Raw genomic sequence first — 57671 nt, 5'->3', positions numbered from 1 at the left:
CTAAGCAACGCTGGAAAAGTAGACGAGCCCTCTACGGTCGCTGACAGTACGATGTTCGGCCATGTTTCTCGATCAACAACCTTCTCGGCCTCGGCTACACGGCTTTCGATCTCCGAGTCGGTTACCCCTGTTGAGCAATGGGTTCGACGTTACCGAGAAATGCTTGTATCGAGTCAAGGCGCTGCAGGACTTCAGAGAAGCGCATCCCGTCCCGAATGTAAGATCTCAATGTCTCCGCAGATACAGCCGGAATACGATCCCCTTATGCGTTCGTAATATCCAAACTGCGTTCCTCTCACTTTGCCAGCCGGGTCAACTGCACGATTGACTAGAAACGGCTTCTGATCGATTTCGCGCGCCGGAACAAACAAAGCGACGACGATTTTTTCTATATTCGCACGAGAAGAAAAAGGCAGTAGCTCTACGGAACTCATTGCGGGGCAGATCCAGTCCGCCAGCACCTTAACGTATTGATCCAGATCGGATAATTTTCGGTCAAACGGTCGGCATTCATGTACGAATTCGACAAAACTATCCGGATCCTTGGATGTACAAAATCCGAGCACAATGAGACCGCCGTCACCATTAGCTAACGCTGAAACATCTTTTGCTAATTCGAGCTTCATCGAATCAGAAGCGAGGTGGTAGGGTGCTCCCTTGAACTCAAGGTACTCATCTTCGACCGCGTCGATTATTTCATCGAAGTCGCCACGACCAAGGAAATACAGGACCTCATCAACAGTAAGTCGTTTAGCCATTTAGTATCCAGCGGTTTTCCGGAATTCTACTCTGCACAACTGCTAATGCCAACTTCTAACCTTTACACCACACTGTGCAAGCCTGCTAAAAGGATGCGATTGGATATCATTTACGATGAGCGCCAGTCCCTTGTGGAAAACTTGTCAAGCCCTTCCCCGAAAAATATTTCTTAACTCGATGATTCTAAAGCCCCAAAAACTTCGCACAATTTGCGTAGTATTTCTAGCGTTCTGTCATACTTGATACAGGTAGAAAAAAACAAGGCCCGAATCCCACCGGATTCGGGCCTTTCTGTTTTTACTCAAAGGAGCTTTTCCATGCGCAACATCACCGTCTCTGTCCCGGATGAGGTCTACACCGCCGCCCGCACTTACGCGAACCCCCACGAAACTTCCATTTCCTCCATGGTCGCGGACTTTCTCTTCACCCTTCCCCACTGTCGCCAGACACATCCTCAACTCAAGGAATTAGGGGAACCTGGGTTTGCACAGTTGCACAGTCCCGGAATGAGGATCGCATAAAGATTTTTCCAAAAACTGTGCAATCGTCCGCAAGCAACACAAATTAGGTCACTTGGAAATCTGTGCAGCACAGGATAACTCATGACATTGCGCCAAAAATCAATTCCGTGCCCGCAGCTCCGCCACAATCTCCGCCGCCGCCACCCGCGCCGCATCTTCCCGATCCGGCGGAAAGCTGATCGCGCCCACCCGCGCATGTCCGCCGCCACCGTACCGCTCGCAGATTTCAGCCAGGTTCGCCAGCGTCGCAGGGTCCTTCTTAGTCCACGGATTCGTCCCCACAGCCACCTTGGTCCGGAAACTCGACTTAGACAACCCAATCGAGTAAACCGCCTCCGGATGCAGGTAGTACGGAATGAACTTGTTAAACCCTTCCAGCGGATGATCCGTAATATCGAAGAAAATCACTCCATCCTTCGACTCGCTCCGGCTCCGAATCAGCTCCAATGCAGCCTTATGCCGCTCCATCAGCGGCGGCAGCAGTTCAGCCACAAACGGCTGCGCCAGAACCTCCGCCAACGGCATCTCCGTCAACAGCGGAATCAGTCGCGGAATAAATCCCGGGTCCTCCGTCGACTCAATAATGAGCGTCAGCTTCATCGCCGGCTGAGCCATCTCAACAGCAGACTCTGGGCTCTCGTAGAGCGCGCCATCCACAATATCCGCCCAGTGAATCAACTCGGCAACCGGCTTGGTATCAAATCCAAACTTCGTCTCTCCAATATGCGCCAGAAAGCTCGTACAGGACGTATATTTCGGATCGAAAAACTTATGTTTCCCGCACACCGGATCCTGCTGGCAGGCAAGAAAATCCTGATGATCCTCCGGCGTCAGAAAAGCCGAAAGATGGTGATCGAACCACCATGTAATTTGCGGCGAAGACGAGTATTTGAAATCGACAATAGCATTCTCATCGCCGGTAAACTGCGCCTCGTCAAAAAGCGCACCCGCGCGATGCACCAGGCCGTGGTATTCATAGCTGGCGCCTGCGGTCACGCATTCGCGGTGAAAGCGCGTAAACAGCGATGCCGAGCAGGCCCCATCAAAGCATTTGTCGTGATAAAAGACGCGAACCTGCAAAAGCGGGCCTCCATGGCCTGAAAAGTACAAATTCCCAGAACTGTTAAGCATACCGGCTGTACCGGGAGTGTCAAGGAGGCTATTTAGAAGAAGTGCCGTGATGCAGCACACGACGGTTCCCGCATCCTGAACGGGCCGCAGTGACAACGGTAGAACCGTTCATTTATAAATGAATCCTTGCCTCAGCTTTCGCTGTCTGCCTGTGCGGGCGTTGATGCCATGGCGCGTTTCGACGACAGAAAGACCAGACTTGATCATCAGGAGTTAAAAAGATATGTCCACCGCTGCAGTCGCCGGTAAGGGTCTGGAAGGCATCGTTGCCGCAAACTCGGGAATCTGCTGGATTGACGGCGACGCCGGCGTGCTCGCGTATCGCGGAATCGATATTCATGAACTGGCCGAAAGCTCGACCTTTGAAGAGACAACTTTCCTGCTCTGGAACGGATGGCTACCGAAATCGGAAGAACTAAAGGAATTTTCTGCCAGGCTAGCCGAGGCACGCGAACTCGATCCTAAGATTATTGATCTCTTGAAAAGCCTGCCTACCAACGGCACGCCGATGGAGGTCCTCCGCACGGCGGTTTCCGCTCTGAGCTTTTATGACGCCGACGAGAAGGACAACACCCACGATGCCAATGTGCGCAAAGCTTTCCGGCTTACAGCGCAGATTGCAATGATTGTGGCCGTCTACGATCGCATCCGCAAGGGCCTGGAGATCGTGCCTGCGGATAAGTCATTGACCCACGCGGCCAATTTTCTGTGGATGTTGAATGGCGTGAAGCCCAGCGAAACTGCCACTCAAACTTTAGACATTGCTCTGATTCTCCACGCCGACCACGAACTCAATGCCTCCACCTTCGCAGCCCGTGTCATCGCAGCCACGCTATCCGACATTCACTCCGCGATTACCGGCGCCATTGGCGCACTGAAGGGACCACTGCATGGCGGCGCGAATGAAGCTGTAATGCGCCTCCTGCAGGCCATAGATAAGGCCGGAGAAGATCCAGTAGAGCACGTGAAAGCGATGCTGGAATCCAAGCAGAAGGTCTCTGGCTTCGGGCACCGCGTATATAAGACAGAAGATCCGCGCGCCACGCACCTCCGCCGGATGAGCGAACAGCTGGGCAAGGATTCGGGCAATTCGAAGTGGTTCGATATGTCCCGCGCTATTGAGCTCTACATCAACCGCGAAAAGAAGCTGAACGCAAATGTGGACTTCTATTCGGCTTCCACGTACACCACGCTCGGCATCGACATCGATCTGTTTACGCCAATCTTTGCAATCAGCCGCATCGCCGGCTGGAGCGCGCATGTCATCGAACAACTCGACGACAACCGGCTCATCCGTCCGCGCGCAGAGTATATCGGCCCCGAATATCCGACGCACTGGAAACCAGTAGCAGAGCGATAGCAAAGTCCAGCGTTCAGAACAGCGGCATCCGTTTCTGGCGCCGCTGTTTCCTTGCGTAAGGGTAGATTTCCTTGGCGTCTCGAGCGCGTCTCGTGTACTCTGGAATCCCTTTACAACTATGAATATGGGGTAAGTGCAAGGAGATCGCGGATGATTCTGGGACTGAGTGCAGGACTCTTTACAGGCATACATGTAGTGCTGAGCTTGCTTGGAATCCTTGCAGGCTTTCTGCTGTTGGGTACGCTGATTGGAAGAAAGAAGCACACGTTCTGGACGCCGGTCTTCTTTGTCGCCAACATTTTGACCGATGTAACGGGATTTCTCTTTCCGTTCAAGGGTATTACACCGGGGATTATTCTCGGAGTTCTGTCGCTGGTTGCGCTGCTAGTGGCGGGAGTGGCAGTCTCGAACAAAAAATTGCGCGGACTATATGTTTCTGCCGTTGCAACCGCGCTGTTCTTCAATGTTTTTGTGCTGATCGTGCAGTCATTCGAGAAGATTGGATTTTTGAAATCGATTGCGCCCACCCAAGCCTCACCGGTCTTTGGAATCACGCAGCTGGCAGCGCTGGTTCTGATTATTCTGCTCGCGGTGACAGCATGGAGAAGATTCCGCAGCATCATCTAGGGTATTTCCGGCGATACAGTCTCCGAAACTGCAAAGCCCACAGTACTTTAATCGACTATACTTTCGTGCAAATTTTCTTTCAGAAAGTTTGCGTACAATTAAGTCGTTTTGTGCCATGCTCATAATGAGCACCAGAAAAAGCGGCCCGAGTCCTTCACGGACTCCGGCCTTCGCATGTTCGACCGCACCAGCAGCATTTCAGCATGATTGGAGTTCAAAGTGGCGTTTAAAACCGCATTTATGCACCCTTTTTTTTCTCAATTTCTGCTTTTCAAGTCTCATGAAATTATCAACTTACAAAACTAAAATCGCAGAAAATGCACATAATCGCGGCGTACAGATTCTGTAAATATGTAACTCTGTAAGCCTTGTGGAGCTTAAATCGCTGAAAAAGAAACGGATAGCTCCCTCCCGTACCGGTTCATCTCCACAGATTCTGTAAATCTGTAAGTTCAGGCTGAAATGTACCCCACCCCCTTACAGACCACAGATTCTGTAATTCTGTATCCCTGCGGGAGACACATACCGCGGGAGAAGTTCGTGCGGAGAATGCGATCGCTCGCCGGGCAGAAATCTGGCGCGGAAACCTTACCCCCAATCTCAAGGGATGCACGTGCTCAAGATTCGCTCTGGCGTAAAACTTCCGGCTTCGCCTTCCAGAGAAGATACATGGCCCACGCGGCCATAGTGCAGTTGTCGCGAATGATGCCATCGAGAATCTTCTGCTCGAATTCAGCGATGGGCATGGAACGGACTACGAGGTCATGTTCCTCATCATCAGGGTCCGTCTCCGTTGCAGTAAGGCCTGTGGCAAGAAAGACATGATGCTTTTGGCGGCAGAAGCCATACGCAATCCAGTTCCAGCCGAGGTAAGTCATAGAGTCGGCGTCCAGGCCGAGTTCTTCCTTGAGCTCGCCGCGAGCCAGCTCTTCAGGATTTTCGACCTCCATCTCCCAACCACCTTGCGGCAGCTCAAGGGCGCGTTCCTGAATCGTGTAACGGTACTGCTCGACGAGCCAGATATTGCCCGAGTCAATGGGGATGATGATGGCGGCATCGTCCTTCTCGACAACGCCATAGATGCCAGGCTTACCGTTTGAACGCAGGATCTCGTCTTCGCGGAGGCGCATCCAGTGGTTGCGGTAGACTTCGCGAGACGAGACAGTGGTGATGGAGTCGGGGGCGGCGTTCTTCTCAGTCACGAAGATAGTGTGACATGACAGGCAAGGAACCAGACGTCGATTTCCTGCGTAACCATCTGCGACAATGAACCCATCAGGCTCCATGAATAGGATACGAATGCGGAGAGGTAAATCCTCAAGAGGCCAGTTGACCTCGATTTGCGCATGCGCGCTCGCGATTTTTAATGCCGCTCAATGCTTGGCGCAGCAAGGCAACACAGACAGCACGCCTTCATTACGGCTGACGACGTCCCTTGTAATTCTGGATGTGACTGTTCTGGATAAGAGCGGGCATCCGGTGACTACCGGGCTGACGAAGGATGACTTTTCAATTACGGAAGAGAAGCAACCGCAGACGATATTCTCGTTTGAGGCGCCGCAGGAGCATGTGGCGAATGGCGATGATGAGAGCGGGTTGAGCAAGGCGCCGACGACCATCCTGGTGCTGGATCAGTTGAATGACAGCGTAGATGAGTTCACGCTTCTCCAGAAAGCGGCGCACGATTACCTTGCCACGCAACCCGCTACGCTGCCAACTCCGGCGGAGATACTGGTGGCGACCAACACGTCTCTGGAGATGGTGCAGGGATATACGCGAAACCGCGATGATCTGATTTTTGCCGTAGATCATGTGCCTCCGGCGAATGCGTTCAAGTTTGCAAAGAGCGACTTTGACGGCGAGCGGGCGCGGCAGTCGATTGACAACCTGAAACAGATTGCAGTGCAGAACCGCGGCGTGCCGGGACGCAAGAATGTGCTCTGGCTGGGACGCGGCGGTCCGAACCTGAACCGGGCTGCTTATGGAACGATCCTGGATGGCTGGGCCCAGTATGTGCATGCGGCAGCGAACCTGCTTGTAGAGGCTCGTGTGAGCTTGTTTGTAGTGTTTCCGCAACTGAAGGTCATCAGCACTCATGGCGTGACGCTGCAACAGACAGACCGCGATGCCAACCACGGCAACAATGGGCCGTTTACGGGCGATGTGAACTTTGCGCTATTTGCTAAAGAAACCGGCGGCTCGCTATTTTTTAACCGCAATGATCTCTCCACGGAAATTGGTGAAGCCGTAGCGCAGGGTACAAGCTACTACATGCTAAGTTACAGGCCCTCGCAGACTGCCATTGATGGCAAATTCCGCAGTGTACACGTTACAACGCGCAACCCGAACCTGCGCGTGATTACGAAAATCGGCTATTTTTCCCTCCCGAAGAATGCGCCTGATCCTCAACAGCAGATCGCCATCGACATGTATGATGCGACGCTGCCGATGCATGCACTGGAACTGAGTGTGAGCGATGTAATGCGGCAGTCCGATATGCGCACGGTGCACTTTGTACTGCACGTAAAGCCGAGCCATCTAGGCTGGGCCGGAGAAAACGGCACAAAACAGGCAAACCTGGTGCTGGGCATGCTGAGCCTCTCGCACGGAAAAAAGATTCTGGCTACGCACTTTCAAACGGTAGAGTTACATTCTTCCGCAGCGGATCCGGACGCGGTGCAAGAGGAAGTACGATTCAAGCTAAGCGCCCATATTCCGCCCAAAACGCAGATGGTGCGGGTCGTGCTTCGTGTTAATGATAATGGGCGAACGGGAACGGCGGATTTGGACGCAAAGATGCTGGCGAATGCGCCTGAAATGGCCGCTGGGTCTGCTCAGAAATAGACGGCCGTTACTGCCGTGCGAGCTGAGGGTCTTGAATGCGAAAGGCGCGGAAACGGCCAACAAGGCTCGCCGAGCCAGTTACGCTGAGGTACACAAGATTGCCTTCATACCGACGAGCGTGGATGACCGTGCCTGCCTCGATAGCGGCCAGGACCGCGCCCTCGTGCTGCGGGATGCGGAACTCGGCGTCGACCAGCGGATCAGAACGAAGGGCCTCATCGATCGCTGCCAGCAAAGCGTCAGCGCCTTCGCCTGTCTGGGCCGATGCAGTCACTGCGAGGACTGCCTGGTGCGATGCAAGCCGGTTTGAAAGAGCATCCCGAGCCAGTGCATCGAGGAGGTCAACCTTGTTGAGGACCTCGATGCGCGGCTTCTGCAGAGAATCCAACTCGCCCAGGACCTTTTCAACCTGCGCTTTCTGCTCTTCGCCGTAGGTCGAAGCCGCGTCGCGGATGTGGAGCAGGACCTCGGCCTCCTGGACTTCTTCAAGGGTAGCGCGGAAGCTGGTGACCAACGTGTGCGGCAGATTGCGGATAAAGCCAACGGTATCAGAAAGCAGGACTTTGCGACGGCTGGGCAGCTCGATGGCGCGAACCTTTGGATCGAGCGTGGCGAACATCCGCGACGACGAAAGCACGTGTGCGCCGGTAAGGCGGTTGAAGAGAGTGCTTTTGCCGGCGTTGGTATAGCCAACAAGCGCAACCGTGGGCACCGGAACTGCTTCGCGGCGTTGGCGCTGCTGCCGACGAACGCGCCGAACGCTTTCGATGTCGAGCTTTAGATGATCGATGCGGCGCTGGATACGGCGCCGGTCCATTTCAAGCTGCGTCTCACCCGGTCCGCGGGTGCCGATACCTCCGCCGAGCTGTGACATGGCCTTGCCGCGTCCCGTCAAGCGCGGAAGCATGTATTCAAGCTGGGCAAGCTCGACCTGTAGCTGGCCCTCGCGCGTGCGGGCATGGCGGGCAAAAATATCGAGAATAAGCTGCGTGCGATCCAGAACACGGCAGGGGAGCGCAGAGTCGAGATTGCGAAGCTGCGTTGGCGTCAGATCGTGATCGAAGAGCACCAGATCTGCTTCTGTAGACGCTACGATACCGGCAATCTCTTCGACTTTGCCTGAACCGATCAGCGTGGCAGGGTCAGGCTTAGCGCGGCTCTGTATCAGCTCGGCTACGATCTCGCCGCCGGCCGAGAGAACAAGTTCGCGGAACTCGGCGAGGGATTCCTCGGCATCCAAGCCCACTGCAGAAACCCCTGATGATGGGGATGAATCCGCCGTAGAATCGGCGGATTCATTCACACGCAAAGCCGCGCGCGCACCATCAGCCCCGGCGCGCTTGATCCGAGAACGGAGGGTAAACTCTACCCCAACCAGAATGGCGCGTTCGGCGCGAGTTGAGCCGAGTGCGATTCTGCTCTCGTTAACCGCCAACTGCAACGGCTCCGCCGGCGACTGCGGGGGAAGCCACAGAAACCGAGGCAGGCCCAGTGCCAAGACCCGCATGGGTGGCGGGCGGGCGATGCTCAGTGTGAAGCACGTTGCGGCTGCTCACAACAGTCGAAATCGCGTGCTTGAAGATCAACTGTTCCTGGCTGTTGTTTTCGAGCAGCACGGAATACTTGTCAAAGGAGCGAATCTTGCCGGTGAGCTTGACTCCACTGACCAGGTAAATTGTGATGGGGGTTTTGTCCTTACGGACAGTGTTCAGGAAAGTATCCTGAATATTTTGTGCCGGCTTATTCTCCATGTGCCGATCTCCTGCTTCCTCTTCGGGTTGGTGATGCTTTTGTTGTCTTCACTTACAAAAACAAATGGACGCGGGGCCAGCACCAGAAATCCCGAGGCCGGAAATTCCCGCAATATGACAACATTATAGAGTTTTGGATGGTTCTAATCTGGCAGGGGTTGCACATATCGGTGCGGATACTGACGGCAATTGGCTTATGTGGCAAGAACTTACTACGCTAACCGCTGGTAGGATGAATGAGGACTTATGGTCGAGCGCGAACCTATGAAGGCGACTGAGAATGCCTTGAATGTGCCAATGCTGGACCTGGAACGCCAGTACGCCCCGCTTCGCCAGGAACTGCTAGAGGCGCTCACTGGAGTTCTGGATAGCCGGCAGTTCATCCTGGGCGGTGCGGTTGAGGCCTTTGAGGTCGCCGCTGCGGAACAGCTAGGCGTGAAGCATGCCATCGGTTGCTCCTCCGGCACAGATGCCCTGTGGTTGGCCCTTGCAGCAGCTGAAATTGGCCACGGAGAAGGCGTCCTTACCACGCCTTTCAGTTTTTTCGCCTCCGTCAGCGCTATTCTTCGCGCTGGAGCCAAGCCAGTGCTCGCAGATATTGATCCAGTCACCTTCAACCTCGATGCAGGCGCGGCGCAGGTAGTCCTGGCGAGTAAGCGCGGCACAAGTGTAAAGGCAATTCTGCCGGTGCATATCTATGGACAATGCGCAGACTGGAACGCCTTTAACGCCCTGAGACATGGGTATGGATTGAAGCTGATCGAGGATGCAGCGCAGGCGTGGGGTGCAGAGTGGAAGGGCGTAAAGGCTGGAGGACTTGGCGATGCTGCTGCTTTCAGCTTTTATCCCACGAAGAACCTGAGCGCGGCCGGAGATGCCGGCATGGTGACTACCAATTCCGATGAGCTTGCCGAACGCATCCGAATGCTACGTCAGCATGGAATGCGGCGACGCTATTATCACGACGAAGTTGGATGGAATGCGCGCATGGATGGCTTTCAGGGTGCTGTGCTTTCGGTAAAGCTCAAGCATATTGACAGCTGGAATGAAGCTCGGCGGGCAGTAGCCGCGAGATACGATGCACTTTTTCGCGCTGCGGGACTGGTGGAGACCGGACCTTATCCGCGGGATGGAGTCGTCTTACCGTTTGAAGCAGGCGGCGCGAAGCATGTGTGGCATCAATATGTGATTCGCTCGGCAAAGCGCGATGCGCTGCGCGAATTTCTGACTGCCAGCAGGATCGGCTCGGAGATTTACTACCCCGTGCCGCTGCATCTGCAGGAGGCGTTGCAACCGCTGGGCTACAAAGCGGGCGATTTTCCTGAAGCTGAGCGCGCCGCGCACGAGGTGCTGGCGCTTCCGATCTTTCCGGAGATCCGGGAGGAAGAACAGCAGGCTGTTGTCAGGTCAATTGCGGAGTTCCTGAGCTAGAGTGCCATCGGACACAACTCTTCTGTGAATTCAACATTTAGAATCAACACAACATGAAGTGTCCTTATTGCGGATTTACTCAGGATAAGGTGGTCGACTCGCGCGAGAGCAAAGAGGCGGATTCGATCCGCCGGCGGCGCGAATGCGAGCGCTGTACCCGGCGCTTTACCACCTATGAGCGCATCGACGAGATTCCATACATGGTCGTCAAAAAGGACGGGCGGCGCGAGCGATTCGACCGGCACAAGGTCCTGAGCGGTCTGCTGCGTGCATGCGAAAAGCGGCCGGTGGCTTCCTCAAAACTGGAAACAATTGTGGATGCCGCAGAAAGCTTTCTCGTGGATTCGCCGGAGCGCGAGCGAACGACGCGAGAGATCGGCGAGTTGCTTATGAGCCACCTCAAGGGCCTTGATACGGTGGCATACATCCGGTTTGCATCCGTGTATCGGGACTTCAAGGACGTGCGCGAGTTTAAGGAAGAGCTGGAAGGACTGCTGGAAGGACATAAGGCGAAGAAGAAATGACGCATAAAGTTACGTTGATTCCCGGAGACGGGATTGGACCGGAAGTAACACAGGCGGTGGTGCGAATTCTGGAAGCGGCCGGCGTGAAGTGGGAGTGGGAGCGGTTTGCCGCGGGAGCAGAGGCGTTCGAGATTCACGGCGAATATATTCCAGCGGAGCTGTACGCCTCCATTGAGCGCAACAAGGTGGCGCTGAAGGGACCGGTGACGACGCCGATAGGCGGCGGATTCAAGAGCATCAACGTGACCCTGCGGAAGAAGTTCGAACTGTATGCGAACTTTCGGCCTATCAAGAATCTGCCCGGCCTTGAAACTCGCTATCCGGGCGTGGACCTGATCATTGTGCGCGAAAACACCGAGGGTGAGTACGTCGGCCTTGAGCACGAAGTCGTTCCCGGCGTGGTGGAGAGCCTGAAGATCGTCACCGAGAAAGGCTCGACGCGCATCGCGCAGTTCGCCTTTGACTATGCACGCAAGCACGGGCGCAAGAAGATTCACTCGATTCACAAGGCGAACATCATGAAGCTCTCCGACGGGCTGTTTTTGAAGTGCGCACGGAAGGTGTCAGAAGGTTTTCCTGAGATTCAATATGGCGAGCACCTTATCGACAACACCTGCATGCAGCTGGTGATGAATCCGTATCAATACGACACGTTGCTGCTCGAAAACCTCTACGGTGATATTGTGAGCGATCTTTGCGCGGCGTTTGTAGGAGGGCTTGGCCTGGTTCCCGGCGCGAACATTGGGGTGGACTGCGCGATTTTTGAGGCAGTGCACGGCTCGGCGCCGGATATTGCCGGCAAGGACGTTGCCAACCCGACTGCGCTGTTGCAGTCGTCGATTCTAATGCTGCGCCATCTGGACGAAAGCGACGCTGCTGACCAAGTGCAGAAGGCTCTGGAAACGGTATACACGGAGAAGAAGACGCTGACGCGCGATGTGGGCGGCACAGCAGGGACTTCGCAGTTTGCCGATGCGATACTGGCCGCAATGGCTCAATGAGGACAGACCGATGAAGCACTTTCTGCTGTTTTATGAGCTCGAAGCAGATTATCTGGAGCGCCGCGGCGAGTTTCGCGGCGTGCATCTGGATATGGCATGGAAGGCGAGTGAAGCCGGTGAACTGGTAATGGCGGGCGCACTGGTAAATCCGACGGATCAGGCAATACTGTTGTTCAAGGGCGAATCGAGCGAAGTGGCGGAGCGATTTGCAAAGGCCGATCCCTATGTGCTGAACGGTCTGGTTAAACGCTGGTACGTCCGGGAATGGACGACGGTGGCAGGTGAGGGTGCTTCCAATCCTGTGAAGCCTGCCAGCAACTAATTCCCGTTTTGCATCTCCGTTCGGAGTCTTCCCTTCCCCATCCGCGTCCCTTGTTGCCCATTCCCTGCGAGCTGTTCCCGGATCAAAGTGCTTTGCCTGTACACTGGAGTGTTTACAGCCATGCAATCCAAATATCCAATTGGTATTCTTGGCGCGACCGGCATGGTCGGCCAACGTTTTATTCAGCTTCTCGAAAACCACCCGTGGTTTGAGATCACGTGGCTTGCGGCCAGTGACCGATCGAGCGGCAAGCTGTACAGTGAAGCGGCCAAGTGGCGTCTCGACACGCCGCTGCCGGAGCGCATTGCGCAAATGCGCGTTTCAATTGCAGAGCCTGCCGGTGCGCCGAAGATCATTTTTGCAGCGCTCGACTCGGACATCGCCAAGGAGATGGAGCCGAAGTTTGCCGCCGCAGGCTGCGCCGTGGTGTCGAATTCCAGCGCCTTCCGCATGGCCGCGAATGTGCCACTCGTGATTCCCGAGGTAAACGCGGAGCATCTGCACCTGATTGAAGAACAGCCCTGGCGTAAGGAATCCGGCGGTTATATGGTGACGAATCCGAACTGCTCGGCAATTGGGCTGGTCCTGGCGCTGAAGCCCCTTGAGGAGCGCTTTGGCATTGAACAGATCTTCGTGACAACGATGCAGGCGGTGAGCGGCGCAGGTTATCCGGGCGTGCCTTCGATGGACATTCTGGGCAATGTAGTGCCGTACATCAAGAGCGAAGAGGAAAAGATGGAGGCCGAGACACTGAAGCTGCTGGGTAAGCTCGAAAGCCATGGTGTCACGCCGTTGGCGGCGCGGATGAGTGCGCATTGCAATCGCGTCGCGGTGGAAGATGGGCACACGGAATCGGTTTCTATCAAGCTGAAGAAGCCGGCCACGCGCGAGGAGATTCTTGCAGCGTGGGCGGAGTTTCAGCCGCTCAAGGGACAGAAGCTCCCGATGGCGCCGGAGCAACCTATCGAGTGGGCTCCGCAGGAGGACAGGCCGCAGCCACGGCTGGATCGCAATCGCGGACGCGGCATGGCGGTGACGGTGGGCCGGCTGAGACCGTGCGGCATCCTGGACTGGAAGTTTACGGTGCTTTCGCACAATACGGTGCGCGGCGCGGCCGGCGCGGCGATTCTGAATGCAGAGCTGTTGGCGAGCCTTGGCAAGCTGGAACCTGTGGCAGCAGTCGCACACGCTTAAGAAGAACTGGAGAAATGAGAAAGCACGCATGAGCCTGGTGGTGATGAAGTTTGGCGGTACGTCGGTGGAAGATGCGACGGCTATCGGCCGCACCGCTGCTATTGTTGCGGGGCGTGTGGCCGCGGGCAAGAAGCCGGTGGTGGTGGTGAGCGCCATGGCCAAGGTCACCGACCTGTTGCTGCGTGCGGGCACGAGCGCGGCTGCGGGCGACAAGACCGGGGCGCTATCGATCAGCTCGCGGCTGCGCTGCCGGCACAGGGATACGGCTGCCGCTCTGGTAAAAGACCCGAAGGAAACCGCCGAGCTGCAGAAGTGGATTGATGCGAAATTTGATGGTCTGGACGAGATTCTGCGTGGGCTGGCTGCAATCCTGGAGATGACGCCGCGCATTTCTGACCTGATCGTGAGCCATGGCGAGCGGCTTTCCAGCCGCATGATTGCGGCGGCCTTTCGTGAGCGCGGCATCAATACAGAAGCGGTGGACGCGCGGCAGATCATCCTTACCGACTCGCAGTTTCAGAAGGCTATGCCGATCGATGCGGCGATTGAGAAGCGCGCCGAAGAGCAACTGAGGCCTCTTCTTGATAGCGGCAAGGTGCCGGTGATGGGCGGCTTTATTGGCTCCAATGAAGCAGGCATTACAACGACGCTGGGACGCGGCGGCTCTGACTTCACCGCCGCGCTGATTGGCGGCGCGCTGAATGCCGAAGCGATTGAGATATGGACGGATGTGGATGGCATCATGACATCCGATCCGCGTGTTTGCCCCGATGCTTTGCGGGTGAAGGTGATCAGCTTTGAAGAGGCAGCGGAGCTGGCCTACTTCGGCGCTAAGGTACTGCATCCTGCCACGATTCTGCCGGCGGTGAAGAAGAACATTCCAGTGCTGGTTCTCAACAGCAAGAACCCCACGAACGAAGGCACGCGGATCATTTCGCTCGCGCCTCACTGCAAGACCCCTTTCAAATCGATTGCCGTGAAGAAGAAGCTGAGCATCATTGATGTGGTGGCGAGCAGGATGCTGATGACGCACGGGTATCTCAAAGAAATCTTCACCGTCTTCGACAGGCATCAGTGTGCTGTCGACATGGTTTCGACGAGCGAGGTTTCGGTTTCGCTTACCGTGGATTCGACCGACAAGCTGCCGGCGATTGCCGCCGACCTGAGCAAGCTGGCCGATGTGAAGTACGAGGGCAAGAAGGCTCTGGTGTGCATGGTGGGCGAGGATATTCGCGGTCAGAACGGTATGGCGGCGCAGGTCTTTGGAGCGGTGAAGCACATTAACGTGCGAATGATTTCGCAGGGCGCGAGCGAAATCAACATGAGTTTCATGATTGACGAGGAAGATGCTGATGAGGCGGTGCGCTCGCTGCATGCGGCCTTCTTCCAGGATCCTGATCCAGAGATTTTTGACGTTGAAGCACGAAAAGCAGCTTTTAGCTCCTAGCTTTTAGCTTGTCTGTGCAGATCGCAATTTTGTTTGAAAGAAGAGCCAGCTGCTTTGGCTCTCGCAACATGAGCTAGAAGTTGATAGCCAGGAGCGTTCTTATGCTGTTTCTCGTACTGGGCAAGGGCAAGACGGGCAGTCTGGTAGCTGAAGTGGCTCGCGAGCGTGGGCATGGCGTGCGCGTGCTGGACCTCCGAGAGAACCGGGGCGCGGCATCGATTACGGCTCCTACGCTGGCGGGCGTGGATGCAGTGATTGATTTCACCAATGCCGAGTCGGCGGTGCAGAATATCCGCGCGGTGATGGCGCTGGGCGGCAAGATTGTTGTGGGCACAACAGGGTGGTACGCAAGCCTGGATGAGCTGCGCTCGAAGACCTCTCGCGGCGGATCCCTGCTGTATGGGGCGAATTTTTCGATCGGCGTGCAAAAGCTCTTCCGGCTGACCGCAGAGCTGGCGAAGCTAGACGGCTATACATTTTCTATCCGCGAGACGCATCATACGACGAAGCTCGATGCGCCCTCCGGCACGGCGGTTACGCTGCAAGAGATTGTTTCCGCGGCTCACCCCGGCGTCGAAATTCCCATCACATCGCACCGCGAAGGGGATGCCAGCGGCGAGCATGTGGTGACTGCCAAGTCCGACGTCGATCTCATCGAGGTGAGACACGACGCATCCAGCCGGCGTGGATTTGCCCTGGGTGCGGTTCGTGCGGCGGAGTGGCTGGCGCACCAGAAGTCGGGCGCGTGGAATTTCCGGGATATATTCGAGCAACTCTGATTCAGCCTGGTCCCGCCAGCGAGAACGGTTTGCGTTCATTCTCCTAACTCCGGTTATCGAGCAAATTCATACCTTTAGCGACTCATCCGGGAGGGTGCGTCTGCAGGTACAGAAATACAGAATTACAGATTCTGTATCGAAGATTTTGTTTTGTTGTTGATTTTACATATAACCAATTTTTAATGAATAAGTTACGAGCAAAATCAAGGTGTCTTAATGCTGCCTTGTTGCCGCCTTAATGCACTTTATTCCACACTCATTTTCTGGATTGCTTCCTTTCCGCGTGCTGTTTTGCACCGTTTCTGGTGCAGAGGGGATGGGAGAGGGGGGTGGGTGGCTGGCTCCCTGAAACGGCCGCGGCCCGAATCCGTTTGGGATTCGGGCCGCGGCCGTTTCTTCTGCTGATTATGAGTGTTTCAGAAAACCCCTTAATTGCACGCAAACTTTCTTTGGGTGGAGGACGGTACGAAAGGACAATGGACGAAAGTAACTACAGGTTACAGAAAAAGCGTGGGCCACCACAGCGGCTCATGGTTGATCGGGGCAGGTGGAATGCTGGAAGAGCGATGCTACGCCGCAGGTTGAGGTGAACATCTTGCCGCCGGAGTGGGCTATGTCCGGCACGAACCAGAGATGTTGGTTCCATTCGGTTTTGTGGCGTGCGTGGAGCCATGCGTAGTACGCGCGGCCGCGCAGGAGGCGATTCGGCCCCTGCAGTTCTCCGGCACAGGTTATGTCGAGGTCCTTTTCGTGCGGATCGATGTCGGCGGTTCCGAGCAGATAGGTCACATCTTTGCGGATAAAGGCGTCTTCGATTGCCTGCCAGCCCGGCTCGGCGCTTGAGCGCACATATTCTTCGCGGATGTTGAGCGGGCCGAACTTCCAATGGTTGAAGTTGTGGCAGGCGGCTTCGCTTGCGGGCATATAGCGCACAGTATTTGCGCTGAAAACAGGGCGATCGTCTGTGAAGTACATATATGACGACGGATTGGCGACGACGTAGCGAACGTGAATGCCGGCGCCTGCCATTTGCTCCGCGTGGCCGACGATGGCGTAGCGCTGCATGGCCTGGCCGCCGCCGGAGTGGCCGGCGAGAACGATAGTCTGCAGATTGGGATAGAGCTTGCGGTCAGCGAAGTGGGCCACGAGCGCGTCGATGATTTCATAGGCGCTGACGGTGGCGGGTCCGCTGGCTTCGCGGCCGGACTCCCATGTGCCTTCGGGCCAGCGCAGGATGGTGTCCGGCAGGTGATGGGCCCTGGCATCTTCTTCATTCAGGAATTGAGGAGCGATCAGGATGGAGGTCGAATCGGCGTTGCCTCCGGCTTGCTCGGCGGCTTTGCGAAGGGCGCGGTAATAGCCATCCACGTCGCGTCCTTTGCCGTGAAAGAGGATCACGGCGCGCGTGACCTGCGGCTGTGGTTTGTCCCAGTCGAGAGAAAAATCCATGGGAAGCTGGCCTGAGCCGTGTGGAGTGGTGAGATTTACAAAGTGGCTGGCGATGATGTCTACCGGCTCCTCTTTTGCGGCGTGGGAGAGTGCGGCGGATAGAAGCGCGGTGAGAAGAATGATGGCGGGCTTCTTCATGGTGCAAGAGTAGCAGTGCGCCGCGTCTCGTTACAGGTTGGGCGATTCACAGGGCCGTCATGCTGCGCGTTATAAACTGAGCTGTTATGGAAACGACAGGTTGCGGTACGGCACTCGTTACGCCCTTCCGGGTGGATGGTTCGGTAGATGAAGAAGCGCTGCGTGCGCTGGTGGACTGGCAGGTGGACTCAGGAATTGATTTCCTTGTGGCCTGCGGATCGACGGGCGAGGCGGCGACGCTGGATGAGGACGAGCTGCTGAATGTTGTCCATATCGTGGTGGATGCAGCGGGCGGACGTGTGCCTGTGTGGGCCGGATGCTCACATAACTCGACGCGCGTGCTGCTGCGGCTGGCCGGCAGATTGCGGCAGGTTTCGGGGTTAAGCGGAGTGCTTTCCGCAAGTCCGTATTACAACAAGCCCTCGCAGGAGGGTCAGTATCAGCATTTCCTGGCGCTGGCCCGGGCTGTGGATCCGCTGCCTGTGATTCTTTACAACGTACCGGGGCGCACCGGGGTGAACCTGGAGCCGCAGACCGTGGCGCGGCTGGCCGGCGATGCGCCGAATATTCAGGCTATTAAGGAATCGAGCGGCAAAGTGGCGCAGGTTACGCAGCTGGCGCATCTGCTGCCGCGTGGATTCAGGATCTTCAGCGGCGAGGACGATCTGGCGCTGGCGTCGATTGCTGCCGGAGCGCATGGGCTGATCAGCGTGGCCTCCAATGAAGCGCCGGCGGAGTTGGGCCGGATGGTGCGTTCGGCGCTGATGAATGACTGGACGCAGGCGCGGGAGATTGAGCGGCGCTACACACGGCTGTTTGAGGCGAATTTCTGGGATTCGAACCCCGGGCCGGTGAAGACAGTGCTGAACCTGATGGGCAAGGCGAACGATACGGTGCGGCTGCCGCTGGTGCCTCCCGATCCGCAAACGCGCTACAAGCTGGAGCGTGTGGCGGGCGAGCTGGGGTTGTTGAAACATTTGCCGAATACCGGAAACGAACTTTTCTAAGAACCGGTTGTCGAAATGGCGACCCCTTGCGCGTCATGGGAGTGAAAGTCAAAACTTCTTCAACGGAGGAATCCCATGCAGTATCTCTTTATGCTTTACAGCGACGATTCACAGTGGGACAAGATGTCTCCCGAACAGCAGCAGCAGGGTGCAGCGGCGTATTTTGCGTACTCCAAGGCTCTGCAAGAGGCCGGCGTATTTATCGGGTCTAACCGGTTGCGCCCCGCAGCGACGGCGACCAAAGTGCACGCAACCAATGGAAAGACACAGGTTCTCGACGGGCCTTTTGCGGATACAAAGGAGCAGCTGGGCGGCTACTACCTGATTGAGGCGCCAGATCTGGATGCGGCGCTGGCGTGGGCTGGACGCTGCCCCGGCGCTCACCACGGCACGGTGGAAGTGCGTGCGGTCTGGGATATGAGCCAGGCAACGGCGGCAGTCGCCGCGGATTAACGTGACGGCAATCCAGAATGGACCCGGTTCTTCCTTTGCGCCTGGCGCTGCGGAAGAGCCGGGTCCACATCCTTTTACGGCGGTTCCTGCAACAATGGGCGGCATGAACGACGCGTATGACAGCGCTTTGGCGCGGGAGACTGCGGAAGCCGCGGCGCGGCGTAGCTATGGCAAGCTAGTGGCTTTTCTGGCTGCGCGCTCGGGCGATGTGGCTGCTGCTGAGGACGCGCTTGCGGATGCCTTTGCCGAGGCGCTGGTGCATTGGCCGAACGAAGGCTCTCCGGTGAATCCGGAGGCGTGGCTGCTGACTGTGGCGCGGCGCAAGCTGGTGGACGGTGTGCGCAGACGGCGCGGTGAGGCCGGGGCGGATGCGCTGGAGACGATGGCGACAAGCCTTTCGGCGGCGGCTGAGGCGGACGAAATTCCTGACCGGCGGCTGGCCCTGCTGTTTGCCTGCGCGCACCCGGCGATTGATGCGGGGATTCGCGCGCCACTTATGCTGCAGGCGGTGCTGGGACTGGATGCGGCGAGGATTGCTTCAGCCTTTCTGATGTCTCCGACTGCTATGGGGCAACGGCTGGTGCGCGCCAAGACCAAGATTCGGCAGGCGGGAATTCCCTTTCATATCCCGGAACGCGCGGAGCTGGATGGACGGCTGGAGGCTGTGCTCGATGCAATCTACGCAGCGTTTTCTGAAGGTTGGATGGATGCTGCGGGGACCGATGTGGCGCGGCGTGATCTGGCAGAAGAGGCAATCTATCTTTGTCAGCTGGTGACGGAACTGCTGCCTGGCGAGCCTGAGGCGCGGGGGCTGCTGGCGCTGATGCTTTATGCGGAAGCGCGGCGGGCGGCACGGCGAGGACGGGATGGCGAATACATTCCGCTTGCCGAGCAGGATATATCTCTGTGGGATGAGAAGAGGATTGAGCAGGCAGAGATTGCGCTGCGGCAGGCGGGCGCCATGGGCAGGATCGAGCGCTATCAGCTTGAAGCTGCGATTCAGTCCGCGCATGTGGAGCGGCGCAGGACCGGGCACGCCAACTGGCAGGCGGTGGTGGAGTTGTATGACGCGCTTGTGGCGCTGACCGGTTCGCCGGTTGCGGCGCTGAATCGGGCGCTGGCGGTGGCGGAGGTTGCGGGCGCGGAGAAGGCACTGGCATGCCTGGCTGAGGTGAGTGCGGATGTGCGCGTGACGGAGTATCAGCCTTACTGGGCTGCGCGGGCTGAGTTACTGTCTCGAACCGGCGCGATTGAGGAAGCGCTCCACGCCTACGAGGTGGCGATTGGCATGGAGCGCGACCCGAGCGTGCAGCAGTTTCTGGAGGCGAAACGCGCAACGCTAAGGAGTGAGTAGCAGCGCTATGATCGAGCGCCGCTACGGGAATCGAGGAACAGCTGGTAAATTTCCCAGGCGAACTGCATGGCTACGATGAGAAAGACGACCTGCATTCCGAAATAAAGCGAGGGGTTGAGCTGGTTCAGCATGGCGTTGTATTTTGCCGCGTCGCTTGCCGCCGGGTCCTTGAGAAGCGCGAAGACGTGGTTTTGAGCAGTGAGCAGCACTCCGATGGTGATGAGGCCGCCCGCCTTGAAGAATAGCGGCTTGAGCGGAGTAGGCCTGCGCCATGCGCCGCTGGTCAGGTCCATGGTGTTCCACACAATCTGGGCGAAATTGAAGGCGACGACGACCCAGTAGAAGGTCCACCAGACGGACGCTATCTTGAATGGACCGACCTGAGCGTACCATGCACTGGGGCCGAACATAAGGAACGGGTATTTGGGCACCAGCAGCAGCCAACCGAGAAAGAGCCATTCGAAGATGACCTGGGCGGCGAACTTGGCAAAGACTGGCTGCTTGCGGCGCGAGCTGCGAGCCGGCTCCAGCGGAGCGAGTTTGCTGGGACTCCAGTCGACGTTGATGCCATCCATGCGCGGCAGCAGCTGCGGATGGCGCGCGAATATGTATTCGAGCACGACGAAGACCAGCGTGACCCATGTGGCCGCGGTGAACATGACTCCCGGAGCACGGAAGATGGCCTCGGCGACAGAGCTGACAATTGGCACGCCTGTCCAAGTAAGAACGATGGTCACGAATGCGTAAATGGCCAGCGACCAAATGAGCGCTAGACGCAACACATATAGATACATGGGAAAGAGCGTGGGACCGATGAGGTACTGCACGGGCTGATAGCGGCCTGCGACCTGCATTGGATTGCCAAGCTGCTTGAGCCAGTCGATCATTTCGCCTTCGGTGAGCTTGCGGTCGAGATCGGCTTCGCGCTCTTCCAGCTGCGACTCATAGTTGGCGCGCAGTTCGGCAACGATGTCGTCCTGGCGAGCGCGAGAGAGAGTCCAGGGCAGATATTTGCGGACTGCCTGGAGATAACGTTCGAGGAGATCCATATTGTGCTTCCTTTCCACGGCTCCGTTTTTCGTTTGCGAGCGTTCCCGTGCGGAACTAGACAATGCGTTCAATGGCGGCGTTCATGGTGTGCCATTCTTCGAGCAGCCTGGTGAGAATCGTTTCGCCATCGGGCGAGAGGCGATAGAAGCGCTTGTTGCGCTTGTCCTCCTCGCGCCATTGACTGGTGAGCAGACCCTGGGATTCGAGGCGGCGGAGGAGTGGGTAAAGAGTGCTTTCCTCAATCTCCAGGCCGCGCAAGGCCAGGGCCTTGCGAAGGGTGTAGCCGTAATGCTCCTCCTTGAGTTGAGCCAGGACGGCGACTGTTAGACAGCCGCGGCGAAGCTCGAGCCGGAGGTTTTCGAACGTATTTTCAGAGACGGTCATACAGTGCCTCTCTCAGAGAATTCAGAGCCAGTTCGCAACTTTGAGCAGGAAATCCACGCCCGCGCCGGGCCAGTCGACTGACTGCGTGAGATACAGCATGATTACGGCCATGCCGCCCGCCACCAGAAGCCAGCCAATGAATAACTGGAGCGCGACATCTTTCGTATGCGTAAGGGGGGCGGCATATGGGTGTACTGTCTGCCGGTTGTAAGGGGCGGGCCTGCATATGCTGCCGTGGGCGATTGCGCCGGTCAGGGCATGAAACCATTCCTCAATCGCGCCCTTGAGGTCGTTCCTATCTGTTTTCACTTCATGGATGTGGGCCATAGCTACCATCCTTTCCTCCGATTGCTTTGCGTTCGGCTGGATTCGTTCGTCAGGATTCAACCGCCGTACTGTGTCGTACATACTGTACTTCGACTACTGTATGACGCATAGTGTATGACGTCAAGCGAAAATTTCAGAATTTTTTCTGGGCCTGATATGCTTTGGTGGAATTCCGCACGCATACAACTGGCAACTTCTGCCAGATCAGAGGAATACATGCTCCGAAATATCTCTCCCGTCCCTGGCCGATTTTCGCTTTCGGTGGGTCTTCTGGCTTCCTTGCTGGCTTTTTCCACAGATTTTTTGCATAGTCAGGCCCCTGCGCTGCACGTGATGCCGCTGCCGCGGTCGGTCGAGGCAGGATCAGGCAAGCTGACGCTGGATGACCATTTTTATGCAAGCATTGCGGGCAAAGGCGATGAGCGTCTGAATGCCGCTCTGAACCGTTTTCTGGAGCGGCTCGATCGCCAATGTGGCGGAATTCGCCGCGCACAGTTCACGAATGGCTCGGGTTCCGCGCCGGTATTCTCCGTGAAAGTTGCCGGGCCGGGCGGCGCGGTGCAGGGCCTGAATGAGGATGAGAGCTACAAGCTCACGGTGACTTCAACTGGCGGGGAGTTGAGCGCGGCGACCGATGTGGGCGCCATGCATGGCTTCGAGACGTTTCTGCAATTGGTGGAAACATCCGGCACCGGCTGCTGGCTGCCGGCCGTCACCATTGACGATGCTCCGCGCTTTCAATGGCGCGGCTACATGCTGGATGTGAGCCGGCATTTTGAACCGATTCCAGTGATTGAGCGCACGCTGGATGCAATGGTTATTGCGAAGCTGAATGTCTTTCACTGGCATCTGAGCGATGACCAGGGCTTCCGCGCAGAGAGCAAGCTATATCCGAAGTTCACGCAGGTGGCGTCGGATGGCATGTATTACACGCAGGATGAGATGCGGCATATCGTGGCTTATGCCCGTGAGCGCGGCATTCGCGTGGTGCCGGAGTTCGATATTCCGGGGCATACTTCAAGCTGGCTGCTGGCGTATCCCGAGATTGGCGCGGGCGAGGACATCAAGGCGATGCCGCAGACCTTCGGCATTCCGCAGGCGGAGCTGGATCCGAGCAACGAGAAGGTCTTCAAGTTTCTCGACGGGTTCATTGGAGAGATGGGCGCGATCTTCCCGGATGCGTACTTCCATATTGGCGGTGATGAAACCAAGGGCAAGGGATGGCTCGAAAATCCGCGCATCAAGGCCTTTATGGATAAGCAGGGCTTCAAGACGCCGGAAGAGCTGCAGGCGTATTTCAACCGCCGCCTGTTGCCGATCCTGAGCAAGCACGGCAAGAAGATGATGGGCTGGGATGAGATTCTGCAGCCCTCGTTGCCGAAGGACATCATGATCCAGAGCTGGCGCGGCGAGAAGTCTCTCTCAGACGGCGCTACACAGGGTTACACGGGAATTCTTTCAGCTCCGTATTATCTGGACGCGCAGAAGACCAATGAAGTGATGTTCCTGGCGGACCCGATTCCAGCGGATACTGCGCTGACGCCGGAGCAACAGAAGCTGATCCTGGGCGGCGAAGTCTGCATGTGGAGTGAGCACATCCATGAGGAAACAATTGATTCGCGTGTGTGGCCGCGAACGCTGGCTATCGCCGAGCGCTTCTGGTCGCCGCAGTCGGACCGCGATGTGGCCGACATGTATCGGCGTCTGCGGATTGCTTCATACGAGTTGGAGGATGTGGGCCTTACACATATCTCCGGCCCGGCAAAGCTGCGGCGGAACATTGCAGGCCGGGAAAACAAGGAGCTGGAACTGTACTCCGCAGTTCTGGAGCCGACAAGCCTGGGTGAGCGCTATAAGCAGCAGCACACGGATAGGCTCACGTCGCTGAACCGGCTGGTGGATGCGGTAGTTGCTGATCCGGCGTCTCGGGAAGAGATTGCTACCGAGGTGGATTCTGCTGTGAGTGCAAGCGGCGCGAGTTCGAAGCTGGCGATCGAGAAATTGAAGATGCGCTTCACGAGTTGGCAGGCTGCGGCTCCTGAGATTGCTTCGCTGGCGGCAACGCGCGTGAGACTGAACGATCAGGCAACGCGCGCTGCGCAGTTTGGCGCGCTGGGAACGGCGGGATTGGAAGCGCTGGAGTATCTGGAGATCCATGCGGCTCCGCCTGCGGGATGGAAGGATGCGAAGATGGCGCTGCTGGAGGATGCGAAGAAGCCCGCAGGAATGGTGAAGTTCGACTTTCTTCCTGCGTTACAGAAGCTGGTGGAGGCGGCGGCAGCGCAGGCTCAATGAAACTACTGTTTGTTTGCAGCGCCAATGCCCTGCGCAGCCCCACTGCCGAGGCGGTCTTCTCCCATTACGAAGGGATTGAGGCTGCCTCGGCAGGCACGAACGCAGATGCGGAGACGCCCGTCTCCGCGGACCTTATCGAGTGGGCCGATGTGGTGATTGTCATGGAGCAGCACCACGCGCAGTTTCTGCAGGTGCGATTTGGTTATCTATTGCGGCGCAGGCGCGTGTCGGTGCTTGGGATCCCGGATCGCTACGACTTTATGGAGCCGGATCTGGTGCAGTTGCTCAAGGATAAGGTGGATCTGCAGTTGCCGCGCTGGCGAAATGAGATTGCCGATGAGGGCCGCGCCTAGCTTGCCAGCGCGGCTTTCACGGCGTCGCTGACGAGCTTACCTTCTGCACGTAGCCCTGAGGCCTGAAGTTTTGCCTGGACGGCCTTGATGATGGGGCCCATCTCTTTCGGGGTGGGCTTAGCTCCCGTTGTGATCGAATGAGCTCCTATAGCTTCGGCAACGATTGCTTTCAGGGCTGCTTCATCCAATGCCTTCGGCAGGAACTCTTCGATGACAACGATCTCGGCGGCTTCTTTCGCTGCTAGCTCGGGGCGATTGCCGTTGGTGAACTGCTCGATGGAGTCGCGGCGCTGCTTGATCATGGTAGCCAGCGTCTGCTCGCTCTCCTGCACTGTGAGCGCAGCGCGCTTCTCAATAGCCTTGTTCTTCAATCCATTCTTAATCAGGCGCAGTGTGGTCAGCCGCTCAGCTTCTCTGGCTTTCATGGCGATGATAATTTTCTGATCGACTGCTTTTTCCAGTTCTCCGGCTTCGCTCATCACTTCGTTCCATTTCTATTCGGAATTCAAGCCATGCAATACATAGGCTCAAGGAATGATTGTAGCGAGTCTGGCTGCGGAGTTACTGCAGAAAGCTGCGCTGAACAACTTTTTCATACAATTGGCCTTCTATTGATACAACCCGCGGATGCGGATCTCTCTTGCCGAAGATAAGTTCGGCACTGACAGGAAATGAGCCTATGACGACAAAGAAGAGTGCTAAGAAATCTCCCGCAAAGAAGGCGGTGAAGAAGAGCGCGAAGAAATCTTCGGGCAGGAAATATGGCGCCGCCGCCAGCAAGCAAGTAGAAACTGAAATGCATGAGATGAAGGAAGGAAAGCTGAAGAGCGGACGCAGCGGAAAGAAAGTGACGAGTAGGAAGCAAGCGATTGCAATTGGCTTATCGGAAGCGCGCAAGAAAGGTGCGAAGGTTCCGGAAAAGAAGTCCTGACACAGGTGCTACCGATTTATCTGCGCCTATCCTGCGACTTATAAGTTACGAGCGTGCGGGCAGAACTTTCGCTCTGTCCGCACGCTCGTGTTTTGTAACCAAGGTTCAACGGCTATATAACTGGAATCGCCAGCGTTGCCTAATGTAAGGAGCGATTACAAGAGAGACTCAAACACTGCCTGGACATCTAACTGAACATCTGTTGACCCTATCTCTTGTGCTTATCGATGCTCTCGTTCGCACGCTCTTTCAGCTCTTCTGTCTTTTCAACTACGCGGTCGCGTGCATGATTCGCGTGCTCTTTATGTTCCGACTGAGCCGCATCCTTCACGTTGCCCCAGGTCTCGCGCGCAGCACCCTTCACCTGATCGGCTACGCCGCTATTGGCGAGCTTGTCGTTCCCGACAGCCTGACCCGTTCCCTGCTTGATCTTTCCAACTACCTGTTCAGCTTTACCTTTTACCTGATCCGTATTCATGGTTATACCTCCACTGTGTACTTCGCTGTAGCTTCCAGTTATGGATTATTGGGTTATGTTGCGGAGTTGGATTACGTCCGCCGGTCAGAGCGCTCTTCGTCCGCTGATCAGCTGGATCACAAGCACAACCAACGCTACGACCAGAAGGATGTGAATGTACCAGGCGACAACGTGGAATCCAATGAATCCCAGCAGCCAGGCCAAGAGTAAAACGATGAATAGTGTCCAGAGCATTTCGATCTCTCCTTTCGAACTGGAAGTGTAAGAGGGAAGAGCGGCAATTTAGGTTGCCTGCTTTAGCGCGAAATGCGGGTATTCGCGTGCAAATGGCGGATATTTACGCTTTGTCTTCAGCGTAAAAATCATCCCATTACAGGCAACCTATCGGTTGGAAATGATAGCCCTGATTCGTGGAATTACCTTGATATCGCAGTATGCATGGCTGATCTACGGATGCTTAACTCTCGTTGCGCACGACTTCGTAGCGGATGTGTTGGGCATCCCCTGTGTCGAGCGTATCGAGATGCTTGAGCTGGATGGAGCGAGGACCAATCTGGTCAAACAGGCGCTTACCCATGCCGAGAATAATCGGCGCAATGTGGAGATAGATTTCATCCACGAGGCCTGCTTGTAATGCCAGCTGCGCGACGCTGGCTCCGCCAATCGCTACGCGCTTGTCACCGGCCAAGGCCTTAGCTCTGGCTATGCCAGTGCGAATTCCTTCGTTGATGAAAACGAGCCCTGACTTTCCTTTTGGCCATAAAGCCGGCGGGGCATGGTGAGTATCACGACCGGAATTGCGTTGACGGGATGCGTGCCGCCCCAGCCATTGGTGATGTCAAATGTGCGGCGGCCGGTGAGCATTGCGCCCACGTTGGCAAAGATCTCTGCGAGCACAGGGCGGTTGGCCGCGTTGGGCGTGAAAACTGTTCCTTCAAACGAGTCCTGCCCGCTGAAGTACCAGTCGAAGAGCCGTCGTGCTCCGCGCTCGCCGAGGGGAAACCGCGGGCCATCGCCCGGACCGGTCACAAACCCGTCGAGCGACATTGACATGTCGATTACAACTTTTCCCATTGTCCTGTCCCAGAAAGCCAAGGGAATTCTATCGACGTCTGACGCCGCTTTTACAGGCGCATATTGTGAGGGGAGTTGGAATGCAAATTTTCACAATTTATCGATCACATTTGTCACATAAGTGTGTATTATGTGATTACGGACCTGGCAGAGCCAGACCAAAGCGAGGAAAATATGATTCGGAAGACACGGTTGTTCACTCCCGGCCCAACTCCACTGCTCCCAGCGGCACAGTTTGCCATGGCGGCAGCGGATATGCACCATCGGACGCCGGAATTCCGGGCCCTGTTTCAGAAGGTTCTGGCGCAGCTGAAGGTCTTTGTGGACACGCAGAATGATGTGCTGCTGCTGGCCAGTTCCGGAACAGGCGCGATGGAGGCTTCCGTCTCAAATTTGACCAGCCCTGGCGACAAAGTGCTGGTGCTGACGGCCGGGAAGTTCGGCGAGCGCTGGGTGGACCTGGTAAAGGCCTACGGCTGTGTGCCGGATGTGCTGGAAGCGCCGTATGGAAAGACTTTCAAGCTTGAGGACATCAAGGCTGCGCTGAAGCCGGAGCATAGGGCCGTGTACATGCAGGCCTCGGAGACTTCAACGACGGTGAGCCACGATGTGGAAGGCGTGGCGAAGCTGGTGAAGGGCACCGACACGCTTCTGATTGTTGATGGCATTACGGGCCTGGGGACACAGACCTTCGACGTGGATGGCTGGGGCATCGATGTACTTATCGGCGGGTCGCAGAAGGCGGTCATGATGCCGCCGGGGCTGGCGTATCTCTCGGTGAGCGAGAAGGCGTGGAAGGCGATGGATTCCTCGAAGAATCCGCGCTATTACTTTGACCTGCGCAAGGAACGCAAGAATGCGGTGAAGGGCGAGAGTGCCTACACACCGGCGGTTTCGCTGGTGGCGGGCCTTGGGGCCGCGCTTGATTACATTGCAGGACAGGCGGGCGGCGATCTCGAAAAGGGACGCATTGCGCTGATCAACAATGCGCAGGTAAATGCGAAGGCGACGCGCGAGGGATTGAAGGCCCTGGGCTTTACGCTCTTTGCGCCGGATTCGCCGAGTGCGGCTGCCACGGCTGTGGCTGTGCCGGAGGGAATGGATTCGGGCGCGGTGGTGAAGGCGCTGAAGGAGAAGTTCAAGCTGGTGACGGCGAATGGCCAGGGCACGATGCAGGGCAAGATCTTCCGTGTAGCGCATCTGGGCTTCTTTGACTATCTCGACACGGTGGCGTTTTTAGGCGCTGCGGAACACATTGCCAAGGACACGCTGGGGCTGCCGGTGGAGTATGGGCAGGCCGTGGCAGCGGCGCAGCGCGTTTACGCCGAGGCAGTGAAACAGTAAGCAGGCGGCAGCGCGCAAAGGATTGACGGAATGTCGGAACTAACTTTTGGCGAGAAGCTGGTGCTAGCCCGCAAACAACTCGATCTCTTTCAGTACCAGATGGCGGAGCGACTGAGTGTGCATCCGAACTCGATCTGGAAATATGAGCGAGGCGAGGGCAAGCCGCAGGCTGCGGTGGTGCGGATGTTTGAGCTGATGTGCGAGCGGGAGGGAATCCGCTTTGACGAGTATGAGAACACGCGACCGGGAACAATCGGCGGCAAGGGAGAAACGATGAAGATTGTATTGGCGGAGAAGGTTTCTCCGGCGACTTTGGCAGTATTTGCGGCTGAGCCTGGATGGGAAGTGCTGACGCATGACAATCTGCCCAATGGGCTTGAAGCCGCGTTGGCCGATGCGGATGCTCTGGTGGTGCGCTCCGCGGTGCAGGCTACGGACGAGCTGATGAAGCATGCGCCGAAGCTGCGCGTGATTGGACGCGCGGGCGTGGGCGTGGACAACATTGACGCGGATGCTGCGACGCGACGCGGCATTGTGGTGATGAACACTCCGGGCGCGAATGCTATTGCTGTGGCGGAGCTTGCGATGTGCCAGATGCTCGCGCTGGCGCGCAAGCTGCCCGCGGCGAACGCGACCATGCATGCAGGCAAGTGGGAGAAGAAAAATCTGCAAGGCAGCGAATTGCGCGGCAAGACGCTGGGCATTCTTGGCCTGGGACGCATTGGCCTGGAAGTGGCAAAGCGCGCGAAGGGTTTTGGACTGGAGCTGATTGGCTCGGACCCATTTGTGAGCGCAGCAGTGGCGCGCGAAAACGGCATCACGCTTGTTACGCTCGAAGAGCTTTTTGCAAAGTCGGATTATCTGACGCTGCATGTTGGTTTGACTCCGCAAACGGCGAACATCATCAATGCGAAAAATCTGGCTGCGATGAAGAAGGGCGTGCGGATCATCAACTGCGCGCGCGGCGAGCTGATTGAAGATGCCGCACTGGTGGAGGCATTGAAGAGCGGGCATGTTGGAGGCGCAGCGTTGGATGTGTTTACTGTTGAGCCGCCGAAAGATTCGCCATACTTTGGACTGGAGAATGTGATTCTCACACCGCATATTGCAGGCTCGACGGCAGAAGCGCAGGAGGCTGTGGGCATCCAGATTGCGCGCCAGGTGCGCGAGTATCTGAAGCTGGGTGTGGTGCAGAATGCTGTGAATATGCCTTCCCTGAGCCACGAAGAATATGTGCAGCTTGCGCCGTATATCGACCTCGCCGGACGGCTGGGCGCATTTCTGGCGCAGACCGGGTATACGGGCATCGAGTCGATCGATTTGATCTACAGCGGCGCGCTGGCCGAGGCAAAGACGGAGCTGGTGCGCAATTCGGCGATTGCAGGGCTGCTGCAGGGCCTGGAAAATGTGAACCGCATCAATGCTGCCGCTGTGGCCTCTGAACGCGGGATTCGCGTTCATGAGGACAAGCAGGCTCCTCAGCGTGGCGGCGCTGCAACATTGCTCGCCGTTGAGCTACGCTCGGCCGCGGGCACAACGCATGCGACTGCTACGGTAATTCACGGCGAACAGCCACGGCTGCTTGAGTTTGACGGTATTGATGTTGAAGCGCCGCTCGAAGGCAATCTCCTCGTATGCCGCAACCTGGATGTGCGGGGCGTGATTGGAAAGATAGGCACCACGCTTGGTGAACATGGGGTGAATATTGCCAACTTTGCACTCGGACGCGACCGGAGCGGATTGCAGCCCGTGAAGGCGCTTGCTGTTGTGCAAATTGACGCTCCTGTTTCAAGCGAAGTGATTGACGCTCTGAAACAAATTGAGGCAATTCTGGATGTTAAGCCGGTGTCATTACCTGCCTAAGGGTTGCGGGGATTTACTCAGACTGCGATAGAAACCCGCCACAACCAGTGGTGGGTTTTTCTTCTTATTTATGAATTCTCTGTTTTTAAGGCAGAACGATCCAACTGCAACCGCCAGGAGAGCATCTTACCGGCATCACGCACGGAACGCGTATTCACTCTTATTTGCCCGGGGAGACCTTTCGAATGCACCCAGTCGCGCAGAAGCACCTTGCCAAATTCCTTTGGCCCAAGTACTCCCGCAGCATGGACGTCGTGAACAGAAACGCGGAGATGTGGGATTTTCTCCACGAACAGACTCAGCAGTCAGTTCCATCGTTTCCGCATCGGTTTGAATTATATAGTTCAGTCAATCAACTGCTTGGAAATCAGGCAATCTGTTATTTGGAGTTTGGTGTCTTTAAGGGTGAGAGCCTGCGCAAATGGACGCAGCTCAATAGCCATCTGGACTCACGTTTTTATGGATTCGATTCCTTTGAGGGCCTGCCTGAGGATTGGCAACATGTTGGAGGCACAACGGGCAAGAGTGCTTTTGACCTCAACGGCAATCTTCCCATCTTCGATGATTCCCGCGTTGAACTAGAAAAGGGTTGGTTTCAGCTGACAATTCTGCCATTCCTGCGAGATCATGAAATTACACATCCGCTGGTCATTCACAATGACTCGGATCTGCACTCCAGCACTTTGTATACGCTTGCGATGCTCGACTCCTATATAAAGCCAGGCGACGTTATCATCTTCGATGAATACTCTTCTCCACTCAATGAATATCTGGCGTGGAAGGAATATCAGAAGGCATTTATGCGTACATCCAAGTGCATTGGCATGAGCAATAACTGGACGCAGGTCGCATTCAAGTTTGAGTAGTGGCGCAAGGCTGTGACTTTGCGAGCAAAAATAAGAGCCACCGCAGCTGCGGTGGCTCTTGTGCGTGGAAGCTAATGCATTTTACGCGCGGCTCAGGTATGTGCCTTCGCTGGTGTCGATCTTGATCTTCTCGCCTTCGTTGATGAAGGGCGGGACCTGCACGATAAGTCCTGTTTCCATCTTGGCCGGCTTGGTGACGCTGGAGGCAGTGGCGGACTTAAGGCCCGGCTCAGTCTCGACAACGGTGAGCTCGACGGTCTGTGGCAGATCGATGCCGACAGCAATGCCGTCAAAGTAGCTGACGGTGATCTGCATGTTCGCCGTGAGGTACTCGACCGCATCGCCCAGCGTGGAGTGCTTGAGAACAGTCTGCTCGTAGTCCTCGGGGTTCATAAAGTAATAGTCGTCGCCGTCGTTGTAGAGAAATTCCATGGTGGTTTCATCCACAATAACCTTCTCGATGGCGTCGGCGGAGCGGAAGCGGTGCTCGAACATGGCGCCGGACTTGAGATTCCGCAGCTTGGCCTGGATGAAGGCGCGCAGGTTGCCGGGAGTGCGGTGCTCGACCTTGAAGACCAGGTGCAGCTGCTCGTTGTGTTTGATAATCATGCCCGGACGCATTTGAGTGGCGGGAATCGCCATAGGTGAAACTCCTTGCTGGATGGCGCTTACGATAGCGCAAATAATTTGGCCTTAGCCCATTGATTATTGTAGCTGAGAGCCGCGTGAGTCCACCTATAGACAGCAGGTGAGGCGCATATGCGGGCTTTTGCTACAATTCTCGACGCACAGAAGAACTCACAAAAAGTCCCTCCTATTTCGCTGTTCACGCAACACTCGTGAGACGGCCTTCTATTTCCCAGGGCTGTTTTGACTTGAATTGAGACGGAGCAAACCTATGAGCATTCCTAAATACGCCGACTGGCAGAACCGGTACAAAATCTTCAGCCAGAACTGGCCGATATCGACGAAGGTGGCCCGGGAAGCGATCTCCGATGACATCAGGAAGTACGAGACGGAGGTCACCACGGCGGCGAAGCGCATTGCCGCAAAATCGATGCTGGACCATGTGGACGCCTTCGAAAAGCTCTGGAAGCGGGATTCGATCTACCCGATTCCCAAGGAGATTGCGGAGCTGCGGACGGCCGCTCAGATCGTATCCGGCGCAATCGTGTCGGGGCATAAATATGACTACGCATGTTGCATCGCCTACAAGGTAGGCACGAGCAAATTCGATCCGACTTACTGGGTTCAGGAAAATATAAACGGCGTGCAGTGGTATCAAGGCAGGCTTGTGCAGTACGACGGGAATCTGGACGACGAGGCAGACCGCACTCTGCGTTGTTCCTGGATGAAGGCTGCGATCAATCAGGCCTATTCGAGCTACTATGCCAAGCATTTCAACGATCCGATCGACGCCAAAACACTTAAGATTTTCATGGCGCCGGAGTTCTTTTTTCGTGGGAAAGATGGAGCTTACGACATATCGTTCTTCCCAACCATAGTGAACGAAATGCGCGGTTTGACCAAGGACACGAAGTTTAAAGACTGGCTCTTCGTGCTCGGCACGGTGATCGCCGCCACATTTACCGGCAAAGTCTATCTCGTATGCACGGAGTGTCGACAATTTGTTGAATGGGGCAATCGACAGGACTACAACGCTAAAGGCTTCACCTATGTGGGGATGGATCCAAGCGGCAAGCAGACTTTCGCATGTCCCGGTCTACCTACGGCAGTGGACTCTCAGCGCAAGGCGTGTACACCCGGAAGTGTGATCGAAATTCCGGATAAGGCGATCATCGACAACATGGCTCTGATACTGAAAGGCGGGGAGGATAGTGAGGAGAGCTTTCGCTATGTTCAAAAGGAAACTGTTTCCGCAATTGATTTCAGGCGACAAGTGACCAACAGGGGCGTTAAAAGGGGCAAGGCTGTCACAGGCTACGACAACATGCAGCTCTTCAATAACGACTGGAGCAAAAAACAGGGACGGAAGATCGAAGTGATGGGACGTGTTGTAACGGCGCTGCCTTCACCGGGAGCGCAGGATGTGAGCATTCCTAATTTCGACCAGCGGCCCACCGATAGCAAGGACGAATCAAAAAGTGGAGGATCGCTCTTCACGATCGACGGAATCAAGTTTGGACTGGAGATCTGCGTCGACCATACGAACGGTCGTCGTCTGCAGCCGACTGCGGGAGTTCAGATTCAACTTGTGCCATCGGCGGGTGCACACATTGCACATTTTGTGTGTCGTCCCGGAGGCATCGCGTTCAATGTTGACGGCTCATCGGCCGAAGGAACCTGCAACGTGCTGATCAACACGACAGGGAATCCGCAAAATTCTGGTGCGCCGGACCATACCTCCGGCGGCGCACCAGCGGGCGGCCAGGCGGGGACTGAAATCATTCTCTACGAACCGTCCCCGATTCCGTGGACATAAGCGAAGGCGGAAACCGGGGTAGAGGAACGTATCGGCCGATCTTACGTCCGTGCGATGAGGCAGCGGAATGTGGCGCCTACCCGATAACTGCCGTCGCTTTGCAGGAATGGGGTGAGAGCTGCGGCGTGCGCGGAGTTCACAGCTTCTATGCCTGAACCCTCGATGACTCGGGCGGCTACGCCGGAGGAGCGCAGGCCGCGGAGAGCTTCGTCGAGATTCGCGTAATGCCATGGGCAGTCCACATCAAAGACTTCTGTTGGCTCAAGGCCCGCGCTGGCGGCCAGTGCGCGAAGAGCAGCTTCGTCTGAGAGAGCAAATGGTCCAGGCGCGCCAGGTGGGGGCGGTGGCAACAATGGCCGCAATGCAGTAACCAGCGATGCGGCCTGCATGCCTTCCGGTTTTCCCCAGGTCATGATGAGTACACTGCCACCGGGGCGGGTTACGCGGCATGCCTCAGTGAGAGCTGTGACGGCGCTGGCAGCGTACTGGAAGGAGTTGAATCCTGTCACAACATCAAAGGCGTCTTCCTCAAATGGCAACTGCTCCAGCTCGCCAAGGCGGAAATCTCCGCTTGGTACGCGGGTCCGTGCAATCGCGAGCAGCTTCTCCGCCGCATCAATGCCGGCAACCTGCGCGCCACGCAGTGAAGCCATCTGTGCGGCCAGACCTGCTCCGCAGCCTGCATCGAGAAGGCACGTGCCGTGATCAACGTTGAGGCGGGCGAGTGCCGCTTCGTAAACGGGCTTGCAGGTTTGCTCCTGAATTGTGGCCCAGTCGTCAGCAGATGTTCCCCAGTAACGACCGTTGGTTTCAGATGTGGTTGGTGCGGGCTGGCTCATGGTGGGACTCTCCGTCACGCTTCGTACTTCCAGTTCCGCTTCCTGCCTTCTGCAATCCACTCTACCGCAATGGCTATACGCTTTTGGCGAGTCTCATCCCGCTTTGCTTCGGCGATCCACTCCATGTACTCCCGCTTGCAACTGGGGCTGAATGCCTCAAAGACTGCGAATGCTTTCTTGTCCTTCTTTAATGCGGAGGTAAACTGCGGGTGTATTTCAAGCGACGGTTTGGGTGCTTTGACTACGCTGTTGCGCGCGGAAATAGGGCTGACATGATCACCGCTATCAATCGACTGAGCTGCTAGACGGATCCATGTGATCATCTGCTTGTCCGCGGGCAGATCCTTAACGCTGGTGATGCGTCCCAGCGATCCCATGGCGCCATCGCGAACTACGCCGGAGTCCTTCAGAAGCTTTCCCATTTCCTGGCCCCAGAACCCGAAGCTGCAGTGCTCTTTAAAGGCGGAGAGGTTCGCGAGGATGACGCCTTTATAGACGAAGACCGGGCGGCTCCATTTGATGGCTTCTTCAATGCCGGGGCAGGCCTTATGCACGAGCTTGCGAACATGCTCCAGGATCGGCTGCGCGAAGGGCTGCGCTTTGGCGATGTACGCATCCACCTTGGGATTAAAGGCTTCCATTGTGATTGCTCCAGGTTCCGGTTGCGGCGATACGTCAGAATACTAATACCAAACGCCATTCATCAAACCGGAAAGACGGAATTCGTAATTCATGCGGGCATTCAAAAGTGCCGGCTCGCTTGCCGGCGCTGGAGCTGAAGGGAACACTAACATTGCGATAAGTGGCTGAAGCTTGCTCCAATAATCGTCCCGCAATTCGAAGCGCGGCGGGTGAAGCGCGGCATCCACACGGCGGACTGCGGCATCCGATAACCGTCGGAGGAGAAATCGTATGCAGAAACGGAAACTGGGTAGCAATGGGCCGGAGGTTCCGCCTATCACTCTGGGCGGTAATGTTTTCGGCTGGACACTTTCAGAAGCGGATACCTTTCACCAGCTCGAACGCGCTGTGGATGCCGGCCTGAACTTTGTCGATACGGCAGATGTGTACTCGCGCTGGGCTCCGGGTCATTCGGGCGGCGAATCGGAAACGATCCTCGGCCAGTGGTTTGCAAAGAGCGGCCGGCGCAAGGACGTGATTCTGGCCACCAAGGTGGGCATGGAGATGGGTGAGGACAAGAAGGGCCTGAGCCCGGCCTACATTGCGCAGGCGGTGGATGCCTCATTGAAGCGGCTGCAGACGGACTACATTGATCTTTACCAGGCGCATAAGGATGACGAAGCGACGCCGCTGGAAGAAACGCTGAGTGCCTTTGACAAGCTGATCGAAGCCGGCAAGGTACGTTACATTGGCGCGTCAAACTACACCGGCGCACGGTTGGCGAAGGCGCTTGATACCAGCCAGAAGTATGATCTTGCGGCTTATGTTTCACTGCAGCCGCATTACAACCTGGTGGAGCGGCTTCCATTTGAATCGGATCTGCTGCCGGTGGTGAAGAAATATCAGCTTGGCGTGATTCCGTATTTCTCGCTGGCTGCGGGATTCCTGACCGGCAAGTATCGCAAGCCGGAAGATGCGGCCAATGCGGCGCGTGGCGGCATGGTGAAGAAATATCTGAATGAACGCGGCTTTGCGGTGGTGAATGCGCTGGCCGAAATTGCGGAACGGCATAAGGCGACGCCGAGTCAGGTTGCGCTGGCATGGCTACTGGCGCAGCCGGGAGTTACGGCTCCAATTGCCAGCGCTACAAGCGACAAACATCTGGATGATCTGATTGCGGCGGCAAATCTGGAGCTGGATCGAGAGAGCATCCTTGAACTGGATGAAGTGAGCGCGCCCGTAGCAGCGTAAGAAAACGGCTGAAACAGAATGGGCTGCGATCGATCATGATCGCGGCCCATTTTTTGCTTAGGGTCTTACTGCGGTGTATACGGCTCCGCGCGTAGCACGTCGCTCAAAATGCCACGCTCCTGTGGGTTGAACTGGTTCTGATAACGGGCCGAGTTCAATACCGTGGCGCGCTGATCGGGCGGCACGGATCGCAAATCATGAAAGGCATTCCGCATCATGGCCTGGCGGTCTACGGGCAGCGCTCGCCATGCCTGTGCGGATTGATTCACGCGCATACGATCCTGCGGACTCAGCCGCTCCAGCATCTCGTTGCGGGCCAGGCGGCGCTGACGCTCGGCCTCATCCATACCGTTGACGTTGTGCAGTTGCTGAATCAGCCGCTGTTGCTCGCCGGAAGGCAATTTGCGGAAGCCGGGATCATTGCGCAGAATCTGTTCCTGGTTCTGCACGGGCGTGTTGCGATGATCGTTTAGCCAGGACTGCAGATGGCCCGGAGGCGCAGTGTTGGGGTTTGAATACGGCGAGCGATATGTACCCGCAGGCGCACCCGGATAGAGAGGGCGCGCCGTTGAATATCCCGGATAGCCTTGACCACCGCTCGGATAGGCGGGGCGGACAGGAGCAACGCCGGAATAGGGATTGCTACCGGGCTGGTTGCCGGGTTGCTGTGGATGACTTTGCTGAGCCTGTCCAACACCGGGAGCATGCGGCACGTTTCCACCACGCGGTTGCGACTGCTGCCGCGGCGCGGAGGCGCGAGGAGCTGGAGCCGAACGAGGTGCGGAGGAATGCGGGGCTGAATGCTGCCAACCACCCCCGAATCCGCTGCGAGCCCACGCCGGGGAGAGGCATAGCGCAGCCATCGTCACGGTTCCGGCAACTGCCCGGACCGTGCGGCGCGCAATACCCGTCTTGGCGGCGATGGTCACTTTCCTTCCCCCGTAGAGCCTTTCTTATTCCGGCAGCTTAATCCTGCGCCGGGCCGTTATCCTGCTGATCTGTGGCAGAGATGGACTCAAGCTGATCAAGCAGCTGTGCATTCGAGTCCAGCGTCTGCAAATCCTGCACCACCGCGGTCTGCGGCGTGGGTGTCGGCGGCTGTTCCCAGTATGAATTCAAGTACGCACCGCCGCCTACAAGCACGGCCACGGTAAGCGCCATGGCGGCCAGCGGACGAGCATGCAGTTGCTGCGGGTTGAGCAGCCAGCGATCCTGCAAACGCGCAACTGTTTGGCTCAGCCAGCCCGCGCGGGGAGCGTTCTTCTCTTCGCGAAGGCGGGCTTCAAAGCGGGTCATAAAGTAGGGATTGGGCTCAGGCGCCTGCCACGCGTCCATTGCGCCCATGGTGGCGCGCAGTGCGGCAAGCTCCGCGCGGCAACCCTCGCAGGCATCCACGTGGGCCTTCACTCCGGCAGGCGCGGCTTCAGGATCAAGCAATAGATCCGCCAGCTTTGTCTCCATCTCCGCGCACATGGTGTTGTTCTCCATCATGACCATCACCCCACTTCCCTGACAAATACGGCCAATTGCTGCCGTCGTTAAACGAAATCCTTAAGCGTCTCGCGCAACGTCTGATACGCGCGAAATAACAATGACTTGGTGGCCGACTCACTCAGCTTCAACACCTCGCCGATCTGCCGATAGTCCAGCCCCTGGTACTTATGCATCAACACAGCCATGCGCTGCCTTTCGGGCAACGCCTGAACATGATTACGAATGGCGGCCATGCGCTCGTCACGCAGAATCCGCTGCTCCACATTGAGCTCGTCGTCGGCAATTTCCGGCGTCGTGCCCGTCTCTTCATCCGGCACATCCAGATAGACATTGTGCGCCGCGCGCTCGTGCCGGGTATCCCGCGCGTGGTTCACCGCCAGGTTCGTGGCAATACGGTAAAGCCACGTTGTGAACTTGGCTTCAGCGCGGTAGCTCTCTCGCGAGCGGTAAACCCGCAGAAAGACCTCTTGCGCCAACTCTTCGGCTACGGCCTGGGTGCGAACCATCCGGTAGAGAAAATGCACCATGGCCCGGTGATACTTCGTTACCAGGTAATTAAAACCAGCCTCATCCCCGGCCGCCACGCGAAGCATAATCGCGGCGTCGCTGGCCGGGTCCAGCGCCTCGGCATGCATATGCGGACCCATGTTCGAGTCCGCTGCCGAGCCTTTGGCGCTGCTCGCTCCCACAACCGGATTGATGGTCAGGGTAGCCATATCTTCTGTAACCCCGCCCGGTTGGGAAGGTTGCGGCTTCTGGGCTGAATTCGATTCGGGTTCCGCCTCTGAAGCGGGGTCTTCAGGCTCGTTCTCCGCGCCGGAAGCAGAACGAGAGCCGCCTCCGCCTCCGGTCCTTGAGGGAAGGCCCGGATCGCCGAGCGGGCGCCCGCTGCCGGTTCGCCCCGCCGGCTCATTGGAGAAGAGGTCGCTGGAAGCCCGTATTGATCTGGCCCGAAATAACATGCGTTCACGTACACAGCGCAGCCGGATGCCCGGTTTCAGCCCCCAAAAACTGGCCGAACGCGCTTGCTGGTGTTACTCTAAACTAGTTGACCGCATCCGGCGCTTCTCTGTTGCCGGCCCCCTCACAAAGGGTGTAGAACAAGGCGGTAAGCGCACCTGCATGCAGGAATTGCAGGTTCCTTTCAGGGCGGTTAGTCTCAGCTGGTTAGAGCGCCTGCTTCACACGCAGGAGGTCGCAGGTTCGAATCCTGCACCGCCCACCAATACTGCGCGTATGGCGAACTGCGCGCTTTGCGCGCCATCAGCCCTTTTGGGCCTCCCGCTGGTCGGCGATGAGTTCCAGCAGAAATGCACATTTCTACTATCCTGCAAGGCCTGAATTCCATCTTCCAAGACTCGATATACCTTCAATTTTGCCTCTTTCAAGGCAATGCTCCGGGAGGCATTTTTGCCTTCTGCGGCAGGCCGCCGAATCTCCTTTCTTATTCTCTTGACAATGCAATTCTGGCTGAGATAACGTCTTCTCGGAATTTGCAGGGACCGACAAATCGGCCTGAAGGCATACGAACCGATTCCAGTCTTTCATGAGATGAAAGCGTTTTCATTGAAAGTAAACGGTTCACATCGATCAATGTCATTGCATTACTTCGGAGACGCCCAAAATGGTTAGAAAAGCAGGATCCCCCTTCCGCTGGCTGTTGTTATGTCTGCTAGCCGGAACCGCCGCCGCCAACCTCACCGCCCAGATCTCGAGCGGATCTCTTGCCGGAAACATCCAGGACGCCAATGGAGCGGTTGTTCCGAATGCTACCGTCACCGCTACCAATGACGCCACGCATGTCATAACCGTAGCCAAGTCCACCTCAGCGGGCAACTATCGTTTCCCCACGCTTTCGCTGGGCACTTACACGGTTACTGCCGTGGCGACAGGCTTTTCCACGGCTTCGGAAACCGGCGTGGTTGTGCAGATCAGCAGCACCACGGCGCTGGATATCAAACTCGCCGTTGGCGAAGTCAACCAGTCCATCACGGTGGATGCCAGTGGTTTGCGCATAGAGACCGAGTCCTCGGATATCAGCGGCACCGTTTCCAACAAGCAGATCGAAGATCTCCCGCTTTCGCTGGCTTCCGGCGTCGGCGGCCTGCGCTCACCGGAGACCTTCGTCTTCCTACTACCCGGCACCACGGGCCCCGGCAGCGGAACTTCAGGCAATACGGGCAACGGCGTATTCTTCTCGCGCATTTCCGGCGGCCAGGCTTACGGCGGCGAAGTGCTGCTGGATGGCGCCAGCATCCAGCGCAGCGAAAATGGTTCCTCGTTTGACGAGACCTCACCGTCTATTGAAGCGCTGCAGGAGTTCAAAGTCACTAATTCGAATCCCGCTGCGGAATTCGGGCGCAGCACTGCCGGCATTGAAAGTTTCGCCACCAAAAACGGAACCAATAGTTTCCACGGCACGGCATACACCATCATCAAGAACCGCGTCTTCGACGCCAATAGCTGGTTCAATAACGGTTACACTGTGCAGAATTGCCAGGGCGTCTCCGAGGTCAACTGCGCGTACTCCAGGCCACAGGACAGCAAGTTTGATTACGGCGGCGTTTTCAGCGGCCCTGTCTGGATTCCCCATGTCTGGGACGGCCACAACAAGACCTTCTTTCTGTTCGCGTGGGAGCAATACAAATTCACTCCGGGTGGCGTCATCGTCTCCACGGTGCCCACCGCAGCTGAGCGCAACGGCGATTTCAGCGACATCTACAATCCAACCAATTATGTGCCCGGTGGAACGCCTTATAACGGCCAGAATGTGTTGTGGGATCCCTGTAACAACCAGCCGGTAGCGTACAACGAGATCTACGATCCCAGGACCTCAACGAATGTCAGCCCTGGCGTCTTCTGCCGTACGCCATTTGCCAACAACCAGGTCCCGACCTCTCTCTTCAGCCCCGTGGCCCAGGCGCTTATGAAGGGCCTGCCGCTGCCTAACCAGGCGCCGCAGAGCACAGACGTCTTTGGTTACATCAACAACTATGCCTATTCCGGCGTAGCTCCGAACAACAACACAACCTATACGGTTCGCATTGATCAGAGCCTCGGCGATCGGAACAAGGTCTTTGGCACTTACAACACGCGTCAGAACACCAAGCTGACAGGAACGCCGGATTTTCCTGAGCCCTTCAATAACAACGGATACGCTCAAGCCTTTACCACGCATTACATCCGCGGCGGCTGGGATTTCAGCATCACACCCAACTGGCTGAACCACATGAATGTTGGCTACAACCGCACCAACAGCGTGAACCTGTCCGAGATATTCGGCACGTCGAACACAGCGGCAAACGCCGGCGTGGCGAACGACCACTCCGTCTTCTATCCGGGGATTTCATTCCCGAGCCCGGACGCGCCTTCAAACTGGGGCCAAACGCAGAATGGCATCAATATCGACAATGGTCTTCGCTTTAACGATATTGTGAGCTGGGTGAAGGGCAGAAACAGCATCCGTTTCGGCGTGGACTACCGGAACCAGCGGTATTCCACCAACCTGTATAACGTGGATAACTTCAACTTCTACCGCGATCAGACTGCGGCTGTCAGCAACTCCTGCTGCGGCTCGGGCAATCCCTTCGCAAGTTACCTTCTGGGCGAAGTGGGTGAAGGCGGACAGACGGTATACAACGTGAACCCGCGCTGGAAGTCCTGGTATGTCGCCGGCTTCGTCGAGGATGACATCAAGATCAGCAACGGTCTCACGATCAATGTCGGCTTCCGGTATGACCTTGATAATCCCCGGCATGAAGGCGGCAACCGCACATCCAACTTCGGCTTCACGACCCCGAATGCGGCTGCCGGGAATCTTCCGGGCGCGCTGGTCTTCGGCACCAACTGCCATTGCAACACTGCGTGGGCAGACACCTGGCGCAAAGATTTTGCCCCGCGCGTTGGTTTTGCATACGTACTCCCGAACACCAACGGCAAGATGGCTCTCCGCGGCGGAGCATCCATCATCTACGGCCCGCTGCAATACAACGACTTTGGCGGCAGCATGCTGCAGGGCTACAACATCAGCAAGAGTGTTTCGCTGGGCGGAACGGCTACCCAGGGCGGCGCCTTTACGCCGGCCTTCCGGCTCGACTCTTCCTCGCCGGCTGATCCGCAGAACAGCAACGCCGGCTTCCCGGATTACAGCTACGCTCCCAATACGGATCCCACGCAGTTGACGTCGCCTAACGGCATCGGCACCTTTAGTCCGGTGGCGGGCGATATTATCCGTCCGCAGGACGGGCGTCCTTCCATGACGACTACGTGGAGCCTTCAGCTTCAGGAAGAGATTGCGCAGGATCTCATCTTCTCCGCGGGGTACGTTGGCCAGGCATCCCAGAACCTCCGCTCCGGGTTCCTTACCAACTTCAACAACATCAACCCCTCCCAGTTTGGCCTGGGTGACCTGCTCAGCAACTCGCAGTACAACATTCCGCTGGGTGGTTCCAGCCAGGGATACAGTGCGCCGTATTCCAGCTTCACAGGCCCAATCGGTCAGTCCATCCGCCCCTTCCCGCAGTATGACTACCTGGCGGACGATTGCTGCCTGGAGAACCTTGGTCACTCGTCGTATCACGCTCTGCTGGTTTCGCTGGAGCGCCGTTTCCGCAACGGCTTCAACCTGCAAGCCTCTTACACATGGTCGAAGATTTTAACCGATGCCGACTCGCTGATTCCGTTCAGTTATACGAGTAACAACCAGCGTGAACAGGCGCAGAACTCCAACGACCTGAGAACCAATAAGGCAGTGAGTGTTCAGGATCTGACGCATCAATTCTCACTCAGCTACCTGTACCAGCTGCCGTTTGGCAAGGGACGCAAGTGGCTGAATCAGAACCGGGCACTGGATTATGTAATCGGCGGATGGCAGCTTGGCGCCATTCAACGTTACTCCAGCGGCCAGCCAATCGGCTTTGGCTGCGCCAGTGGAATTCCGTATTACCAGAACTGCATACAGTTCTCCGCTGGACCAGCCTCGAACGGCGCAACGGATTTTGCGAGCAGTGCATACAAGTCGAAGAAGAACGGCCCCAGCGTCTTTAACGGGGAGTCCTGGTTCAAGCCTGCATACCGCGTAGCCGGTACAAACGGGGCGATGGATGCAGGTGTTCCCATGGCACAGGCGGCCTTTGTGGACCAGAACCGCGAGGGTGTCGGCTGGGCCCGCCCGTACTCCCCGAACTGCGGAACTTCGGCTCAGCCCTGCTCCTTTGCTCCGTTTGCATTCGGAAATCTCGCTCGCATCACGGAGGCGGTTACCGGCCCGATCTACCTGGCCGAGGATGTCAGCCTCATAAAGGACTTTCACATCAAAGACAGACTCGCATTCCAGCTCAAGGGCGAGGCCTTTGACATCTTCAACCGTCACCGGATGGGTCTGCCGGACCTTGCACCTGGCGATACCGCGGTCTCCTCAAGCTGCCCAACCTGCAGCACCATCGGGTTCGGTATTCCTACCGCAACAGACTACGGTCCGCGTAACCTGCAGATCACTGGCCGATTTACCTTTTAACCGATTGCCAAAAGCGGAGACAGCTTATGCTGTCTCCGCCTTTCTCTTTGCTTTTGTTATTTGTTTTTCTTGCTATCATTCCCTGAGCCAACCTCCCGAGCGGAAATGGAACTCCATGCCCGGTTCATACTTCCACGGCTTTCTCTGTGCGCTGATTCTCGCCGGCCCGGGGGCTGCGGCCCACGCCCAAACCAATCCCGCCATTGACCCCATACTCATTCGTGCCGAGCATCTCCGCGCTCAGCACAAGCCCGATGAAGCCGCTACGCTTCTTCGCCCTTATGTTGAGCAGCACCCCGGCAACGCGGCCGCGCTCGTCCTCCTTGGCGATACTCTGCTCGACCTTAACCAAACAGAGCAAGCGGGACAGAGTTTCGCTCATGCACTGGCCGCGGTACCTGACTCCATCCCGGCCAATCTCGCAGCTGGTGAATTTCTGCTCTCCCAACACAATGATCCTGAAGCCATGGATCGTTTTGAAACGATCCTCGCGCAGGACTCTCACCATGTTGCCGCTCGCAAAGGAGAAGTCGCGGCCGCCACTGAGCTCGCCGTCACCAGCCGCCGTGATAACCACCCGGATCTTGCGCTTGTGGCGCTGCGCCATGCCTGCGAAAAGCTTCCTGACTCGCCTGAGTTGCAGCTGGATCGCGGCCTTCAGGCATTCGAGCTCAACCAACTTCCTGAAGCCGACGAAGCTCTGCATGCCGCGCGAAAACTCGATCCCGCGAACCTTGCGATCTTGTATGCTCTCGCACGCCTTGAAACCCAACAGCAGCATATGCCCGAGGCTGAGCGCGACTACAAGGCTTATCTCGCTGCGCGCCCCAACGATGCGACTGCGCACTACGGTCTTGGATATACCTATGCCGCGCTGCTACGCACGGAAGACGCCCGCCACGAGTTTGAAGCATCCATCCGGCTGCAGCCCCAGCAGACTGAGTCCTACTATCAGCTTGGGCAGCTCGCTCTTGATGCTCATCATGACGACGAAGCCAAACCGCTTTTTGAGCGCGTCCTCACGCGCGATCCCAACCACGCCGGCGCGCTCACGGGTCTGGGAGAACTTGCTTTCCGTGGAAAGGACTATGCCACTGCAGAGCAGCTTCTCGCCCGTGCTGAAAAATCCGATCCCTCTTACACTCGTCCGCACTACTATCGGGGTCTTGCGCTTGCTCGTCTAGGTCGCAATGAAGAGGCTCTGCGGGAGCTTCAGCAAAGTGATGGCCGCACGCATGCGATTTCGTCGCCAGCCGACACAACGCAGGCTCCGCCATAAATGGCTTTCCCTGCCCTGTTCTTCACTCTCTGTATTCGAACCGCTTTTAGCTACCAAAGGTGTCCAGTTATGTCTATTCGCACTTTGATGAATCGTATCTTTCAAGCCGCTCTTCTGCTTGCGATCTCCCTTGGGTCCGCCCTCTTCATTGCTGCGCAGCAGACGGCTGCACCGGAAGGCAACACATTCACTAACCCCCTGCTTCCTTCTGGTCCCGATCCATGGGTTATGTATTACAAAGGCGTTTACTACTTCATGGCTACTACCGGCCATAATCTTACGGTCCGGGCTACATCGGACATCGCTGACCTTGCCAACGCTCAGAAGCGTGTCGTCTGGACTCCGCCCGCTACAGGCCCTTACAGCCATGAGATCTGGGCGCCTGAGATCCATCGCTTTGACAACAAGTGGTACATCTACTTTGCCGCTGACGCCGGCACCAATGAAACGCATCGCATCTACGTCATCGAAAATCCTTCCGAAGACCCCATGCAGGGCGAATGGACGTTTAAAGGCCAGGTCACCGACCGCACCAACAAGTGGGCCATTGACGCATCCGCCTTCGAGCTTCACGGCCAGAAGTACATGATCTGGTCCGGATGGGAGGGGGACCATGATGGCGAGCAGGATATCTTCATCGCGCACCTGAAAAATCCATGGACCATCGACTCCGAACGCACGCTGGTTTCGCGTCCGCAGTATCCCTGGGAAGAGGTTGGCGATTTGCTCAACCGCCCGTCGATGCCTCATCTCAACGTGAACGAAGGCCCGGAGATTCTTATCCACAATCAGGACGTCTTCCTGGTCTATTCAGCCTCTGCCTGCTGGACTGACTACTATGCGCTTGGTGTGCTTCGCGCCGGAGCCAACAACAATCTGCTCGACGCAAAGTCCTGGCAAAAGTATGACCATCCGTTCTTTCACCAGAACCCCGAAGCGGGCGTCTATGCAACTGGCCACAATGGTTTCTTCCAGTCGCCGGACGGGAAGCAGGACTGGATCATCTATCACGCCAATTCCGAGAAGAACCAGGGTTGCGGTCCGCAACGCTCTCCCCGCATTCAGCCATTCACGTGGAACTCTGACGGCACACCGAACTTCGGTCCTGCGCTTCCCGGCGGCAAGCCTCTCGCAAAGCCTTCGCGGTAATTACTGCTCGTTAGTTCTGGCTGTGCTGCCCGTAAAGCGACTTGCTGAGATCAAACTCTGCGCGAGCTTTGTCTTGCTGCCCTGCAACGCGATACGCATGACCTAGCTCAAAATGCACCTTGGGATCGTTTGGGGCGAGACCAGCGGCGAGTTGCAGTTCGCGAATGCCGTGGGCGGAGTCTCCATTCGCAACCATGGCCATGCCCAGCTTTTCATGCGCCCATGCGGATTTCGGATCAAGCTCCACAGCTCTTTCAAGAAAAGGTTGCGCATCAGCGGGACGGGCTTCATCCAGAAGCTCGATTCCCAGATCGAGATAAGGCCAGGGGTCCTTGAGGTCGCGTTCCTTCGCCCATTGTGCAGCGGTGCGCAAGACTTTTTCCGCCTTCTGTGGATCGTTTTGCGCATCATAGGTGAGACCAAGATTCTCTTCGGCTTTGAGATTAGTAGGATCAAGCGCAAGCAACCTAAGATAAATCTTTTCCGCCTCAGGGAAGAGATTCTTCGTGTAGAGACAGCGACCCAGGCTGTAGAGAATATCCGTGTTGTTGGGCTCCATGGCGAGGGCGACACGCAGCCAGCGCTCGGCATCATCGTAGTCATCGAGCATCACGTAATTCAACGCAACGGATCGAAGCTGCTCGGTATTTGGTTTCTGTAATTGTGCGGCGCGGGTATAGGTTTCAAGCGATTCTCGAGGCTTTCTTTGTTGACGCAACACGAGCGCGAGTTCATAAAGTGCGTTGGCCGATTGCGGATTTTGCAGCAAGCTGGCGCGAAGCCGCGTTTCTTTTTCCACCAGCGAGGGATCAGGCGGAGCAACGGTTTCGTTGCCCAGCGAAATGCCTCCCGGCTGTACTGCTTTGGGCGGTGGCTGTTGCGCGGAGGCAGGATGTGTCCAGACAGTAAGCGTCAAGGCAGCCAGCAGAAGCGCCGTCGCAGGCTTTGTCAACTGCAGGGGCCGCATCGTTATTGCCTCATCTCGCTGCATCGCACAGTGTGGATGATTATTTCAGATAAGATCATCTGCTGACATCGACCACAATGTGTCTGGGAAGGCAAAATATACGCAGTGAAAGCAAGCAGGTATTGCCGGGCGCTATTGATGTGGGCAGCGATTGCCGCAGCTTGTTGTTCCTGGCTGTCTGCGCAGGCTGGCTCTTCAGCTGTCGGGCCTGCTAAGACTGTGCCGGGGCATTTCGTAGACATCACAGAGCAATCCGGCGTGCATTTTTTGCACCAGGCTCCGCATACCTCGCGCAAATATCTGCTGGAGACGATGGGGTCCGGTGTGGCGCTCTTTGACTGCGACGGTGACGGGCGACTGGATTTGTTTCTGGTCAACGGCGCTCCCTATTCAGACCCCACACCCAAGGGAGCCATCCCACAGAAAACCGGGCCGGAATACTGGAACCGCCTCTATCACCAGAAGAGTGACGGTACTTTTGAGGACATTACGGAGAAAGCGGGACTCGCAGGTGCTGGATATGGCATGGGTGCAGCCGCCGCCGACTACGACAATGATGGCCACGAAGACTTATTCGTCACCGGCTACGGTGGCAATCATCTCTATCACAACAACGGCAACTGCACCTTTACCGATGTAACGGCCACTGCCGGCGTGGCTGGCGGCGGCTGGTCGACAAGCGCTGCGTGGGTTGATCTCGACAACGACGGCCTGCTCGACCTGGTGGTTCTGCGCTACGTCACGTGGGACTGGGATGACAAATGGTGCGGGCCGCCGGAGAATCGCGGCTACTGCCACCCTGATGTGTTTGATCCCATCTCGATGCTTGTCTATCACAATGACGGCAACGGTCACTTTACCGAAGAGGCGCACAAGCTCGGCCTCAACAAGCCCGGCAAGGCACTCGGAATTGCTATCGGCGACTACGACCGCGATGGCCGCATCGATCTCTTTATCGCGAACGATTCCATGCCGGAGTTTCTCTTTCACCAGAAGAAGGACGGCACTTTTGAAGAAGTGGGCCTTGAAGCAGCTGTAGCCGTGGACGGGGACGGCCGCACCTTTGCCGGCATGGGCGTGGACTTTGCCGACTACGACAATGACGGCTGGCCCGACCTGGTAGTAACGACGCTCGCGAATCAGAAATACGCGCTCTATCACAACGAGCATGACGGCACCTTTGACTACACAAGCTACAAGACCGGCTTTGCGCGCATGACCTTGCTCCACTCCGGCTGGAGCCTCTTCTTCTTCGACTACGACAACAATGGCTGGAAGGATCTTCTAATCGCGCAGGGTCATGATCTCGACACCGTGGAGAAAAGCTATCCGCAGCTGCACTACCGCGAGCCCATGATGCTGCTGCATAACTCAGCGGGCAAATTCACAGACGTGACTGCAATCTCTGGTGCTGCATTGCAGCAGCCGTGGGTAGGCCGCGGCATGGCCATTGGCGACATGGACAACGACGGACGCGTCGATGCTGTCGTGACCACGAACGGTGGCGCGGCCCACATTCTGCGCAACGAGACACAGACCACGAATCATTGGCTTACGCTCAGGCTGGTGGGCCATAAGAGCAATCGTGACGGCATCGGCGCGGTCATCCAGGTCACTACTGGAACCGGCAGTCAGTGGGAGACGGTCACCACGTCGAGCGGCTACTTGTCTTCGAGTGATCCGCGGGCTCACTTCGGGCTGGGAAGCAGCGCAACAGCGCAGACGATAGAGATCCACTGGCCAAGCGGCATTGTGCAGACATTGAGAAACGTGGCCGGAGATCGCATTCTCCGCGTGGATGAGCCTACGGCAGGACTGCGCTAACGCCCCATGTGGCTGGATAAAAAAAGGGCAGAGGTTCACACCTCTGCCCACGATGACCCGCGTCTGGAGGGCGCGGATTCAAAAGCTGAGGCGAAATCCAAACTGGCCCCACACAGAACGTGGGATCGTGGTGGCGCTCGGCGCAAAGAAGCCCGCCGGCTTGCCGAAATCCGCCTGATCGGAGATGCTCGCCTCGATATTGTTGCCGTAGTTAGCGCGATTGGTCAGGTTATAAGCTTCAGCTATCAGCTGCAGGTTGACCCTGTCGCCAAACTTGAAGCTTTTGGCAAGACGCATATCCAACTCAAAGATGGGATCTCCGCGCAGCAGGTCGTACTTTGCGATCGTGCAGCTGGATGAGCCGCTGAGACCGTAGTAGCAATCCTGTGCGGACGCAATATCGTTCGCATAGGTGAAGTATGCGGTTGGAGAACTCTTTGGCACAACCACGGCGTTGGTGGTGCCGCCGCCCGTGTTGAGGGTGTTGGACGGCGCCGTGGGCTGCCACGGACGCGCTGACCCGTATTGCAGAATCGGAGACAGCTCAAAGCCTTTGGGCAGATTCACAAGGCCGTAGACCGTGACGTGACTCCGCTCGTCGTTTGGTGAAGGGCCCCACTCATAGGGGGCAAACAGGGCATAACTGTTACGCGCATAGTTGCGGAAGGAGCTGCCGCCGGTGTCATAACCATTCGCCCACGACAGGGTATAGTTGGCGCCAGCAGTGAAGCGCTTTTCTATGCGGTCTTTGAAGGTGAAGTTGATCCCGTCGTAGTGTTCGCGCCCTACAGCCTCCTCATTGCGAACGCTTGCCAGCTCCGGCTGATCCGATCCCGCAAAGGCCGGGTCCAGCGGACGAGTGCAGCATACGCCATCGACCGGAATCTTCTGATCGATATTCACGGTCCTGTTTCCGTGAATGCCGAGCACATGAACGTATTCTGCCTCGACGGCCGCACTGGAGTTGATGGCCCAGGTATAGCCGATATTGAACTCCTCCGTGATGGGATTGCGGTAGTGCGGATCCATCAGGCGGCCCACGCTACCCGATGCAAGTTCTGTCGAAGGCGGCGGAATTGTCGGCATGGGATCGACCCCATAGCGCCACTGGCCCAGTGTCTCGCCTGTGCCGGGAACAGAATCGCTGGGACTTGAGAGGCTGAGCACAGTCTGGAAGACGGTTGCATTCGCCATCTGCTCCATAAACAATGGAATGTTCTGGAAGACATTGCCGTAATACAGGCCGTAGCCGCCACGCAGCACATGATTGCCCTTGCCGGTCAGATCGTATGCAAAACCCACGCGCGGGCTGAAGTCAAGGTTGTCATCCTTGGCGATGGACGATACGTAAGGATTCGACCACGGGCTGTTCAGCGCGACCAACTCAAGATACGTGCGGCTTTGCTTAATTTTTGAGCCGCCGATCATATTGATGTCCTTGTCCCAGCGAAGCCCAAGGTTCAATGTCAGCCGGCGATTTACTTTCCAGTCGTCCTGCGCATACAGGCCGATCTGCTTGGTGGCAACAAGGAAGGTGGGGTCACCGTTGGCATATGCCATGCCGACCACAGCGCCCGGTGTGGCAAAGCCCTGCGGGTAGTCCTCGGTATCTGTTGCAATCTGTGTGGCCTTGGCGCCAAAGTCGATCTCCAGCGTAGAGCTGAACTCAAAGAAGCCCCCCTCAACCGGGTTGTTGATAAAGTCCACGCCGGCCGTCAGCGCGTGCTTGCCGATGGTCTTTGAGAAGTCATCCTTGAACTGCCACTTGCGCTGGAAAGACTGCTGCGGAACGTTGGTGTTGGTGCCAAAGGATGCCCCAGGGAACGTCACGAGCGGTGCGCTGATATCGCTGGCGATGAGGTTATTCCAATACTGCCAGCCCAGCGTGAAGGTGTTTACCGTGGTATTCGAGAGGACCGAGTTCAGCGTCAGGTTGCCGATCTGCAGGTGATTGATCGTAAAGTTTCCATTGGTCAGGTCGCCGGTTCCGTCCGACTGGTCGTTCTCGCTGTTGTTAGCCTGGGCCCAGAAGCTCACGTACGCGCTCTCTGTGGGCGTAAAGGTATAGTCGGCGCGGCCGCCGTAACGGTTCTCATAGAAAGGACGCGGAATGGACAAAGAAGGTTCTGCAGCAAGACCCGCATTCTTGGCAGCTACAAGCTGGTTGTAGGAGTCAATCTCTTCAGGCAGCCCCTGGTGCTCGCGTTCCCGCTCGAAGGCGAAGAAGCCAAAGGCCTTGTCCTTCAGGAACGGACCACCAATGGAACCGCCAAACTTCTGCCGGCTGTAGTCCGGATGCCCGTCCACCTGGCCACCGGTTCCATCCGCTTCTTTCTCGTCCGTATTTAAGGCAGCATCGCGGAAATAGCTGACGAACGAACCGTGAAATTTGTTGGTTCCTCGCTTTGTGATGATATTGATTGACGCGCCCTCGGAGCGGCCGTTCTCCGCGGAAAAGCGCTGCGTGCTGATGTAATACTCCTGCACGCCTTCCAGCGGCATCTGCATCACGGGGCCGCCCACGGTGTTGTCCTTGTTGTCCACACCGTTGATCGTGACGTTTACATTGCGTCCGCCATCGCCATTCACCGAAAGAATCGCATAACGATTCTTGGTCGGATCGTAGGAGTCAGCAACCTTCACGCCCGGCGCAAGGTATGCCAGATTGGCCACGTCCTGGCCGACCATTGGCATGTTCAGCACTTCGCTGGGAGTAATCGATGTGCCCACGTTCGTCTTCTCGATATCGACAATGGGGTTTGAAGCCTGCACTTCGACTGTTTCCGAGGCAGCGCCCGGCTTCAGACTGAAGTTAGAGGTCTCCGTGGTTCCTACCAGCAATTCAATCTTCTGGGTCTCCGTGGCGAATCCAGATCTCTTGACCGAGAGTACGTAGTTTCCGGCCTGCAGGAGATCAAACCGATAACTGCCCGTCGAGTTTGTCACTGACGTGCGAACAGAACCTGTTGCCATTTGGGTGATCGACACTTCCGCGCCGGCCACTACAGCCTGCGAAGAATCCGTTATGGTGCCGACGACGGTGCCGGTTGCTGTTGCCTGAGCAAATAGGGAAACCGGAGCGGTGACGAATACAGCTAGCAGGAGCAATCTGGAAGCAATGAATCTTGTCATCTTGTCTTCTCGATCCTTTCCGTACGTGAATCGATACAGTTTGGTCCGGGTTGGAGGAACGCGGCCCAGGAACAGACACAACAACTTGTATGCAGAGACAGCGCGGCCAGGCCTCTTGGAGTGGGTGACCAACAGGATGAAGCATGGCGCTTAGAACAGGAAGACGTAAGAAAATTCTAAATATTTCATAAGCAATCCTAGGTCCAAATCTTTGATGTCATCAAAATGCTTTTATTTTCATCGGCTTAAGCGAGAAACGAGAATCCCTGATGAACGTAAATCTTGAATTTGATGGAAAAATTCACTCAGAAAATACGCAAATCAGTAATTTTTATGTAAACCTTATTCCTCGTTTTACGTCACCTTCCCTCTTTGCAATATCATCCTCCCCATGACAAAGAAAATTCGTTGGGGCGTGCTCAGCACTGCCAGAATCGGCGTCAAAAAAGTCATTCCGGGCATGCAGGCCGGCGAGCTCTGCGAGGTTACGGCCATCGCCTCGCGGGATGCGGCGACAGCCCGCGAGGCCGCAAGCGAGCTTGGGATTCCCAAGGCCTATGGCAGTTATGAAGAGCTGCTGGCTGACCCCGAGATTGATGCAATCTATAATCCGCTCCCGAACCAGTTGCATGTGCCATGGACTGCGAAGGCTGCCGAGGCAGGCAAGCATGTGCTCTGCGAAAAGCCTTTGAGCCTGACCGTCGCGGAGGCTGAATCGCTGCTCGCCATTCGCGCGCGCACCCGCGTGAAAATCGGCGAGGCCTTCATGATCCGCAGCTATACGCAGTGGCTGCGCGTGGCGGAACTCATTCGCGATGGAGGTATTGGGACTCTGCGTGCCGTGAACGCGCATTTCAGTTACTTCAACGCAGATGCCACAAATATTCGCAATCAGGTAGAGTCCGGCGGTGGGGCACTTTACGACATTGGCTGCTACTGCATTCAGGCGGCGCGCGTTGGTTTTGGGGAGCTGCCGCGGCGCGTGGTGGGGCTCATCGACCGCGATCCAGCCTTCGGCACGGATCGGCTGACCTCCGCGATGCTGGACTTCACCGACGGGCAGGCGATTTTTACCTCAAGCACCCAGCTTGTTCCATATCAGCGCGTGCAGTTCTTCGGCACAAAGGGCCGCATCGAAATGGAGATTCCCTTCAATGCTCCAATAGATCGACCGACACGCATCTTCATCGATGAGACCGGCGAGCTCTTCGGCAGCGGAATCGTTACCGAAGAATTTCCGGTAGCCGATCAGTACACCATGCAGGGAGATGCTTTTTCGCGCGCCATTCTGGAGGACACAGAAGTGCCGGTGCCGCTGGAAGATGCGATTGCCAATATGAAGGTGATTGAAGCTATCTTCCAGTCGGCGAAGACGAGCAACTGGGTGACAATCCAGTCTTAAATTTCTAAGCAGCCGAGGCTATCGCGTACTCGCGCTCAATCGTCACCACGGTGATGTCGTCCTGCTGACCGAACCGCCGCGCCGTCTCCGCAATCTCGCTTGCCTGCTGCATCGAAATCTCCCGGCTGCGATCGAATCCGAAGAGTTCGCCTTTTGAATTCTGCGCCTCGATTACGCCGTCTGTGTAAAAGGTCAGCCGGCTGCCGGGAGGCAGTTGCAGCGTAAGCGTTTCGTAGTGCACCGGCGATGCAATGCCGAGAGGAAGTGCGCCGGGCAGCTCCACTTCCCTGCCGTCGAGATATGGCGAAAGATGACCCGCATTCGCGATGGTCACTGCCCCGCTGGCGGAAATATATGCCGCGAGCGCGGTCGCGAAACCGCCTGCAGTGTCCGTCTTGGATCGCCCCACCATACGCTCATTCAGCCTGTACAGCAGTGCTTCCGGCGCATGCGTATCGTCCGCTGCTGTGCGGATAGAGCCCACCAGGGCGGAGACGAGCATGGCTGCAGGCAAGCCTTTGCCTGCGACATCCCCCACCACCACAAGCAATCCTCCGCCGGCGACAGGAAGCACCTGAAAGAAGTCTCCACCCACCTGCTGCGCGGGCAGATAAACCGCTTCGACGGCAAAGCCGGGGACAATGGCCGTTTTTTCCGGAACAAGAACCTGCTGCACCTCTTGCGCAGCCTCAAGCTCTGCCTCAATCTGGGCCTGCCGCAGGCTCATGCGCGAGGAGCGCAAAAGAATGATGATTGCCAGTGCAATGACGGAGAGCGTGTCACACGCCGTGCCGATGTTGATACTAATTGGGCCCACCGGAAGGCCATTGAGAGCCGCAATGAACCGGGTGCCTGCGTCCTTTGTAGCCTGAAACTGAAACATCGTTCCGGCGATGATGAGACCGTAGACATACAAGCTGAACAGAACCGCCGGAATAAGCAGAATGCCGGCTTCGCGGCTTCCCTTGCGCCAACGATGAGCCAGCATGACAGGAATGATGCCTGCAAGCAGGATGATGAACGGAAGATTTGTGTAGAGCTGGATTCCGGTTAAGGCGGGAGCGAAGATATTCGTCAAACCGCCCAGCCCGTTCATGAGTCCGGCAATAACGAAGTAGCTGCGCCAGCGCCAGCCAATCTTGTGGCCGATAAAGGAGAAATACAGCGAAGCCCAGAGCCACGGCGAAAACAGCCGCGGCACAGAGAGACAGATGAGCCAGTACAAGGGAATATTGACGATGGGTGGCAGGATCAGCAGCGGAGCTTCTACAACCTGCAGCGCCGCAATCACGGCAATCCAGAAATACTCCCTCTGCGAGCGCTGCGCGGAATACAGGACCAGCGCGACGATGCCCAGCGCAAGATAGAGCGAACTGTTGAGCCATTGCAGCCAGTTGGTGCCAATCACATAGAGCCAATCGCTGCTGTAGAGCGACGACTCCGATCCCAGGGTCAGATTAGTGACGTAATAGCCGGGATAGAAACCGCTTCTCCACTCCACCGGATCCAGATGCACCCGCATGGCGATAACGAGTAAACCTGAAGCCATAAATTGTTGAGGAATGCGCGCGCGAACGTGCGCTTCATAGGTAGAGGGCCGGTAGGGCGAGATGCTCCCGACGGTAATGAGCCGCTGGCCGTTGGCATAAATCTCAAAGGCGCGGCAGATGCCGAGTTCATCCAGCGTAAGGTCCTTGTTCTCGGGATCGAACTTAACGCGAAGGCGATACCAGACGACTCGGGGGCGCTCCTTGCCATAGAGCTTTGTCAGCGCGGTGCTGGGATCGAATGGAGTCCAGTTGGAATCGTCGAAACCCGGCTGCGCATAGGCAGGATCATCACCAGCGTGAACAAGCCACTGAGCTTTCAGATGGCTGGGAGCATGCAGATGGGTAGCGTCAAAGAGATTTAACTCGGTCGACTGCGCGTACAGGGGCAGGCTCATCGCGAGCGCTGCAAAAACAACGGCGAGCAACCTCCAGGCACGAACTCTCAAGCCGCATCCTCCCGACCTCGCAAAGCTGAATACCAGATTACTCGAAGCCGGGAGAATGCCTGCTCGGGGATTGCGTTACCTGGCTCATCAGGCAGCCGAGGCTACCAGGTGGTCGCGCACAATTGTCACCACGGTAATGTCATCCTCCTGGCCAAAGCGCCGCGCCGTCTCCGCAATCTCGCTTGCCTGCTGCATCGAAATCTCCCGGCTACGATCGAATCCGAAGAGTTCACCCTTCGGATTCTGCGCCTCGATTACGCCGTCTGAGTAAAAGGTAAGACGGCTGCCAGGATGCAGTTGCAGCATAATCGTTTCGTAATGGATCGGCGATGCAATGCCGAGTGGCAGCGCGCCGGGCAGCTCCACTTCCCTGCCGTCGAGATATGGCGAAAGATGACCTGCATTCGCAATCGTCATTGCACCGTTTGGCGCAATGTAGGCTGCAAGCGCCGTCGCAAAACTTCCCTGCGTTCTGCCTACCAGGCGTTCATTCAGCCGATGCAGCAGCAGCTCCGGCGCATGTGTATCGTCTGCCGCTGTGCGGATGGAGCCCACCAGCGCCGAGACAAGCATGGCAGCCGGCAGGCCTTTGCCCGCCACATCGCCCACTACGACAAGCAATCCTCCACCAGCAACCGGAAGCACCTGGAAGAAGTCTCCGCCCACCTGCTGCGCGGGCAGATAAACCGCTTCGACGGCGAAGCCGGGGACCGAAGCTGTTTTCTCCGGCACAAGAACCTGCTGCACCTGCTGCGCGGCCTCCAGCTCCGATTCAAGCTGGGCCTGCCGCCGGCTCATGCGTGAAGAGCGCAGCAGGATAATGATGGCCAGTGCGAGCACGGAACCCGTGTTCGAAATATCGTTAAGCGAAAAAGTAAAAGGCCCTGCAGTAATGCGATCGATCAAGTTAAGACCGCTCAATGCTGTCTGCCGCCATGCGCCAAACTGGAAGAGAATGCCGAAGCCTATCTCTGCGTAGATATACAGGCTGAAAAAGACGGCCGGAATCAGCAGAATACCCGCTTCACGATTGCCCCGGCGCCAGTGGACAGCCAGCAGGACCGGAATCACAACAGCAAAGAGGATAATCACCGGGAGATTCAACATCACAGTCAACCACTGCGGCCAGGCAAAAAGCCCGGTCTGTGCCAATGCAATGATCGCGTTCGAGACACCAGCGAGGGTGAGAAAGGCGAGCCACCGCCACCCGGCGCGCTGACGTATAAAACTAAGATAGAGAGATCCCCATATGAGCGGCATGGCAAACCGCAGCAAAAGCCCCGGATACACCCACGCCTGCGGAATAGGATAGAGGGCAGAAAAGGCCGGCTCAATGAAATCGAGCAGTGTCAATACGCCTGCGGCAAAAATCCAGAGATATTCCTTTTGGTTGCGTTGCGAGATAAAGAGCACAAGCGCAATAATTCCCAATCCCATTTCCAGCAGATCGTCGAGCCAGTTGATGGTCTTGGCTCCAAGGATGCTGAGCGATTTCTCATTCTGAAGGGTTGTGAACTGCCCAATGCTGAGATTGCTGATGTCATAACCGGGATTGGTGCCCTTCCAATCCGCCGGCGTAAAGTGAGCGCGTAGAGCTATGACCACGGAACCGGAAGTGAGCAGACGGTTCGGAACCGGAGCCACTACGCGAGCGGCATACGTGTACGGCACGAATGGCTTCACGCTGCCGACGGCAAGGACGCGCTCTCCATTGGCATAAATCTCAAAAGCGTTGCAGAGACCGACTTCACTCAATCCCAGATCGCTCTGCGCAGGAACCACCTTGACGCGCAACCGGTACCAGACAACCTCCGGTTTGCTGCTGCCATAGATATTTTGAATGGATGTGCTGGGATCGAAAGGTATCCAGTGCGAATCGTCAAAGCCGGGATCGGCGTAAGCGGGGTCGTCGCCAGCGTGAACAAGCCACTGCGCATGAAGCAGACTCGGTTCACGCAGGTGTGTGGCGTCAAATACCGGTCCCTGCGCGCACAGGGGTAGGCTCAATATGAACGCTGCAAAAACAACTCCCAGCAATCTGCAAGCGCAAACTATCAAGCAGCATCCTCCCGGCCCACCAAATTTGAATACCAGATTACTAAAAGCCGGGAGAATGCCTGCTCGGAAATTGCGTTACTTGGCGCGTGTAGCCGTAAACTCGGCAGGCGGACGGTCACCAACCGTGCGTGTGAACTTGATGGAGTCGCCACTGATGGCTCCCTTGTAGGCGATCGTCATATCGTTGCCATTAAAGTTCACTTTCTGATTGAAGGTAACCGTGTCGCCGTCGATCTTGCCGTCGCTAATGTCGGAGTCGCCACGCGGCGAAGTGATCTTGCCGGTCAGCGCAGCTCCGTCCACGTGGAAATCGAAGCTGAGGGTCTGGGTTCCGCGGGGCGTTTCCACCGTGGCGGTCCATTTGCCGGTAATGTCGGCGGCAAAAGCGGTTACGGTGCCAAGCGCGACAAACAAGAGCGCAAAAGCAAGTTTTCTCAACATACTGCGGTTCTCCGATCTGAGTTTCAGTGTGGCATCCTGAAATTCTGTCCTGTGGGATGCCCGTGTCATCAAAGACGGGTAAAGCGTACAGGAAGTTACAGAGCGTGAGCAAAATTCACACCTGCGCGCAGGGCCGACGCATCTTAATTGCTATATGAGTGGAGGGTGATAGCGGTTGAGATGGAGGGATGAACAATCCTTTG

Annotated in this window: 52 protein-coding genes and 1 tRNA gene; 28 read left to right on the top strand and 25 right to left on the bottom strand. The window is 56.8% G+C overall.

The genetic code is table 11. From position 1 onward, the window contains the following. Positions 1-191 precede the first annotated feature (191 nt). Positions 192-758, bottom strand: coding sequence for an AlbA family DNA-binding domain-containing protein (locus VO84_RS16555; protein WP_058188864.1), 567 nt, complete (start codon positions 756-758; stop codon positions 192-194). A gap of 318 nt (positions 759-1076) precedes the next feature. Between VO84_RS16555 and VO84_RS16550 the strand changes: the two genes are divergently transcribed. Further along, positions 1077-1280: a hypothetical protein gene (locus tag VO84_RS16550; protein ID WP_058188863.1), complete on the top strand. Its 204-nt coding sequence runs from the start codon at positions 1077-1079 to the stop codon at positions 1278-1280. A gap of 99 nt (positions 1281-1379) precedes the next feature. Here the strand turns inward: VO84_RS16550 and VO84_RS16545 are convergent, their stop codons facing one another. Continuing rightward, positions 1380-2360 (bottom strand): hypothetical protein, encoded by a 981-nt coding sequence (locus VO84_RS16545; RefSeq protein ID WP_058188862.1) that lies wholly within the window; start codon positions 2358-2360, stop codon positions 1380-1382. Positions 2361-2634: 274 nt separating this feature from the next. Between VO84_RS16545 and VO84_RS16540 the strand changes: the two genes are divergently transcribed. Continuing rightward, positions 2635-3771 (top strand): citrate synthase, encoded by a 1137-nt coding sequence (locus VO84_RS16540; protein WP_058188861.1) that lies wholly within the window; start codon positions 2635-2637, stop codon positions 3769-3771. Positions 3772-3921: 150 nt separating this feature from the next. After that, positions 3922-4398 (top strand): hypothetical protein, encoded by a 477-nt coding sequence (locus VO84_RS16535; RefSeq protein WP_058188860.1) that lies wholly within the window; start codon positions 3922-3924, stop codon positions 4396-4398. A 617-nt stretch (positions 4399-5015) separates the two neighbouring features. Here VO84_RS16535 and VO84_RS16530 read toward each other — a convergent pair. Then, complete coding sequence (locus VO84_RS16530) at positions 5016-5600, bottom strand: NUDIX domain-containing protein (protein WP_231738022.1); 585 nt, start codon at positions 5598-5600, stop codon at positions 5016-5018. A gap of 178 nt (positions 5601-5778) precedes the next feature. On the opposite strand from VO84_RS16530, the gene VO84_RS16525 reads away from it, so the two are divergent. Further along, on the top strand, positions 5779-7242 hold the full coding sequence (locus VO84_RS16525; RefSeq protein ID WP_197414085.1) for a VWA domain-containing protein: 1464 nt from the start codon (positions 5779-5781) through the stop codon (positions 7240-7242). A 7-nt stretch (positions 7243-7249) separates the two neighbouring features. Here VO84_RS16525 and hflX read toward each other — a convergent pair whose 3' ends face one another. Then, on the bottom strand, positions 7250-8677 hold the full coding sequence (hflX, locus tag VO84_RS16520; protein WP_408033315.1) for a GTPase HflX: 1428 nt from the start codon (positions 8675-8677) through the stop codon (positions 7250-7252). Then, the gene (gene hfq / locus VO84_RS16515; RefSeq protein ID WP_058188858.1) at positions 8667-8993 is read right to left on the bottom strand and encodes an RNA chaperone Hfq; all 327 of its coding nucleotides are present in this window, start codon (positions 8991-8993) and stop codon (positions 8667-8669) included. Before hfq ends, hflX begins: the two co-directional genes overlap by 11 nt. Positions 8994-9239: 246 nt before the next feature. Between hfq and VO84_RS16510 the strand changes: the two genes are divergently transcribed. The 7 genes from VO84_RS16510 (at position 9240) to VO84_RS16480 (ending at position 15691) form a co-directional block, all read left to right on the top strand. After that, entirely contained in the window at positions 9240-10424 is a 1185-nt protein-coding gene (locus VO84_RS16510) for a DegT/DnrJ/EryC1/StrS family aminotransferase (RefSeq protein WP_231738018.1), read from the top strand. Positions 10425-10477: 53 nt separating this feature from the next. Next, positions 10478-10948 carry a transcriptional regulator NrdR gene (nrdR, locus tag VO84_RS16505; protein WP_058188857.1) on the top strand — a complete coding sequence of 157 codons (471 nt, stop codon included), beginning with the start codon at positions 10478-10480 and terminating at the stop codon, positions 10946-10948. Then, entirely contained in the window at positions 10945-11949 is a 1005-nt protein-coding gene (locus VO84_RS16500) for an isocitrate dehydrogenase (NAD(+)) (protein ID WP_058188856.1), read from the top strand. The genes nrdR and VO84_RS16500 overlap by 4 nt, the downstream gene beginning before the upstream one ends. A gap of 10 nt (positions 11950-11959) precedes the next feature. Continuing rightward, a complete protein-coding gene (locus VO84_RS16495; protein WP_058188855.1) occupies positions 11960-12271 on the top strand; it encodes a YciI-like protein in 312 nt (103 codons plus the stop codon). 120 nt (positions 12272-12391) lie between these two features. After that, positions 12392-13465 carry an aspartate-semialdehyde dehydrogenase gene (gene asd, locus VO84_RS16490; RefSeq protein WP_058188854.1) on the top strand — a complete coding sequence of 358 codons (1074 nt, stop codon included), beginning with the start codon at positions 12392-12394 and terminating at the stop codon, positions 13463-13465. A 28-nt stretch (positions 13466-13493) separates the two neighbouring features. Continuing rightward, positions 13494-14912 (top strand): lysine-sensitive aspartokinase 3, encoded by a 1419-nt coding sequence (gene lysC, locus VO84_RS16485; RefSeq protein WP_058188853.1) that lies wholly within the window; start codon positions 13494-13496, stop codon positions 14910-14912. Between the two features lie 101 nt (positions 14913-15013). Next, positions 15014-15691 carry a 4-hydroxy-tetrahydrodipicolinate reductase gene (locus VO84_RS16480; RefSeq protein WP_058188852.1) on the top strand — a complete coding sequence of 226 codons (678 nt, stop codon included), beginning with the start codon at positions 15014-15016 and terminating at the stop codon, positions 15689-15691. 528 nt (positions 15692-16219) lie between these two features. Here VO84_RS16480 and VO84_RS16475 read toward each other — a convergent pair. Beyond that, positions 16220-17278, bottom strand: a complete 1059-nt coding sequence (locus tag VO84_RS16475; RefSeq protein WP_058188851.1) for a hypothetical protein — start codon at positions 17276-17278, stop codon at positions 16220-16222. A gap of 86 nt (positions 17279-17364) precedes the next feature. Here VO84_RS16475 and dapA point away from each other — a divergent pair, with 86 nt between their 5' ends. From dapA to VO84_RS16460, 3 genes are all read left to right on the top strand, one after another. Continuing rightward, positions 17365-18285 (top strand): 4-hydroxy-tetrahydrodipicolinate synthase, encoded by a 921-nt coding sequence (dapA, locus tag VO84_RS16470; protein WP_058188850.1) that lies wholly within the window; start codon positions 17365-17367, stop codon positions 18283-18285. Positions 18286-18360: 75 nt separating this feature from the next. Then, positions 18361-18738 carry a YciI family protein gene (locus VO84_RS16465; RefSeq protein WP_058188849.1) on the top strand — a complete coding sequence of 126 codons (378 nt, stop codon included), beginning with the start codon at positions 18361-18363 and terminating at the stop codon, positions 18736-18738. A gap of 1 nt (position 18739) precedes the next feature. Beyond that, positions 18740-20092 (top strand): RNA polymerase sigma factor, encoded by a 1353-nt coding sequence (locus VO84_RS16460; RefSeq protein ID WP_231738016.1) that lies wholly within the window; start codon positions 18740-18742, stop codon positions 20090-20092. A 5-nt stretch (positions 20093-20097) separates the two neighbouring features. Here the strand turns inward: VO84_RS16460 and VO84_RS16455 are convergent, their stop codons facing one another. From VO84_RS16455 to VO84_RS16445, 3 genes are read right to left on the bottom strand one after another with little or no spacing between them, the layout of a single operon-like run. Further along, entirely contained in the window at positions 20098-21141 is a 1044-nt protein-coding gene (locus tag VO84_RS16455; RefSeq protein WP_058188848.1) for an HAAS signaling domain-containing protein, read from the bottom strand. Between the two features lie 55 nt (positions 21142-21196). Continuing rightward, complete coding sequence (locus VO84_RS16450) at positions 21197-21526, bottom strand: PadR family transcriptional regulator (protein WP_058188847.1); 330 nt, start codon at positions 21524-21526, stop codon at positions 21197-21199. 21 nt (positions 21527-21547) lie between these two features. Beyond that, positions 21548-21862, bottom strand: coding sequence for a hypothetical protein (locus VO84_RS16445; protein ID WP_058188846.1), 315 nt, complete (start codon positions 21860-21862; stop codon positions 21548-21550). A gap of 207 nt (positions 21863-22069) precedes the next feature. On the opposite strand from VO84_RS16445, the gene VO84_RS16440 reads away from it, so the two are divergent. Together VO84_RS16440 and VO84_RS16435 are read left to right on the top strand one after the other, a co-directional pair. Then, on the top strand, positions 22070-24148 hold the full coding sequence (locus tag VO84_RS16440; RefSeq protein ID WP_058188845.1) for a beta-N-acetylhexosaminidase: 2079 nt from the start codon (positions 22070-22072) through the stop codon (positions 24146-24148). Then, a complete protein-coding gene (locus VO84_RS16435) occupies positions 24145-24501 on the top strand; it encodes a low molecular weight protein tyrosine phosphatase family protein (RefSeq protein ID WP_058188844.1) in 357 nt (118 codons plus the stop codon). Before VO84_RS16440 ends, VO84_RS16435 begins: the two co-directional genes overlap by 4 nt. Here VO84_RS16435 and VO84_RS16430 read toward each other — a convergent pair. Beyond that, on the bottom strand, positions 24498-24980 hold the full coding sequence (locus VO84_RS16430; RefSeq protein ID WP_058188843.1) for a GatB/YqeY domain-containing protein: 483 nt from the start codon (positions 24978-24980) through the stop codon (positions 24498-24500). The two genes, VO84_RS16435 and VO84_RS16430, sit on opposite strands and share 4 nt — an antisense overlap. A gap of 245 nt (positions 24981-25225) precedes the next feature. Between VO84_RS16430 and VO84_RS16425 the strand changes: the two genes are divergently transcribed. Next, positions 25226-25432: a DUF6496 domain-containing protein gene (locus tag VO84_RS16425; RefSeq protein ID WP_157439959.1), complete on the top strand. Its 207-nt coding sequence runs from the start codon at positions 25226-25228 to the stop codon at positions 25430-25432. Positions 25433-25640: 208 nt separating this feature from the next. Here the strand turns inward: VO84_RS16425 and VO84_RS16420 are convergent, their stop codons facing one another. The 4 genes from VO84_RS16420 to VO84_RS22905 form a co-directional block, all read right to left on the bottom strand. Continuing rightward, the gene (locus VO84_RS16420; RefSeq protein ID WP_058188841.1) at positions 25641-25910 is read right to left on the bottom strand and encodes a CsbD family protein; all 270 of its coding nucleotides are present in this window, start codon (positions 25908-25910) and stop codon (positions 25641-25643) included. 84 nt (positions 25911-25994) lie between these two features. Continuing rightward, positions 25995-26144, bottom strand: a complete 150-nt coding sequence (locus VO84_RS22600; protein WP_157439958.1) for a lmo0937 family membrane protein — start codon at positions 26142-26144, stop codon at positions 25995-25997. Between the two features lie 223 nt (positions 26145-26367). Then, positions 26368-26598 carry a dihydrofolate reductase family protein gene (locus tag VO84_RS22910; protein WP_058188840.1) on the bottom strand — a complete coding sequence of 77 codons (231 nt, stop codon included), beginning with the start codon at positions 26596-26598 and terminating at the stop codon, positions 26368-26370. Between the two features lie 14 nt (positions 26599-26612). Then, positions 26613-26984, bottom strand: coding sequence for a hypothetical protein (locus VO84_RS22905; protein WP_197414084.1), 372 nt, complete (start codon positions 26982-26984; stop codon positions 26613-26615). A 174-nt stretch (positions 26985-27158) separates the two neighbouring features. Between VO84_RS22905 and VO84_RS16405 the strand changes: the two genes are divergently transcribed. The 3 genes from VO84_RS16405 to VO84_RS16395 all read left to right on the top strand — a co-directional run bounded on the left by VO84_RS16405 (position 27159) and on the right by VO84_RS16395 (position 31057). Next, positions 27159-28328, top strand: a complete 1170-nt coding sequence (locus tag VO84_RS16405; protein WP_058188838.1) for a pyridoxal-phosphate-dependent aminotransferase family protein — start codon at positions 27159-27161, stop codon at positions 28326-28328. 273 nt (positions 28329-28601) lie between these two features. Beyond that, positions 28602-30191 carry a phosphoglycerate dehydrogenase gene (gene serA / locus VO84_RS16400; RefSeq protein WP_058189341.1) on the top strand — a complete coding sequence of 530 codons (1590 nt, stop codon included), beginning with the start codon at positions 28602-28604 and terminating at the stop codon, positions 30189-30191. Between the two features lie 185 nt (positions 30192-30376). Then, on the top strand, positions 30377-31057 hold the full coding sequence (locus VO84_RS16395) for a TylF/MycF/NovP-related O-methyltransferase (RefSeq protein ID WP_058188837.1): 681 nt from the start codon (positions 30377-30379) through the stop codon (positions 31055-31057). A gap of 81 nt (positions 31058-31138) precedes the next feature. Here the strand turns inward: VO84_RS16395 and efp are convergent, their stop codons facing one another. Next, positions 31139-31699: an elongation factor P gene (gene efp, locus VO84_RS16390; protein WP_058188836.1), complete on the bottom strand. Its 561-nt coding sequence runs from the start codon at positions 31697-31699 to the stop codon at positions 31139-31141. Positions 31700-31955: 256 nt separating this feature from the next. Between efp and VO84_RS16385 the strand changes: the two genes are divergently transcribed. Then, the gene (locus tag VO84_RS16385; RefSeq protein ID WP_058188835.1) at positions 31956-33500 is read left to right on the top strand and encodes a hypothetical protein; all 1545 of its coding nucleotides are present in this window, start codon (positions 31956-31958) and stop codon (positions 33498-33500) included. A 41-nt stretch (positions 33501-33541) separates the two neighbouring features. Here VO84_RS16385 and VO84_RS16380 read toward each other — a convergent pair whose 3' ends face one another. Both VO84_RS16380 and VO84_RS16375 read right to left on the bottom strand, forming a co-directional pair. Continuing rightward, a complete protein-coding gene (locus tag VO84_RS16380) occupies positions 33542-34339 on the bottom strand; it encodes a class I SAM-dependent methyltransferase (RefSeq protein ID WP_058188834.1) in 798 nt (265 codons plus the stop codon). Positions 34340-34353: 14 nt separating this feature from the next. Beyond that, positions 34354-34980, bottom strand: a complete 627-nt coding sequence (locus VO84_RS16375; RefSeq protein WP_058188833.1) for a YdeI/OmpD-associated family protein — start codon at positions 34978-34980, stop codon at positions 34354-34356. A gap of 271 nt (positions 34981-35251) precedes the next feature. Here VO84_RS16375 and VO84_RS16370 point away from each other — a divergent pair, with 271 nt between their 5' ends. After that, on the top strand, positions 35252-36211 hold the full coding sequence (locus tag VO84_RS16370; RefSeq protein WP_058188832.1) for an aldo/keto reductase: 960 nt from the start codon (positions 35252-35254) through the stop codon (positions 36209-36211). A 65-nt stretch (positions 36212-36276) separates the two neighbouring features. Here VO84_RS16370 and VO84_RS16365 read toward each other — a convergent pair whose 3' ends face one another. From VO84_RS16365 to VO84_RS16355, 3 genes are read right to left on the bottom strand one after another with little or no spacing between them, the layout of a single operon-like run. After that, the gene (locus VO84_RS16365; protein ID WP_058188831.1) at positions 36277-37140 is read right to left on the bottom strand and encodes a DUF3106 domain-containing protein; all 864 of its coding nucleotides are present in this window, start codon (positions 37138-37140) and stop codon (positions 36277-36279) included. 37 nt (positions 37141-37177) lie between these two features. Then, a complete protein-coding gene (locus tag VO84_RS16360; protein WP_058188830.1) occupies positions 37178-37708 on the bottom strand; it encodes an anti-sigma factor in 531 nt (176 codons plus the stop codon). A gap of 41 nt (positions 37709-37749) precedes the next feature. Beyond that, entirely contained in the window at positions 37750-38667 is a 918-nt protein-coding gene (locus VO84_RS16355; RefSeq protein WP_082662097.1) for an RNA polymerase sigma factor, read from the bottom strand. Positions 38668-38852: 185 nt separating this feature from the next. Here VO84_RS16355 and VO84_RS16350 point away from each other — a divergent pair. From VO84_RS16350 to VO84_RS16335, 4 genes are all read left to right on the top strand, one after another. Then, a tRNA-Val gene (locus tag VO84_RS16350) sits at positions 38853-38930 on the top strand. Positions 38931-39329: 399 nt separating this feature from the next. Beyond that, a complete protein-coding gene (locus VO84_RS16345) occupies positions 39330-43220 on the top strand; it encodes a TonB-dependent receptor (RefSeq protein ID WP_058188829.1) in 3891 nt (1296 codons plus the stop codon). Between the two features lie 115 nt (positions 43221-43335). Beyond that, positions 43336-44499 (top strand): tetratricopeptide repeat protein, encoded by a 1164-nt coding sequence (locus VO84_RS16340; protein WP_058188828.1) that lies wholly within the window; start codon positions 43336-43338, stop codon positions 44497-44499. An 87-nt stretch (positions 44500-44586) separates the two neighbouring features. After that, positions 44587-45648 carry a glycoside hydrolase family 43 protein gene (locus tag VO84_RS16335; protein WP_058188827.1) on the top strand — a complete coding sequence of 354 codons (1062 nt, stop codon included), beginning with the start codon at positions 44587-44589 and terminating at the stop codon, positions 45646-45648. 10 nt (positions 45649-45658) lie between these two features. Here VO84_RS16335 and VO84_RS16330 read toward each other — a convergent pair whose 3' ends face one another. Beyond that, positions 45659-46615, bottom strand: coding sequence for a tetratricopeptide repeat protein (locus VO84_RS16330; protein WP_058188826.1), 957 nt, complete (start codon positions 46613-46615; stop codon positions 45659-45661). A gap of 105 nt (positions 46616-46720) precedes the next feature. Here VO84_RS16330 and VO84_RS16325 point away from each other — a divergent pair, with 105 nt between their 5' ends. Further along, the gene (locus VO84_RS16325; RefSeq protein WP_231738014.1) at positions 46721-48439 is read left to right on the top strand and encodes a CRTAC1 family protein; all 1719 of its coding nucleotides are present in this window, start codon (positions 46721-46723) and stop codon (positions 48437-48439) included. A gap of 78 nt (positions 48440-48517) precedes the next feature. On the opposite strand, the gene VO84_RS16320 is transcribed toward VO84_RS16325, so the two are convergent. After that, entirely contained in the window at positions 48518-51571 is a 3054-nt protein-coding gene (locus VO84_RS16320; protein ID WP_058188825.1) for a TonB-dependent receptor, read from the bottom strand. A gap of 391 nt (positions 51572-51962) precedes the next feature. On the opposite strand from VO84_RS16320, the gene VO84_RS16315 reads away from it, so the two are divergent. Continuing rightward, a complete protein-coding gene (locus VO84_RS16315) occupies positions 51963-52973 on the top strand; it encodes a Gfo/Idh/MocA family protein (RefSeq protein WP_058188824.1) in 1011 nt (336 codons plus the stop codon). Between the two features lie 4 nt (positions 52974-52977). Here VO84_RS16315 and VO84_RS16310 read toward each other — a convergent pair whose 3' ends face one another. The 3 genes from VO84_RS16310 to VO84_RS16300 form a co-directional block, all read right to left on the bottom strand. Next, on the bottom strand, positions 52978-54969 hold the full coding sequence (locus VO84_RS16310; protein WP_157439957.1) for a PP2C family protein-serine/threonine phosphatase: 1992 nt from the start codon (positions 54967-54969) through the stop codon (positions 52978-52980). Between the two features lie 87 nt (positions 54970-55056). Beyond that, entirely contained in the window at positions 55057-56976 is a 1920-nt protein-coding gene (locus tag VO84_RS16305; RefSeq protein ID WP_157439956.1) for a PP2C family protein-serine/threonine phosphatase, read from the bottom strand. A 126-nt stretch (positions 56977-57102) separates the two neighbouring features. Further along, complete coding sequence (locus tag VO84_RS16300; protein WP_058188821.1) at positions 57103-57468, bottom strand: hypothetical protein; 366 nt, start codon at positions 57466-57468, stop codon at positions 57103-57105. Positions 57469-57671 lie beyond the last annotated feature (203 nt).

The organism is Occallatibacter gabretensis (assembly GCF_001449115.1).
GTDB classification, from domain to species: Bacteria; Acidobacteriota; Terriglobia; order Terriglobales; family Acidobacteriaceae; genus Telmatobacter; species Telmatobacter gabretensis.
Note: the sequence above shows the minus strand (reverse complement) of the source record. Positions and strands in the feature narration are given on the sequence as shown.

What these genes read in the sequence shown, in the direction of transcription:
- VO84_RS16355 (WP_082662097.1), bottom strand. Translation starts at nt 38,667, where the DNA reads ATGTTATTTCGGGCCAGATCAATACGGGCTTCCAGCGACCTCTTCTCC.
- VO84_RS22600 (WP_157439958.1), bottom strand. Translation starts at nt 26,144, where the DNA reads ATGCTCTGGACACTATTCATCGTTTTACTCTTGGCCTGGCTGCTGGGA.
- VO84_RS16430 (WP_058188843.1), bottom strand. Translation starts at nt 24,980, where the DNA reads ATGAGCGAAGCCGGAGAACTGGAAAAAGCAGTCGATCAGAAAATTATC.
- hfq (WP_058188858.1), bottom strand. Translation starts at nt 8,993, where the DNA reads ATGGAGAATAAGCCGGCACAAAATATTCAGGATACTTTCCTGAACACT.
- VO84_RS16435 (WP_058188844.1), top strand. Translation starts at nt 24,145, where the DNA reads ATGAAACTACTGTTTGTTTGCAGCGCCAATGCCCTGCGCAGCCCCACT.
- VO84_RS16315 (WP_058188824.1), top strand. Translation starts at nt 51,963, where the DNA reads ATGACAAAGAAAATTCGTTGGGGCGTGCTCAGCACTGCCAGAATCGGC.
- asd (WP_058188854.1), top strand. Translation starts at nt 12,392, where the DNA reads ATGCAATCCAAATATCCAATTGGTATTCTTGGCGCGACCGGCATGGTC.
- VO84_RS16420 (WP_058188841.1), bottom strand. Translation starts at nt 25,910, where the DNA reads ATGAATACGGATCAGGTAAAAGGTAAAGCTGAACAGGTAGTTGGAAAG.
- VO84_RS16440 (WP_058188845.1), top strand. Translation starts at nt 22,070, where the DNA reads ATGCTCCGAAATATCTCTCCCGTCCCTGGCCGATTTTCGCTTTCGGTG.
- nrdR (WP_058188857.1), top strand. Translation starts at nt 10,478, where the DNA reads ATGAAGTGTCCTTATTGCGGATTTACTCAGGATAAGGTGGTCGACTCG.
- VO84_RS16330 (WP_058188826.1), bottom strand. Translation starts at nt 46,615, where the DNA reads ATGCGGCCCCTGCAGTTGACAAAGCCTGCGACGGCGCTTCTGCTGGCT.
- serA (WP_058189341.1), top strand. Translation starts at nt 28,602, where the DNA reads ATGAAGATTGTATTGGCGGAGAAGGTTTCTCCGGCGACTTTGGCAGTA.
- VO84_RS16480 (WP_058188852.1), top strand. Translation starts at nt 15,014, where the DNA reads ATGCTGTTTCTCGTACTGGGCAAGGGCAAGACGGGCAGTCTGGTAGCT.
- VO84_RS16535 (WP_058188860.1), top strand. Translation starts at nt 3,922, where the DNA reads ATGATTCTGGGACTGAGTGCAGGACTCTTTACAGGCATACATGTAGTG.
- efp (WP_058188836.1), bottom strand. Translation starts at nt 31,699, where the DNA reads ATGGCGATTCCCGCCACTCAAATGCGTCCGGGCATGATTATCAAACAC.
- VO84_RS16370 (WP_058188832.1), top strand. Translation starts at nt 35,252, where the DNA reads ATGCAGAAACGGAAACTGGGTAGCAATGGGCCGGAGGTTCCGCCTATC.
- VO84_RS16455 (WP_058188848.1), bottom strand. Translation starts at nt 21,141, where the DNA reads ATGGATCTCCTCGAACGTTATCTCCAGGCAGTCCGCAAATATCTGCCC.
- VO84_RS16395 (WP_058188837.1), top strand. Translation starts at nt 30,377, where the DNA reads ATGCACCCAGTCGCGCAGAAGCACCTTGCCAAATTCCTTTGGCCCAAG.
- VO84_RS22905 (WP_197414084.1), bottom strand. Translation starts at nt 26,984, where the DNA reads ATGGGAAAAGTTGTAATCGACATGTCAATGTCGCTCGACGGGTTTGTG.
- VO84_RS16405 (WP_058188838.1), top strand. Translation starts at nt 27,159, where the DNA reads ATGATTCGGAAGACACGGTTGTTCACTCCCGGCCCAACTCCACTGCTC.
- VO84_RS16335 (WP_058188827.1), top strand. Translation starts at nt 44,587, where the DNA reads ATGAATCGTATCTTTCAAGCCGCTCTTCTGCTTGCGATCTCCCTTGGG.
- VO84_RS16360 (WP_058188830.1), bottom strand. Translation starts at nt 37,708, where the DNA reads ATGGTCATGATGGAGAACAACACCATGTGCGCGGAGATGGAGACAAAG.
- VO84_RS16340 (WP_058188828.1), top strand. Translation starts at nt 43,336, where the DNA reads ATGCCCGGTTCATACTTCCACGGCTTTCTCTGTGCGCTGATTCTCGCC.
- VO84_RS16500 (WP_058188856.1), top strand. Translation starts at nt 10,945, where the DNA reads ATGACGCATAAAGTTACGTTGATTCCCGGAGACGGGATTGGACCGGAA.
- VO84_RS16550 (WP_058188863.1), top strand. Translation starts at nt 1,077, where the DNA reads ATGCGCAACATCACCGTCTCTGTCCCGGATGAGGTCTACACCGCCGCC.
- lysC (WP_058188853.1), top strand. Translation starts at nt 13,494, where the DNA reads ATGAGCCTGGTGGTGATGAAGTTTGGCGGTACGTCGGTGGAAGATGCG.
- VO84_RS16450 (WP_058188847.1), bottom strand. Translation starts at nt 21,526, where the DNA reads ATGACCGTCTCTGAAAATACGTTCGAAAACCTCCGGCTCGAGCTTCGC.
- VO84_RS16320 (WP_058188825.1), bottom strand. Translation starts at nt 51,571, where the DNA reads ATGACAAGATTCATTGCTTCCAGATTGCTCCTGCTAGCTGTATTCGTC.
- VO84_RS16555 (WP_058188864.1), bottom strand. Translation starts at nt 758, where the DNA reads ATGGCTAAACGACTTACTGTTGATGAGGTCCTGTATTTCCTTGGTCGT.
- VO84_RS16300 (WP_058188821.1), bottom strand. Translation starts at nt 57,468, where the DNA reads ATGTTGAGAAAACTTGCTTTTGCGCTCTTGTTTGTCGCGCTTGGCACC.
- VO84_RS16345 (WP_058188829.1), top strand. Translation starts at nt 39,330, where the DNA reads ATGGTTAGAAAAGCAGGATCCCCCTTCCGCTGGCTGTTGTTATGTCTG.
- VO84_RS16465 (WP_058188849.1), top strand. Translation starts at nt 18,361, where the DNA reads ATGCAGTATCTCTTTATGCTTTACAGCGACGATTCACAGTGGGACAAG.
- VO84_RS16385 (WP_058188835.1), top strand. Translation starts at nt 31,956, where the DNA reads ATGAGCATTCCTAAATACGCCGACTGGCAGAACCGGTACAAAATCTTC.
- dapA (WP_058188850.1), top strand. Translation starts at nt 17,365, where the DNA reads ATGGAAACGACAGGTTGCGGTACGGCACTCGTTACGCCCTTCCGGGTG.
- VO84_RS16540 (WP_058188861.1), top strand. Translation starts at nt 2,635, where the DNA reads ATGTCCACCGCTGCAGTCGCCGGTAAGGGTCTGGAAGGCATCGTTGCC.
- VO84_RS16510 (WP_231738018.1), top strand. Translation starts at nt 9,240, where the DNA reads ATGGTCGAGCGCGAACCTATGAAGGCGACTGAGAATGCCTTGAATGTG.
- VO84_RS16375 (WP_058188833.1), bottom strand. Translation starts at nt 34,980, where the DNA reads ATGGAAGCCTTTAATCCCAAGGTGGATGCGTACATCGCCAAAGCGCAG.
- VO84_RS16445 (WP_058188846.1), bottom strand. Translation starts at nt 21,862, where the DNA reads ATGGTAGCTATGGCCCACATCCATGAAGTGAAAACAGATAGGAACGAC.
- VO84_RS16380 (WP_058188834.1), bottom strand. Translation starts at nt 34,339, where the DNA reads ATGAGCCAGCCCGCACCAACCACATCTGAAACCAACGGTCGTTACTGG.
- VO84_RS16475 (WP_058188851.1), bottom strand. Translation starts at nt 17,278, where the DNA reads ATGAAGAAGCCCGCCATCATTCTTCTCACCGCGCTTCTATCCGCCGCA.
- VO84_RS16495 (WP_058188855.1), top strand. Translation starts at nt 11,960, where the DNA reads ATGAAGCACTTTCTGCTGTTTTATGAGCTCGAAGCAGATTATCTGGAG.